Source organism: Streptomyces sp. NPDC059355 (genome assembly GCF_042752335.1).
GTDB lineage: Bacteria > Actinomycetota > Actinomycetes > Streptomycetales > Streptomycetaceae > Streptomyces.
The window spans coordinates 1-50041 of sequence record NZ_JBHYXN010000023.1 but is presented as its reverse complement, the minus strand read 5'-3'; the positions used below and the strand labels follow the sequence as shown (position 1 = coordinate 50041).

Sequence of the window (50041 nt, the reverse complement as noted above, 5' to 3'; positions counted from 1 at the left end):
CCCCGGCCCCGCCCCACTCCCCCACCCCCCCGGGGTATCGCCCCCTCCCCCCCCTTTGGGGGGCACAAAACCAACGGGTTTGTCCCCTCACGCCCGGCGCCCGGGGCCCGCCCGGCCCCCCCCCGCGACGGTCGTGGCGCGGGCCTACGCTGATGATGCTGTCTGGGTCCTCGGGCGACGGGAGAGCCTGCCGTGAAGCCAACCCACATCCGGCTGCGCCGGGCCTGCGTGGCTGCCGCCGCCGCGGGCGTGCTCATCGGACCGGCCGTCGCGGGTTCCGTCGCGTACGGGGCGGCAACCGCCCCGGCACCGTCCGCTTCCACCCCCTCCTCCCCCTCCCCCGGCGCCGACGCGGAATTCCGGCAGCTCACGCCCGCCGTGGCAGCACAACTGGACGCGGCGGTGCGCCAGGTCATGCGCGAAACACAGGTGCCGGGCGTGACCGTGGGGCTGTGGGCCCCCGGCAAGGGAAGTTACGTGAAGACCTTCGGCGTGGCCGACAAGGCGACGCGCGCACCGATGACGACCGACCTGCACGTACGCATCGGCAGCGAGACCAAGACGTTCACGGTCACCGCCCTCCTCCAGCTGGTCGACCAGAAGAAGATCGGCCTGGACGATCCGATCGGCAAGTACGTCACGGGCGTTCCGAACGGCGACCGCATCACGCTGCGCCAGCTGGCCGGCATGCGCAGCGGGCTCTTCAACTACAGCCTGGACGGCGACTTCATCAAGAAGCTCCAAGCCGATCCCGAACGGTCCTTCACACCACGGCAGTTGCTCGACTACTCCTTCAAGCACCCCGCGCAGTTCGCGCCGGGCGCACGGTTCGACTACTCCAACACCAACCTGATCCTGCTCGGGCTGGTGGTGGAGAAGGTGACCGGCCGGCCGCTCCACGACGTCATCACGCAGAAGGTGCTGGCACCGGCCGGGCTCCGCCACACGGTCTTCCCCACGAGTGCGGCCCTGCCGGATCCGTACGCGCAGGGCTACACCAACCAGACGGCCTCGGGCAAGATCGAGGACTCGACCCACTGAAACCCCTCCTGGGCCTGGGCCGCCGGAGAGATGGTCTCCGACCTGCAGGACCTGCGCAGTTGGGCCCGCACCCTCGCCACCGGCAGGCTGCTGACGCCCGCGACCCAGGCCGAGCGCCTGAAGACCACCCCGATGGACATTCCGGGTGACGGCTACGGGCTGGGCATCTTCAACATCCAGGGCTGGATCGGCCACAACGGATCGATCCCCGGGTACGAGGTCCTGCCGGTCTACCTTCCGGAGGCCCAGGCGACCATGGTCATACTCCTCAACACCGATGTGCAGTACAAGGGCCAGGAGCCCAGCACGCTCTTCGGCCAGGCGGTCACCGCGATCGTGACACCCGATCACGTCTACCCCGGCAAGAAGCCGCCCGCTCCCGGTGGCGGCTGACCGCATCCGGCGGACGGCTCGCGCGCGTCCGCCGGATGCGGTGGGCATCAGCTCCGGCCGACATCCAGGGCGGAGTCCGGGATCCAGGAGCCGTGGATGCCGGCGGTGACGCGGCGCGGCAGCTGGACGGCGGCCACCTGGCCGAGATCGGCGGCGTCCAGGACGAGCAGCCGGGAGGCCTCCTGCTTGAGGTCCGAGACGACGGTGAGCAGGTAGCCGTCGTCCTCGCGGGTGGCACCGGCGGCGGGGACGAAGACGGCCTCGCTCGGCAGCCGGGCATCACCGGCCTCGAGGACCTGGCGGCTCCCCGTGGTGCGGTCGTACTTCACGACTCCGTACCCTCCGAGGCCGTCCTGGTCGGGGAAGGACACGGCGTACTGATAGCGGTGCTCCACGCCGAGGAAGTCCTCGTTGAGGGTGGGGAACTCGACGGCCAGGTCGTCGATGACCTCCTCCCGGACACTGCCGGCCGTCAGATCGACGACCCAACGGCGCGTGTATGAAAGGGCGTTGGGTTCGGCACCCCGGCCGGGGGCGCCGACCCACCAGTTCCAGGAGAGCTGGAAGCCCTCGCGGTCCACGGTGGGGCCTTCCAGCACGATACGGCCCCGGTCGTCCTCGTAGGCGTTGGCGGCGTGGAGCATGCTGCCCGGCTCGATGGAGAACCAGCGGATGCGCGCCGCGCCGTCCTCGCCGCGCGGCATGACGCCGATCCGGGCCGGCTGGTCGTCGTTCCAGGCATAGGGGATGCCGGAGTGCTCGTTCGGGTCGAAGGTGACGGTGCCCTCGATGAAGACGACATGACGGCGGGTCAGGGCGAAGTCGTGCTTGAGGGAGGCCGTGGCTCCGGGGATCTCGGCGCTGTGGGTGATCTCGCCCTTGGCGTCGGCGACGTAGTACCTGAGGAACGGCGGGAGGGGCGAGGAACCGAAGAAGTGCAGCTCTCCGGTGACGGGGTCGGCCTTGGGGTGCGCGGTCATGGCGCTGCGCAGCTTGCCGTCGAAGTCGAAGGCGCCGACGGTGTCCAGGTCCCGGGTGAGTTCGAAGGGGAGGTTGGCCTCGCAGAGGGCCAGGAGGCGTCCGCCGTGTTCGATGACGTGGGTGCCGGCGGTGCTGGCGGTCAGGTCGGGTCCGTACTCGGTCATGTAGGGGGCGCCGTCGAGGGCGGGGGTGTGCACCCAGCGGTTGCGGTACCACTCGGCGCGGCCGCCGTTCAGGCGGATGCCGTGGACCATGCCGCTGCCCTTGAACCAGTGGGCGGGGGTGACTCCGGGCTTGGGGTTGTGTCCGTTGCGGAGCAGCCGGCCGGTCAGCTCCGGGGGCAGGCTGCCCTCGACGGTGAGCTCGGTGGCGGTGATCTCGTCGACTGCGGGCTCGTAGTGTCCGGTCAGGTAGGGCTTGCGGGTCATGGCAGGAACCTCACTTCTCGGTGTGCGGTGCGATGGTCAGCGGGCTGTGGTCGGCAGTGCGGGGTGGACCGGGGAGGGCGTGGGCGTCGCGCGCGCCGCTCGGCTCGTCCCGCGCGGCGCCCCGGCGGGTGAGGATCAGCGCGAGGACGGCGGTCACGGTGAGCACCGCGGCCGCGACGCCGAAGGCGGTGCGGTAGCCGGTGGTGAGTGCCTCCAGGTGAGGCTGCCGGGTCGCGGCCTCGGTGGTGACGGAGCCGGCGAGCGTGGCCAGGACGGCGAGGCCGATCGCTCCGCCGACCTGCCGGGTGGTGTTCACCAGTCCCCCGGCCAGGCCCGCGTCCGGGCCCGGCACTCCCTCGACGGAGAGGGCCGTGAGCTGGACGAAGGCGATGCTCAGCCCGAGGCCGATCAGGAGGCTCGGGCCGAGTACGTCGGCGGGGTAGCTGCCGTGGGCGCCGATCCGCGAGAGCCACAGCAGCCCGCCCGCCTCGGTGAGCAGGGCTGCCGTCACGGTCGCCGTGGAGCCGATCCGGCGGGAGATGCGGGGCGCGAGCGCCGAGCCGAGCATGTTGGCCGCGGCGAGCGGGAGTTGGCCGAGGCCGGTGACCAGCGGGCTGGATCCGAGTACCTGCTGCTGGTAGAGCGGCAGGAAGAAGAACAGGGCGATCCATACCGACCCGAGCAGTGCCATGAGTACGTTTCCGGCCGCGACCCTGCCGCCAGCCGTGAACAGCCGCGGCGGCAGCGGATTCGGGTGCCGCCGCTCGATCAGGACGAACACCGCCAAGAGCACGGCGGCGAGGGCGAAGGCCCCTAGGTCGTGTCGTCAAAGTCCCGTCTGGCCGGCGGGGTCTGGCACGCACGCTCGCCGCGTTGTCGTCGGTCACCGACGCTCCGCGTCGATTCCCTCCTCCGCCTTGCGATCGCACGCACCAGACCCCGCCGGCCCCGCCCTCTCGGGCGGCCGACGCCACTTCGACGACACTCCCTAGCACCGGGGGGTCCGTCCACCCGGAGCGACGAGCGGAGGTCAGCCCCCATACGAGGGCGGTCAGCGCGAGCGTCACGGCCGCGGTCCCCGGCAGGTCGAAGCGCCCGCCGTCCGCGGCGGGTGCCGAGGGTACGAAGGCCGCTGCCGCGGCCAGTACGAGGCACGCCCCTACGGCGACGGCGGTGGAGATCCACGGCCAGCCCCACGCCTGCGTGAGGACGCCGCCCAGCAGGACCCCGGCCGCGCCACCGGCTCCGGAGACCGCGCCCCACACCCCCAGCGCTCTGCCGCGCCCGGGGCCGGGCGGGAACAGGCCCATCGTCAGCGCGAGCGCGGCCGGGGCGACGGCCGCGGCGCCCAGGCCTTGTGCGGCGCGAGCTGCGATCAGGGCCGCGGAGGTGGTGGCGAGGCCGTAGGCGTTGACCACCCAGGTCGTGCCGCTGTCCGACAGGCCGACGCCGGACCGGATCCGGGGCAGGGCCACGTTCACGATCGACGTGGCGAGCATGACGGTGAACTGGGCCCCGGCCAGCACCGCGAGCGATACCCCGGGGCGGGTGGTGGTTCGGGGGTGCTTCTGCACGACAGACTCCATCCATGTGTGGTTGACCACTCACATTCGGGCCCAAAGAAAAGTCGGGACCAACGCCCCGCCTACGAGCGCCGGCCGGCTCAGTAGTGCCTGATGCCCGCCGTCAGGGTCCGGCTCCACGGGGCGTCGACCTCGTCCGCACCCGTCGACGCGATCAGGTGGCACAGCATGCCGCGGGCGAAGAACTCCTGGACCTGCTGCTCACTGCCGCCCGAGGCGCCCCGTACGTACTCCACCAGCCGGGCGTAGCCCTGGCGCACGACCTCGCGCACGGCTGGCTCGGAGGCCGCGGCCGCCTGCGCCTGGAGCTGGATCAGCATCAGGTCGTTGTCGCCGATCAGCTTGGCGTACGAGCCGCCCATGGCCGAGAGCACCACGTCCGGGCCGCTCCCCCGCGCCTCGGCCGCCGCGCGCTCCAGGCTGGCCCGCACCTGCACGAAGCAGTGCTCCACGACGGCGACGAACAGGGATTCCTTGCTCGGGAAGAGCCGGTAGACGTACGCCTGCGAGATGCCCGCCGCCTTGGCCACCTCGGTCGTGGTGGTGCCGAAGTAGCCGCGGGCGGCGAAGGCGCCGATGGCGGTGCGCAGCACCGTCGCGCGACGCTCTTCGGCGGTGGACAGCTGGCGGGGACGCTCCGACTTCATGTGTGTACTCAACCACTCACACTTTTGCGAAGTCAAGGAGACGCGGCGCGAGGAGTACCGTCGGCGGCCGGTGCCGCGGGAGGGAGGTTGGTCAAGGGGGAACACCCACCCCTTGCCACTCTCAACTTATAGCGCACAGGGGGGCTTGCGGCAAGGCCCCCGCCGTGCCGCAAAATCGCTGCTCGTAGCCAGAAGCAGCGGAAACAGGAGATGCACGGGTTGCCTGTGTTGACATCGAAGACCACCAGCGCGTTCGACCTTCCCGACCACCTCTCCCCCAAGGCCGACCCCACCCTCATCGCCCGCGACGAGCAGCACTTCACGGCCCTCGCCCACAACCTCGAGCAGGCGGTCACCGAGCTGTCCGGCCGCCTCGCCGAGCTGCGCAGGGCGCCGGGCGGCCTGGGCCGGGAGGCGATGGAACGGGACAGCGAGATCCACCGGCTGACCTCCCGGCTGCGCGCCCTGCGCCGCTTCGGAATGGACCTGTGCCTGGGGCGCATCGTCGGCGCGGACGACCCCGAGCCCGTCTACATCGGGCGGCTCGGCCTCACCGACGGCGCCGGGCACCGGCTGCTGATCGACTGGCGCTCCCCCGCCGCCGAGCCGTTCTTCGCCGCCACCCACGCCAACCCGATGGGGCTGGCGAGCCGCCGCAGGTACCGCTGGACCCGCGGCCGGATCGGCGACTACTGGGACGAGGTGTTCACGGCCGACGGGTTCGAAGGGCACGCGGCGCTCGACGACCAGTCCGCCTTCATCGCCGGCCTGGGCAGCACCCGCTCGCCCCGCATGCGCGACGTGCTCGGCACCATCCAGGCCGACCAGGACGCCATCGTCCGCGCGGGTTCGCGCGGCGCCCTCGTCGTCGACGGCGGCCCGGGCACCGGCAAGACGGTCGTCGCCCTGCACCGCACCGCCCACCTCCTCTACTCCGACCCCCGCCTCGGACACCGCCGGGGCGGCGTGCTGTTCGTCGGCCCGCACCAGCCGTACCTGAACTACGTCGCCGACGTCCTCCCCAGCCTCGGCGAGGAGGGCGTGCAGACCTGCACCGTGCGCGACCTCCTCCCCGAGGGCGCCGGAGCACCGGTCGAGACCGACCCCGAGGTGGCACGTCTGAAGTCGTCCGCGGACATGGTGAGGGCGATCGAAAAGGCCGTCGGGATCTACGAGGAACCGCCCACCGAGGGGATGACGGTGTCCACCCCCTGGGCCGACCTGTGGCTGAGCGCCGCCGACTGGACCGAGGCGTTCGAAGAGGCGGCCGGCGTTCCGCACAACGAGGCGCGCGAGCAGATCTGGAACGGGCTGCTCACGATCCTGATGGACAAGCTCGACGAGGAAGACGAGGACGACGACGACCACGAAGGCGTGTCGCCCGACCGGCTCCGGAGGGCGCTGCTGCACGACGAGGAGCTGGTAACGGCCCTCAACCGGGCGTGGCCTCTGCTCGAAGCGGCCGACCTCGTCGCAGACCTGTGGTCGGTACCCGCCTACCTGCGGCTGTGCGCGCCCCGGCTGGACCGCGAGGACGTACGGATGCTGCAGCGCGCGGACGCCCAGGCCTGGACCGTCTCCGACCTGCCGCTCCTGGACGCGGCGCGGCAGCGGCTCGGCGATCCGGAGGCGGCTCGCCGCAAGCACCGGCACGACGCGGCCGTCGCCGCCGAACGCGAGCGCATGGCCGGCGTCATCGACGACATCCTCGCGGCCGCCGACTTCAACTCGGCCGGAGACGACAGCGAGGGCGCCGTGAGGATGCTGCGCGGCCGGGACCTCCAGGACAGCCTGATCGACGAGACGGCCCTGCCGGGCGCCGACCCGGACCGGCTCGCCGGCCCGTTCGCGCACATCGTCGTGGACGAGGCCCAGGAACTGACCGACGCGGAATGGCAGATGCTGCTGGTGCGCTGCCCGTCCCGGAGCTTCACGATCGTCGGGGACCGGGCACAGGCGAGACACGGGTTCACCGAGTCGTGGCGGGAGCGGCTGGAGCGGATCGGGCTCGACCGGATCGACGTGGCCTCCCTGAGCGTCAACTACCGTACGCCGGAAGAGGTCATGGCGCAGGCGGAGCCGGTCATCCGGGCCTCGCTGCCCGACGCCAATGTGCCGACTTCCATCCGTGTCGGCGGTGTCCCCGTCGTGTACGGATCCGTCGCGGATCTGGAACCCGTCCTCGGCACCTGGCTCGCCGCCCACGCCGACGGGGTCGCCTGCGTCATCGGCGATCCGTCCTTCCGGGCGACGTCGCGCGTCAGGTCGCTGACCCCGGGTCTGTCGAAGGGGCTCGAGTTCGACCTGGTCGTCCTCGTCGACCCGGAGGCGTTCGGCGAGGGCATCGAGGGAGCGGTCGACCGCTACGTCGCGATGACCCGGGCGACGCAGCAGCTCGTCATCCTGACCAGCCGCTGAGACACGTTCCCCGCACGCATGCCGCAGGGCACGCACGTGAGGGCGTCAGCGGGCGCCCGGCTGCCGCAGCATGAAGACGTCGACCGGGTCCTCGGCCACCACGGTGAAACCGAGGCGCTCGTACAGCCGCCGGGCGGGGCTGCCCTGCAGGACGTTCAGGCGGACGGGCGAGCCGTCGGCGTCCGTCCGCCGCAGCAGGGAGCGCAGGACGGCCGACCCGAGGCCGCGGCCGTGCAGCGCGGTATCGAGAGAGAAGTGCTCCAGCCACCACCCGTCCGCGGCCGGGCGCAGGGTGACGCAGCCCGCGAAGGCGCCGTCGGCCAGGACGACCGAGGTGTACCGCGGGGAGAAGGAGTCCCGCAGCCGCTGCCGGACCCGGTGCCCGTCGAACCGTCCCAGCCGCTCCAGGTCGGGGCGCATCACGATGGCCCTCAGCTCGACGATGGTCTCGATGTCCGACGACATGGCCGGCCGCAGCGACCATTCCACGGGAGGCGCGGTCCTGACGGGCCGTATCTCATCGGCCTTCGTACTCGCGTTCATGGCCGCAGTATGTCAACGGGCCGCGGGCTCCTGCGGCTTGCCCTCGGTCGCGCGGACGAACGGCAGGTCCCGGTCGGCCACGCGGGTGCGGGGGCCCGCGGCGCGGAGCACGACGTCGAGGACGGCGTCGGGCTCGGCCGCATAGCAGTGCGCGAACCACGGCATGTTGGCCTCGACGATCGCCCAGCCGCCGTCCGCGAGCCGGCCGACGTCCACGCACACGGCGCTGGGCAGGCCGTCGGCCGTGGCTTCGAGCACCTCGCGGGCGAAGGCCCGGGCGTGCGCGTCGAGCGGTGCGGGATCGGGGCGCCCGTACACGGCATAGCGGCTGCCGGCGGCGACCTCGCCGTCGAGTACGAACAGCCTGTACTCGGCCGCGAACTCCACCACAGCGCTCACGAGGACCGGTGTCGTGCCGGCGAGGGCGGCCGGCAGTGCACTTCCGTCTTCGTACACCGCGGCGGGAAGCAGGTCGATCTTCGCGGAGGGTGGTTTCACGAAGGCGGGTCCCCGCAGGGACCGGGCCTCGGCGAGCGTGGTGAGGCGTACGGAACGCCGGAGGAGGGGGTGCGGCACCGTGGCCAGCCAGTCGTCGGCGGGTTCGAGGAGCCCGAGGCCGAGCCGGTCGGACAGGAGGTCGGCGGCGAGCGGGCCTCCGTACCAGTACGTCTCGCGGCCCTCGGCCGGGTCGACGTGGGCGACCACGTCATGGCCGCGCCACGCCGCAGCCTGCGCGAGGAGTTCCGCCGTGGTGGTGCGGGGCGGGTTCAGGAGCAGGGTGGGCGTGGCGCGGTCATCCATGGACGCGAGCGTACAAGGGGAAGGTCAAGGACCCTGAAGGACGGTGAAGTCCCGCTCTGCGAACGGGCGGTGGTCAGGCCGTGCGCTGGGCGGCGGCCAGGCGCCGCTTCTGTCCGTTCACCACGCCCCTCTCCAGGACGGCCGTCCGCTCGACCACCGTTCCGGGCTTGACCCCGCCCTCCTCCCGGATCTGGACGCCCCGGCTGCCGAGGTAGGTGTACGTCGATCGGTCGAAGACCAACTCGGTGCGCGCGCCCCGCTGTTCGTCGAGGCGTGCCAGCGCGATCCCGTCGCGGCCGGCGGCGTCCTGGGAGTGCTGGACGACGACGACGCCCGGGATCCCGGCCGCTGCCCGGTAGAGCGCCTCGGCGATGCGCGGCGGTACGACCTGCTCGCCGATGATCGAGCCGATCTCCTCGAAGGCCTCCTGGTCCCGGTCGCGTCCGCCGCCGCCCGCCGCGCGGATGGCCGTCAGCAGGGCGCCGGGGTCGGCAGGCTGGGCCTTGAGCCAGTCGTACGAGAAGTCGGCGGCCTGCCCGGGGACGTCCCGGCCGTTCACGGGCTTGGACCGGGGGGCGTCCTTGTCCAGGGTGATGCCTCCCTCGGGCTGCTGTCCGGGCTCGTCGAGCCAGCCCTTCGTGCCGTCCGGCGACTTCCACACCTCGCGGGTGTGCAACGGCTGCACCCAGGTCCTGGACCGGTCGGTGTCCACGTCGACGGAGATCGACTGGAACGAGACCCGGCTCTTGACGTAGACGTACTGGCCGGGTCCCGGGTCCGGCAGGCCGGTCTTGGCGGCGGCCGCGACGATCTGCCCCACGGTGGAGGCGAGTTGTTCGGAGCTTCCCGCCTCTATGGATACGACGGGCGCCTCGACCACGGCGGCGGTGCGGCCCGCCGCACCGGAACCGGCCGGTCCCTGGGCGGTGCTGAGCGCGATCACGCCCGCCAGCGCGGCGGCGGTGACCGGGATGCCGATCAGCAGGGGCCGTCGTACGGGGCGGCGCGACGGGGTCCGGGGTCCGGCCGGAGCCGGGGCGCCGGTGGTCCCGGTGGCGGTGTCGGTGGCGGTGGCGGTGGCGGTTTGCCGGATCTCGTTCATCAGGTGTTCCTCGAGCAGGCTCCGACGGTCGAGCGGCAGGTCCGGGCTTCCCGGGGGCGGCAGCAGCCGTCCCAGTTCCGCGTGGTCCAGCGGCTCGTCGTCTCGCCGCCACTTGTTGCGGATCATCGGGCTTCCTCCTCGTGGGACTGCGACTCTTGTGACCGGGCCGCGGGGGTGCGGCCGCCCTGTACTTGTCCGGACCGGGAGAGCGGTTCCCCGGATCTCGCCAACTCCTTCTCGGAGAGCCCCCGCAGCCGCGTACGGGCGCGGGACAGGCGGGACCGTACGGTGCCGACCGGCACGCCGAGCGCGGCGGCGGCCTCCGCGTAGCCGAGTCCGGACCAGACGCAGAGGGTGAAGACCTCCCGCTCGCTGCGCCGCAGGGCGCGCAGCGCGCGCTGGGCGGCGGCGAGCTGGTCGGCGTCTGCGAGGCGCGCGACGAGCTCGTCGGCGAAGTCGGGCACGGTGTCCCGGACCGGCAGCCGGCCGAGCGCGCGCTGGTGGCGCCGGGCGGCGCGCGTGGTGTTGCGCAGTACGTTCACGGCGATGCCCATCAGCCAGGGGCGCGGGCCGTCGCCCTCGTCCCGCAGCTTCTCGCGCAGCCGCCAGGCCTCCAGGTAGGTCAGCGAGACGACGTCCTCGGCGAGGCTCCGGTCCCCGGTCGCCCGTACGGCATGCCGGTGCACCAGCTGGGCGTGGTCGCGGAAGAGCTCCCGGAACGCCTCCGGGTCCCCGGCTCTTATCCGGGCGTGCATTGAGTAGTCCACGTCGGGTTCTTGTCTGCCGGACCGGGGCGGTTCCCGTGTCCTGGGTCACATCGCGGCGGCGAGTTCCTCGCGGGGGCCGGCGGATACCGTATCCGCGGTTCCTCGGCCTCCTCACCGCATGTTCACCGTTGCCGCACGCCCCGGGGCAACCGAACGTGACAGGGTGGGTACGTCACGCAGTCGGCCGGCGCCGCTCGGAGGGGATCTCATGTACTTCGTACGCAGGAAGACGGATCGGTCGGGGACGCCCGCGCGGCGCCGCCTGGTGACGGTGGCGGCGGCCCTCACCGCGGCCTGCGCCATGGCGCTGGTGACCGCGGCGCCGGCGAGCGCCGAGGTCAAGGCCACGTGCGGGAAGTACATCTGCGTGGCCACCGCCTACCAGGGGCGCGACTACGTCCAGGACATCACCGTCACGACCAGGGACGGGCTGCCGGGGACGCTGCGGGCCTTCGTCGGCGACTACCGGAACAGCAAGGCCGGCGTGTCGCGGGCCAGGTTCGTGGTCAACCGCGAGATCAGGGCGTACCCGCGGCTGGCCGTCTGCGGTGGTCTGGACCGAAGCGGCAGGGTGATCGAGAACCACTGCGTACTGATCCCCTGACGGGTGTGGTGCGGCCCGTCCGCTCGCCGCCCTGGGAAGATGGCGGCATGGAACGTGTGACGGGAATCGGCGGGTACTTCATGCGGGCGGCCGATCCGGCGGCCCTGAGCGCCTGGTACCGCGAGTGTCTGGGCCTGGATACCGATGAACACGGCCTGTGGCAGCAGGGTGCCGGGCCGACGGTGTTCGCGACGTTCGAGTCCGGGACCGACTACTTCGGGTCCCGTGCCCAGCAGACCATGCTCAACTTCCGGGTCCGCGACCTGGACGCGATGCTCGCGCAGTTGCGCGCCAAGGGCGCGGACGTGGCCGGGGAGACCCAGGACATGGACGGTGTCGGGCGGTTCGGCCGGGTCACCGATCCCGAGGGCAACCGCATCGAGCTGTGGGAGCCCGCGTAGGCGTGTGAGGCCCCGGGTGCCCGGCGGGGTGGGCGGGCGCATGCTGGTGGGAGGGGGCGCCGGGGGGCTGTGGACGGGACGTGTTCATGGGCGTGGGCAAGGCGGGAGCCGGGGCCTCGGGCCGACGGCTGTTCTCGGGCCGGGACCGGGCGGTCATCGCCGCCGCCTCGCTGTCGATGCTCCTCGTCCAGATGGACTGGTTCGCCCTCAACCTGATGCTTCCCGTCATCGCCCGGGACTTCTCCACACCCACCACGAATCTGCAGTGGCTGGTCAGCGGCTACATGCTGACGCTCGGCGCACTGATGATCACGGGCGGCAGGGCGGCCGACGTCCACGGGCGGCGCACCGTCATCGTGTGGGGCCTGGTCGGCTTCGCCGTGGTGTCCGTCGTATGCGCCGCCGCGCAGAACGAGGCCTGGCTGGTCGTGGCCCGGGTGGTCCAGGGGGCCGCGGCCGCGATGATCTTCCCGGTGGCCGTGGCGGTCGTCACCGCCTATTTCCGTGACGACCGGCAGGGCCGCGCGGTGGGCACGGTGCTGGCCTTCAGCGCGATCGGCACCGCACTCGGGCCGTTCGTGGGCGGCGTGTTCGCCGAGCACGTGAGCTGGCGGGCCGTGTTCCTGCTGAACGTGCCCTTCTGCGCCGTCGCGGCCTTCCTGATGCTGCGGTTCGTCACCGACACCCGCGACGAGGAGGCCGGTCACGGCCTGGACCTGCCCGGGGCCGTCACCGTGGCGGGCGGTCTCACCGCCCTCATGATCGCGGTCGACCAGGGCGGCCACTGGGGCTGGGCCTCCGCGGCGACGCTGGCGTGCCTGGCTGCCGGAGCACTCCTGCTGGTCCTGTTCGTACTGATCGAGCGCCGGACCGCCGAGCCGCTGCTGGACCTGTCCCTGCTGCGCAACGGGCCCTTCGTGACGGTCACGCTGGCCGGCTCCGTGTCCAACATCGTGTACTGCCTGGTGGCGGTCCTCTCCGCGCTCTACCTCCAGCAGGCCCGCGGCCTGACCCCGCTGGACGCCGGGCTGGTCTTCCTCGCCCTGTCCGTCGGCGCCGGGGCGGCCAGCTACTGGTCCGGCCACCTCGCCCGGCGCCGGCGGCCGGAGGCACTCATGGCGGGCGGGATGCTGCTGAGCGGCGTGGCCCTCCTCGTACTGACCTGGACGGACCCGCTCGCGCTCTACACGGCCGTCTTCGCCGTCGTGGGCCTCGGGATCGGCCTCGGCTGGGCGCTGACGAACGTGGCCACCCAGTCGTACGTCCCGTCGGGCCGCCTCGCCGCCGCCTCCGGACTGGTGCTGACCTCGCTGGTCCTGCTGGGCGCGATGGCCGTGGCGGTGGCGGCGACCGTGCTGGAGGTCCTGAGCGGCTCGGAGCAGGCCGCGGCTTCGGACGGACCGGCCATCGAGAGCGTGCTGCGGGTCGCGGCGCTGCTCTCGCTCGTGGGCGCGGCCGGCCTGCTCCCGCTGATCCGCAGGCAGCGGGCGCCCCGACCCGACCCGACCGTCAACCTGCCCTCGCTCTGACGCCCCGCCGAACGCCCGTTACAAAACCCTGAACCCATTCGGCGCAGGGAGGGAAGAGCGCCGCGCATGACGGGCAACACGCGGGAACACCCCGTCTCCAGGCCTCCCAGGGCCTGCGGCCCGCGCTCCCGAAATCCGCGTCAGCACAGCGTTGACAGATGTCCGATACAAGCAAGAGTCACGGGTATGTCTGCATTGGGCAACACACCCGGTGTTGGTCGCTTTTGGTGGTGGTTGGGGACCAGAGTATGCCTCCTCGGCAGGACGCCGGGAACTGTTCGGAGCCCACCCGCCTTTCATGGCCGGGGAGGGCCGCTGTCTGCTGAAGGGGTCATCTCCATGTCTGCTTCTCTCGCCACCCGCCGGGTCGTCTCCGCGTTCCTGGCCGCAGGCGCCCTGGTCGGCGCCGCCGCTCTGCCGGCGGCCGCCGCCGACGACCACGGGCGCGACCACAGGGGCGCGAAGTCCTCGATCGTCATCGGCGACGTCCAGTACGACAGCCCCGGTCGCAACGACCGCTCCGCCCGCGCCCTGAACGGGGAGTGGGTCGAGGTGAAGAACACCGGCCGCCACAGCGTCAACCTGCGCGGCTTCACCCTCACCGACCGGCAGGGCAACCGCTACCAGTTCAAGGACTTCCGCCTGGACGGCCGTTCCAGCGTCAAGGTCCACACCGGCCAGGGCCGCGACACCCACCACGACGTCTACCAGGACCGCCGCCAGCAGGTGTGGGACGAGCGCGACAGCGCGACGCTCCGCGACAACCGCGGCAACGTCCTCGACTCCGACTCCTGGGACGGCCGCCGCCGCCACCACCGCAACGGCTGACCCGGGCGTCCGCCCCTGACGGGGTGACCGGGCCTGCGGCCGCACGGACGAGCGTGCGGCCACAGGCCCGCCGAGAGCGGCGTGTCACGGCCTTCCGGCCGCGGCACGCCGCTCACCGGTTCCCGCCTCGCGCCTCCCGCCTCCCGCCTCGCGCCTCGCGCCTCGCGCCTCCGGTCGGCTCCTACCGCCCGGCCTGCGACATCCGGACGACCGCGGTCCCCGCCTCCAGATCCACCGTGGTCCGGTGCGGCGGCGCGCCGTCTTCCTCGTCGTCGCGCAGCACCAGGGCCGACTGCCGCTCCTTGAGCTCGTTCTGCTTCCCGGGCGAGAAGCTGGCGTGCAGCTGCTCGAACCCGGTCGCCGAAACCTGGCCCTGTCGGACGCTGTTCCGCCACGGCAGCACTCCGGCCCGCCCGGCACGGAGCAGCACCTGATCGGCGAAGGCCACGGCGGTCAGTACGAGGACCAGTCCGGGCAGCGTCACGAAGACGGCGAATTCCATGCCTCCAGTATCCGGTCCGCAGACCGGTACGGACAGGCCGGGCCGGGACCGGGTCGGCTCAGAGCGCGGAGGCCGAGGGGCTCGTGCCCGGCTTCGGGGTGTTCTGCCCGCGCTGCGGCAGCAGGGCCTTGCAGGTCTCGAAGGCCTGCGCCGACTGCGGGTCGGCGGTGGGGAAGCCCCTGGTGCCCGGCGCGTTCGGGGAAGCCGACGGCAGCACGACGCCGTGGTCCTTGAGGCAGCTGGTGAAGGCCTTCATCGCGCTGCCGTCACCGCCGCCGGGGCCGCCGCCCCGCCCGCTGAACTGCGGACGCAGATCCGCGCAGGCCTGCGTCGCCTCGCTGCGCCGCGGGTCGGCCGACGCCCTGCGGCCGGGGTCACCGGACGCGCCGCCCCAGCCACCGCCGCCGTCACCGCCGCCACCGGGTCCTCGTGTACCGGTCGGCCGCGGGGCCATCGTGACACCGTGCTGGGCCAGGCACTGGCGGTACGCGTCCATGGCCTTGGCGTCCGCCGACGGTGACGCGGCGGCGGAGGCGGACGCGGACGCGGCGGCCGCCGTACTCGCGGCGCCCGCGCCGGAGGAGCAACCCGCGAGCAGCAGCCCGCAGGCCGCGAGGGCCACGGCGGACAGCGCGGCAGGCGGCCGGGGCGTGGTCCAGGGCATGTCCGTCGGTCTCCTCGGGGCGTCGGGCCGCCGGCGGCTTGGGCGCGTCGGTGACGGTGACTGAACCGCACGGAGCTGGGGGCGACCAGGGCATCCGCTGGGAGTTTCCTGACAGTGCGCGGGCCCCCTCGCCCCGGAGGTGGTCAGAGGCCGCGCGGTACGCGGCGGATGGGAGGTTATGCCCGCTTCGACAGGGCGTGGCGTTCCCAGGGAACTCCCAGGAATCTCCCAGATCCTCCAAAGTGCGGGCGGCCAGGCTCCCGTCCCATGAACGTGCTCCCACGGCGGCGCAGGGCCGCCCTGATCAACTCGGTGCTCGCAGTGGCGGTCCTCGCGGGCGCCGGCGGCGCGTACGCGGCGGTGACCAGCGGCAGTGACGGGCCTGCGCGCGGCGGCGCACGGACCGTCGCTGTCACCAAGGGAACCGTCCTCGCGACGGTGTCCGGCTCGGGGTCGCTGAGCTCGCCGAGCGATGCCGGCGTGAACTTCACCACCGGCGGGCGGCTCACCGAGGTCGACGTCAAACCGGGGGACAAGATCACCAAGGGGCAGCTGCTCGGGAAGGTCGACCCGACCGCCGCGACGGAGACGCTCACCCAGGCCCGTGCCGCACTGACCGCGGCCCAGGCGAACGTCACCAAGGCCGAGGCCGGGCAGGTGGGTTCGGCCTCGAACAGCGGCTCCTCCTCGTCGAAGGGCGGTTCGGCGCCGGCCCCGGCCCCGACGCCGACCGTGGACGCGGCGCAGGTGGCCCAGGCCCGCTCCCAGCTCACCCAGGCGCAGAACGCCGTGGACGCCGCGCAGCGCGCCGTCGACGGGACCGCGCTGAGGGCGCCGGCCGCCGGGACGGTCGCGTCCGTGTCGGCGAAGGCGGGCGACACGGTCTCCGGTACGAACGGCAACGGCGGTACGAGTGGCGGCAACGGCGGCGGTTCGAGTGCCGGCTCCGCCTCCTCCGGCGCCGCCTCCTCGTCCGCCCTCTCCGGGTTCGTGGTCCTCACCAACCCGTCCGGCATGCAGGTGACGGCGAACTTCTCGGAGGCCGACGCCCTCAAGCTGAAGCCGGGCCAGCCAGCCACCGTCACGCTCAACGCGATGTCGGGCAAGGTCCTCAACGCCCAGGTACTGTCGGTCAGTTCACTGCCCACCAGCAGCGGCTCGTCCTCCGGCGGCGGCAACTCGGGCGGCGGGAGCGCCGTGCAGTACGCGGCGACCCTCACCGTCACGAGCCCCACCGACGACCTGCGCAGCGGCCTCAGCGCCTCCATCCAGGTCGTCGTCGGCGAGGCGTCCGGAGCCCTCTCGGTTCCGACCGCCGCCGTGTCGGGAACGGGCGCGAACCGTACCGTCACCGTCGTCAAGGGGGACGGCACCGCCGTACGGACGCCGGTCACCGTCGGCCTCGAAGGCGACAGCGCCGACCAGATCCTCAGCGGGCTGACCGAAGGGGAGCAGGTGCAGCTGACCGCGGTCTCCTCGACCGGCAGCGGGGGCTTCCCGGGCGGCGCCTTCCCCGGCGGTGCCGGAGCGGGCGCGACCCGCAACCGCGGGGCCGGTGGGGCCACCGGTGGGGCCGCCGGCGGCGGGGGCGGCTTCCGCACCGGCGGGGGCGGGGGTGGCCGCGGATGACACCGCCCCTGTGGCCGCGCCGGGCAGCGTCCGGCCGCACCACGCCCACCGGGCAGCCGACGGCCGAGGTGCCGCGACGGCCCGGCACACCACCACCGGTGATCGAGGTGCGCGCGCTGTTCAAGACGTACGGGCACGGCGACGCCGCCGTACGCGCGCTCGGCGGGCCGCCCGATCCCGCCACGGGCCGCCGGCCCGGCGTCGAACTGATCGTGGAACAGGGTGACTTCGTCGCCGTCATGGGCAGCTCGGGCTCGGGCAAGTCGACGCTGATGAACATCCTCGGCTGCCTGGACGTCCCCACCTCGGGCCGCTACCTCCTCGACGGGATCGACGTGGGCGGCCTGGACGAGCACCAGCTCTCGCTGGTCCGCAACCGCAAGATCGGCTTCGTCTTCCAGTCCTTCAACCTGGTGCCCCGTACGAGCGCCGTCGCCCAGGTCGAACTGCCGCTGGCGTACGCCGGGGTGAAGGCCGCCGAGCGGCGCCGGCGCGCCGTGGCGGCACTCACCCTGGTGGGCCTCGCCGACCGCCTGGACCACCGGCCCAACGAACTCTCCGGCGGCCAGCAGCAGCGCGTGGCCGTCGCCCGCGCCCTCGTCACCGCGCCCGCGATGCTGCTCGCCGACGAGCCGACCGGAAATCTCGACAGCCACAGCACCGAGGAGGTCCTGGCCCTCGTGGACCGGCTCAACGCCTCGGGCCGCACCGTCGTCCTGATCACCCACGAGGACGAGGTGGCCCGCCATGCCAAGCGGGTGCTGCGCCTCGTGGACGGGCAGATCGTCGAGGACATCCGGCAGGCACCCGCCGGCGGTCCCCCGCCCGCGATGCGCGAACCTGCGCACGCTGTTGCCGGAGGTCTGCGGTGAACCCGTTCCAGACGCTGCGCTTCGCCTTCGGCGGCCTCGCGGCGAACAAGGTGCGCTCCGCACTGACGATGCTGGGCGTACTGATCGGCGTCGCGGCGGTGATCCTGCTCCTGGCGGTGGGCAACGGCTCCTCGCAGGCGGTGAAGGACTCCATCGAGAAGCTCGGCACCAACGCCCTGACCGTCTCTTCCGGCAGCGGGTCCGGCGGCTCGCGCTCCGGCTCCGCGAGCGCCGCGAAGCCGCTGACCGTCGAGGACGCGCGGGCGCTCGCCGACCCATCGGCGGCCCCGCACATCGAGTCGGTCGCGCCCGAGGTCACCACCTCGCAGACCGCCCTCCTCGAAGGCACCTCGCACACGGTCGGCCAGGTCGTCGGCACGTACCCGGCGTACTTCAAGGCCTCCAACAGCAAGGTGGCCAAGGGCGACTACTTCAGCGGCGACGACGTACTGGCGTCCCGGAAGGTCGCCGTCATCGGCGCGACGACCGCCACGGACCTGTTCGGCACGGCCGACCCCGTCGGGAAGAAGATGGTGCTCGGCGGTACGCCGTTCACCGTGGTCGGGGTGCTCGCCGCCAAGGGCGGCACCGGGTTCCAGGACCCGGACGACGTGGTGGTCGCGCCGCTGCCCACCGTGCAGAACGCCTTCACCGGCTTCGGCTCGGTCAGTCAGATCCTCGTCGAGGCCAAGTCCTCGGAGGCGACGGCGGAGGCGCAGAGCGAGATCACGACCGTCCTGATGGGGCGGCACGGCATCAAGGACCCGGCCGTCGTCGACTTCCGGGTGTCCAGCCAGGAATCGCTGCTGACCACGCAAGCGGCGACGAACAAGACGTTCACCGTGCTGCTCGGCGCGGTCGCCGCGATCTCCCTGCTGGTCGGAGGGATCGGGATCACCAACATCATGCTGGTCACGGTGACCGAGCGGACCCGTGAGATCGGCATCCGCAAGGCGATCGGGGCGCCCCGGGGAGTCATCCTCGGCCAGTTCCTCGCCGAGTCGACCCTGCTCTCGCTGATCGGCGGCGGGCTGGGCGTCGCGGCCGGGCTGATCGGCTCGCACTTCACCATCGTCGGCATCAAGCCGGTCGTCATACCGGAGTCGGTCGTCGGCGCCTTCGCCATCGCCGTGGTGATCGGGCTGTTCTTCGGCGGATATCCGGCCAACCGGGCCGCGAGTCTGCGGCCCATCGAAGCACTGCGGCACGAGTGAGCCGGCACACGCGGGAACAGGGAGAAGCTGACATGGCACGACGCCGCACCGAACTGGGGAAGCAGCCCGAGGCGGGAGAGGACGGGTACGCGCCGTTCGCCGATGTGTTCACCGCATCGGCGGCCGGGGAGGACCGCTTCCCGGAGGAGCTGATCGTGGAACACCCCGTTGCGGAGGACCCCGGCACGGAGGACCCCGGCGCACAGGGTCCCGGCGCCGATCCGGAGGGGATCCTCGCCGAGCCCCCGGACACCCGGGACATCTCGGCGGAGCTCGCCGCACCGCCGCGGCCGCGCCTGCCCTGGCTGACGCTGGTGCTCTCGGGCGGCGTGGTGGCCGGGCTCGCCTTCACCGGGGGCGTCCTGGTCGAGAAGAGCCACCTGCAGGTTTCGCCCGGGGCCGGATCCGCGGGCCGCAACTTCGCGGCCGGGGCGGCCGGCCAGGGACGTACGGGCTCCGCCCAGGGCGGCGCCGGGGCCACCGGCCAGGGCCGTACCGGAAGCGGAAGCGGAACCGGGCAGAGCGGCGGGCGCCAGGGCTTCGGCTCAGCGCCGGGCGGCCCGGGCGCGGGGGCCGGCGTGACCACCGGTACGGTGAAGCTCGTCGACGGCACCACCCTCTACGTCACCGACGCCCAGGGCAGCGTCGTCAAAGTCACGACCGACACCAATACCCAGATCACCCAGGCCAAGAGCGGCAAGGTGTCCGACCTCCAGCCGGGTCAGACCGTCACCGTGCGCGGCAGCCAGAGCCCCGCCGGCGACCTCGCCGCGACGACCGTCGCCCAGGGCGGCGCGGGCGGGTTCGGGGCCGCAGGCGGCGGCCGGGGCTGAGCGCGAGAGGAGGAACCCCCCGTGGACAGGGACACGGCCACACCCGAGGCGTGCCTGCTCGTCGTCGACGACGAGCCGAACATCCGGGAGCTGCTGTCCGCCTCGCTGCGGTTCGTCGGCTTCCGGGTCGCCTCGGCGGCGAACGGCGCCGACGCGCTGGCGGCGGTCGCCAAGGAGCGGCCCGACCTGGTGGTGCTCGACGTGATGCTGCCCGACATCAGCGGGTTCGCCGTCGTACGCCGCCTGCGCGAGGCGGTCGGCAGCGGATCCGGGGCCGAGCACCTGCCGGTGCTCTTCCTCACCGCGAAGGACGGGGTCGACGACAAGATCAGCGGACTGACGGCCGGCGGGGACGACTACGTCACCAAGCCGTTCAGCCTTGAGGAGCTGATCGCCCGGATCCGCGCGATCCTGCGCCGCACCGGCGCCCCGACGGGCGAGGGCCGCCTGGTCGCGGGCGACCTCGAACTGGACCCGGTGGGCCACCAGGTACTGCGCGGCGGCCGGCCCGTCTCCCTCTCCCCCACCGAGTTCAAACTGCTCGCGTACCTGATGACCCACGCCGATCGGGTCGTCTCCAAGATGCAGATCCTCGAACACGTGTGGGCGTACGACTTCGGCGGCGACCTCAGCATCGTCGAGTCGTACATCTCGTACGTGCGCCGCAAGGTGGACTCGGGCGCGGACGGCGCCGTCAAGCTCATCCACACCGTGCGCGGCATCGGGTACGTCCTGCGCCGCCCGCAGAGCTGACGTGGCGGGGCTCCGGCTCGCGGGCCTTTCGCTGCGCTCGCGGCTCGTGCTGCTCTCGATCGTCCTGGTCGCGCTCGGGCTGACCGTCAGCGACACCGTCGTACTCGGATCGGTGCGCGCGCAGCTGGTGGGGCGGGTGGACCGGCAACTCGAACGGTACGGGGACTCGGTGGCGTTCCGGGTCCGGGCCGAGGGCACCCCGCAGGCGCACCCGGGCCGGCCGGGGGGCGGGCCGGGACGGGCCTGGCTGCCCAGCCAGTACGTGGTGGCGTTCGCCGATGCCGACGGCAGGGTGACCGACCAGTTCCGGGAGCCCGTGGCGGCCGGGGATCCGCGCCCGCTGTGGCCGGCGATGGACGGAACGCAGCTGCGGGACAGGATCGGGCGGGCGTTCGAGGTCCCGAGCGACCACGGTGACGGCACCTGGTGGGTGCTGATCGTGCCGGTGGGGAGCGACGATCCGGGGCTGCCCGCCGGGGTCGTGGTCGCGGCTCCGCTGGACGACGTGTCCTCCGCTCTCGACCACCTGGCCACCGCTTTCGAGCTCATCGGCGTCGTGGTGGCGCTGCTGCTCGCCGCCGCCGGCTGGTTCGCGGTACGGGCCGGGCTGCGCCCGCTGCGGCGGATCGAGGAGACCGCGGCGGAGATCTCGGCGGGGCGCCCGCTCTCGCACCGGATGCCGGACGCCTCGCCGCGCACCGAGACGGGACGGCTGACCAGTGCGCTCAACGGCATGCTCGCGCAGATCGAGTCGGCGTTCGCGGTCCGCGCCGCCTCGGAGGAGCAGATGCGGCGCTTCGTCGCCGATGCCAGTCACGAGCTGCGGACGCCGCTGGCCGGCATCCGGGGCTTCGCCGAGCTGTACCGGATGGGCGCTCTCGCCGACGAGGCGGACGTGAAACGGACCATGGCCCGGATCGAGAGCGAGGCGGTGCGGCTCAGCGGTCTGGTGGAGGACCTGCTGACCCTGGTCCGGATGGACGAGCAGCGTCCGCTGGAGCTCGCCCCGATGGACCTGCGCACACTCGCGGTGGACGCCCTGCACGACACCCGCGCGCTGGACCCGGCGCGCGAGGTGACGCTGACCGGTCCGGGCGGCGTCGGCCTGCCCGGCCCCGCGCCGGTGCACGGCGACGAGGCGCGGCTGCGCCAGGTGATCGCCAACCTGGTCGGCAACGCCGTCGCGCACACGCCGGCGGGTTCACCGGTGCGCATCGGCGTGGGGAGTGCGGGTGACGGCGCGGTGATCGAGGTGGCCGACTCCGGACCGGGTCTCACGCCGGAGCAGGCGGCCCGGGTCTTCGAGAGGTTCTACCGTGTGGACGCCTCCCGGAGCCGGCAGGCGGGCGGCGGGGCGGGGCTCGGCCTGGCGATCGCGTCGGCGCTCGTACGGGCCCATGGCGGCGGACTGGAACTGGAGACTTCGCCGGGCGGCGGAGCGCTGTTCCGCGTCCGCCTGGCGTCCGCCTGACGGTGACCGGACGGCCGGTTCAGGCCGCCCCGGTCCCGCTCCGGGCCCTTGTTGCGGGCTACTTCAGGCCCATCTCGTCGCACGCGGCCTTGTACTTGTCGGTGCAGATCTCGGAGACGGTGTAGATGCCGTCGTCGATCACGGTCGCCCTGATGTTGCTCTTGGTCAGCGCGATGCCCGGGACGAGCACCGACGGCACGCCCTTGCTGGTCGGGCTGTCGACGATCTGGTTGATGAGTCCGTCGATCTTCTCGCCCTGGGCGAGGGCGACGGCCATCTCCGCGGCGGCCGCGGCCTCGGGGGCGTAGCTCTTGTAGACGGTCATGTACTGCTCACCCGCGACGATGCGCTGCACGCCGGCGAGTTCCGCGTCCTGGCCGGTGACCGGGGGCAGGGGGCTCACCCCGGCCGCCTTGAGGGCGGTGATGATGCCGCCGGCCATGCCGTCGTTGGCGGAGTAGACGCCGACGATCCTTCCCTTGCCCAGCGCGGAGATCGCACCCGCCATGTTGCTGTTGGCGTTCTCCGGCTTCCACTCCTTGGTGTCGTACTCCTTGCCGATGGTCACCTTGCCGTCGAGGACGAAGTGCGCACCGGACTTGAAGCCCTTGGCGTTCGGGTCGGTCACCGAGCCGTTCATCATGACGATCTGGCCGGATCCGGCCTTGTCGCCGAGCGCCTCCAGCAGGGCCTTGGCCTGGACCTTGCCGACGTCCTCGTTGTCGAAGGAGGTGTAGGCGTCGATCGGGCCCTCGGCGAGGCGGTCGTAGGCGATGACCGGTATATGGGCGTCCTTGGCCTTCTTGACCGCGCCGGCAATGGCCTTCGCATCCACCGCGTCGATGATGAGGACATTCACCTTACGGGCGATCATCTGGTCGACCTGGGCGTTCTGGGCGGCCGCATCCTGCTTGGCATTGGCGTAGACCACTTCGCCCTTGTTACGCGTGAATTTGGCGATTTCCTTCTCGATCAGCGGCTTGTCGAACTTCTCGTAGCGCGCCGTCTGGTCCTCCGGGAGCAGCAGGCCGACCTTGATGGCCTCCCCCTTGGCGGAGCCGCCGGATCCCGCGCCGGCACCCTCCGTACTTCCGCAGGCGGCGAGCGAGACGGATGCCGCGGCAGCGGTGACGACAACGACAACCCGACCGAGATGCGTGTTCACGACGTAAACCTCCCTGAGCAGGCCGTGTCCGTGCGGCCGAGGTAGACGCAGTCAACTCGGCGCCGACACCTCCGTCAAGAAGTGAACTATTAACGAGATGGCAACGTTGCCATCACGCTCCGCTTTGGCGCAATTCGGCAATTGGCCTGCTTTTCCGCACAATTCTCACTGCCGTGAGAGTTCAAATCGTGAAGAGGTAAGAGCGACCAACGGGCAGGCCCGCCGCGTCGGTCTTCGCGAGGCCCGGGTCTTGCGCAATGCGTCCAGTGGACGCAAGATATGCGTCCACTGGACGCATCATCGAGTGAGGCGGGGCATGGACCGTATGACGGGCACCCACGGAAACGACGAGACGGATCTGGACGCCGGACCTGGGGAAGGTGGGAACGGGTGGCGCGGCAGCGCCTTCGTCCCCCGCCAGGAGAACCTCGAGCTGCCCCTGCCCCCCGCGTTCACCGACCCCGCGCAGGAGCGCGAGCACCGCAAGCAGCGGCTCGCCGGTGCCTGCCGCGTCTTCGGCCGCCTCGGCTTCTCCGAAGGGGTCGCGGGACACATCACCGTGCGGGACCCGGAGTACACCGACATGTTCTGGGTCAACCCGTTCGGCATGTCCTTCCGGCACGTCCGCGTCAGCGACCTGATCCTCGTCGACCACGAAGGACAGGTCCGCCACGGCAGGCGGCCCGTCAACCGGGCGGGATTCGTGATCCACTCCGCGATCCACGCAGCCCGTCCCGACGTGATCGCCGCCTGCCACGCCCACGCCGTCCACGGCAAGGCCTTCTCCAGCCTCGGGCGCCCGCTGGACCCGATCACCCAGGACGCGTGCGCCGTGTACGAACAGCACACCGTGCACCGGGACGGCGCCGGCGCCGTGGTGGTCGAGGAGGAGGCCGGCCGACAGCTCGCCGCGGGGCTCGGGCCTCACAAGGCCGTCATCCATCAGAACCACGGCATCTTCACCGTCGGCGAATCGGTCGACGAGGCGGCCTGGTGGTTCATCTCCATGGAGCGCAGCGCCCAGGCGCAGCTGCTGGCCGAGGCCGCGGGCACCCCGCACCTGATCGACCCCGAGTCCGCCCGGTACACCCGGGACCAGACCGGCTTCCCGCTCGCGGGGTGGTTCTCCTTCCAGCCGCTGTGGGACGAGATCGTCCGCACGGATCCCGACCTCTTCGAGTAGGCTCCGCCACCCATGACGTTCCAGCACGAAACCGATCCGGCCTCCGCGAAGGCCGGATCACCCGCCTGGTGGCAGGCTCGGTACGCCGAACGCGACCGGCGCAGGCCGCGCCAGGGCGGGCTGACGCTCGACCGGATCACGGCGGGCGCGCTCGAACTGGCCGACCAGGAGGGCCTGGAGGCGCTCACGATGCGCCGGCTCGGCGAGCGCCTCCAGGTCCGCCACACCTCCCTCTACCGGCACGTCGCGAGCCGGGAGGAGCTCCTGATCGAGACCGTCGACCACATGCTGGGCGAGATCCGGATGCCGGAACTGCGAGGAGACTGGCGGGCCGGGGTGGAGCGGGGGGCGCTGGAGTTCCGCCGGGTCCTCGCGGCGCACCCGGCGGTCGTCCCGCTGCTGACCGCCGGGCAATTGCTCGGCCCCAACGCCCTGCGGGCCCGTGAGCACGCCCTCGGACAGCTCCTCGCCCACGGGTGGGGGCCGCGGTCGGCCGTCCACGTCTACCTCACGGTCACCCACTTCGTGATCGGCGCCGCCGTGCTCGACTCCGGCGGCGCCGCCCGGACCGCCGGACAGCGCGCCGCGATGACCGAGTTGTTCGGCTCCCTCTCCCCGCTCACCCACCCGTCCGTCCACCGCCATGCCGAGCTGCTCAACTCCCCCGATCCCGAGGCGGAGTTCGAGTTCGGCCTGCGGACCCTGCTGTACGGGCTGGACCACCGGCACTCCGAGGAGGCTCACGCATGAGCGGCGAACGCGCCCTGCCGCCGCTGCACCGTTGGACCGAAGGCGGCAGTACGGCGCAGATCGGCGGGCACCGCGTCTTCGTACGCCAGGACGGGCCGCCGCAGGGCCCGCCCGTCACCCTCGTCCACGGGTTCCCGACCTCCTCCCACGACTGGGCCGCCGTGGTGCCGGTGCTCGCCGCGGCCGGACTGCGGGTGACGACGCTCGACCTGCTCGGTTTCGGGGAGAGCGACAAGCCCCGGCGCCACCGCTATTCGGTGCTCAGCCAGGCCTCGCTCGTCGAAGAGGTCTGGCGGCGGTGCGGAATCGGCGCCACGGCCGTGGTCGCGCATGACTACGGGGTGAGCGTCGGTCAGGAGCTGCTGGCCCGCGACCCGGCCCGCATCACCCGCATGGCCTGGCTGAACGGCGGCCTCTACCCCGATCTGCACCGCCCTGTGCCCATCCAGCGCCTGCTGCACGGCCCCCTCGGCCCACTCGTGGCGCCGTTCACCACCGAGCGCCGTTTCGGGGCGACCCTGCGCACCGTGCTGGGTCGGCCTCTCCATGACGGGGACCTGCACGATCTGTGGGTGTCCGCCTCCCGCGCCGACGGCCACCGCCTCGCCCCGCGCCTGCTGCGCTACATCGACGAGCGCCGTGTGCACCGTGTCCGGTGGGTCTCGGCACTGGAGGACTTCGCCGGGCCCACGCTGTTCGTGTGGGGCCCCGCCGACCCGATCAGCGGCGCCCACGTACTGGCCCGGATCCGGGTGCGCATGCCGGACGCCCGCGTCGTCGAGCTGACCGGCCCACCGGCCGTCGGGCACTACCCCCAGCTGGAAGACCCGGAGACGGTGGCGGCGGCCCTGGTCGGGTTCTTGGCGCCCTGAGGCGCCCGGCGGAACGACCGGAGCAACCGGAGCAACCGGATTCAGGGGTTGCGGGCCAGGGCCGCCGGGGCTCCGGCCGACTGGGCGCCTTCGGATTCGAGCGTCAGCCGGTCCGCGGACTCCATGGTCAGCACGTAGAGGTTGCCCTGGGGGCAGTCGAACGGGGCCTCCCGGTCGGTCGGGTGGCTGGTCACCGCCGCGAAGACCACCGTGCTCCCCTTGATCTGCTGGAGTTTGAGGGCCTCCGTGCAGCCCAGGTCCCGCCCGGAGCGGACCTCCTTGACGGTGCTGACCTGCTTGCCCACGATCTCGCCCGCTGCCCCGGCGTTCAGGGTGACCGTCACCGTGAACTCACCCGTCTTCGCCCGGGTGATCCCGTCCGCGTTCGGAGTCCCGGGTCCGATGCCGGACCACGTCCCGACCCAGCCCTGAGGCAACGCGCCGGCGGACGAGGACCCGGCGGTCGACGCCGAGGAGGAAGCAGACGCGGACACGGACGGCGGGGGCGAGGCGGCGGACCCGCCTCCATGACCGCCGCCACCGCCCTTCGACAGCACGATCGCGAGCGTGACGGCCGCCGCGACCGCGGCGGCGCCGGCGGCCGCGCCGATGACCAGGCGCCGCGGGGAGCCCGATCGGGTCCCCGTCCCTGTGTCGCTCCCCGGGGGCACCGGAGCGAACGGCGGTGGCGGGGGAACCGGCGCCGTGCCCCTCCCCGCCGGGGCGCCGGCCGGAGGGTGCGATGCGCTCAGCAGTCCCCGGAGCTCGGTCTGCCGGCGGCCGGCCTCCGCGACCAGGGCCTGCGGCACCGCCGCGCTCCAGTCCCCCTCCGCCGGCGCGCCGAGCCGTGCCCGGACCTCCTCGGCCGCGGGCCGAGCGGCCGGGTCCTTGGCCAGGCACTCCCCTACCAGGGCGAGGAGGGATCGCGGCACACCGTCCAGCACGGGCTCGTCGTGGACGATCCGGTACAGCAGGGCCGGCAGCGACAGCTCCTCGCCGCCCGCCAGGAACGGACTGCGGCCGGTCGCCGCGTACACGAGGACCGCGGCCAGCGAGAACACGTCGGCCGGCTCCTCCGCCACCGCACCGGTCGCCTGCTCCGGCGCGAGGAAGCCGGGAGTGCCGATGACCGCACCCGTCTGCGTGTGACGGGGGTCGCGTACGGCGCGGGCGATGCCGAAGTCGATGAGGAAGGGCCGCTCGGGGCCGAGCAGTACGTTCGCCGGCTTGATGTCGCGGTGTACGACTCCCACCGCCCGTACGCTCACCAGCGCGGCCGACAGCTCCCGGGCCAGGCACCGCACGGCCGGTTCCGGCAACGGCCCGTACGCGCGCACCCAGTCGCCGAGGGACGGCGCGGCGACGTACTCCGTCGCCAGCCATTGCGGCAGCACCCCGGGCGGGCTGAAGTCCACCACCGAGACCGTCCACGGGCTGCGTACCCGGTCGTTGGTGCGTATCTCCCGGGCGAATCGCTCGGCGAAGTCCGGCTCCAGGCTCAGCTCCCGGTGCACGGTCTTGAGGGCCAGCGGCCGGCCGGACGGGGTCCGGGCCAGGAACACCTCGCCCATTCCGCCCTCACCTAGCCGCGCCAGCAGGCGGTACCCGCCGATCTCCGGCAGGTCACCAGGCCGCAAAGACTCCACGGACTCCCCCGTCCCCCACGAACGTCGTGCCGGTCCGCGGCGAGCGGACCGTCCGGTGGGCCAACTTATCGGACGGGGGTGCACCGCGAGCGGTGCCCGGTCGGCTCGGCGGCCGCCGGACACCGCTCGCGGGATCAGGAGACGGTGACGAACTTCGCGATGCTGGGGACGCCTTGGGCGTCGAGGGCGAAGAGCATGTAGTTCCCCGGCAGGACCACACCCGTGTCCGCCGGTATGGACACCGTGTACGCGCCGGTTCCCGTGGCCGTGGAGGCGAGCGGGACCCGCCGCTGGTCGTTGTCCGTGGAGTGGGTCGCGGCCGCGGCCCGCATCAGGACGAACGACGCCACCGGAGCCTGGGTGCCGACCGTGAGCGTGGTGCCGGGGGCCGCCCTGGAGGGCACTCCCCCCGTGATGACGGGACGCGGCTTCGGCGATCCGTCCGCCTCCAGCAGGTACGGCGGGGTGAAGACGGCTCCGTCCGCGTGGTTGGTCGCGCAGTCGCCGCACAGGCCGCCGCCGCCCGAGAAGATCCGCCCGTCCGGCAGCAGGTTGGCCACGCTGTGGTAGTTGCGCGGGATGGCCATGGTGGCGAGCGGGGTGAAGCGGCCGGTCGCCGGGTCCCACAGTTCGGGGGCCAGCACCGAGGTGGCGTCGCTGAAGGGCACCGGATAGGCCTGTCCGCCGAAGACGGCCACCTTGCCGTCGGGCAGGACCACGCTGTTGCCGAAGGCGCGGGCGTGCTCCATGTCCCCGGTACGGGCGGCCTGTACCGTCTGGCCGCCCGAGATGCTCACGGTGTACGCGCGCTGCGTGGCCGGGGTCTTCTCGTACGCGGGCGAGCCGCCCAGGGTGAGCAGTTTGCCGATGTCGTACGCGACGGCGTTGCCGGTCATGGCGTCCTGGCTGTCGGCGCGGGTGCCGGCGGGGGTGATGCCGCCCTGGCCGCTGGTGGAGATCCAGTTCATCTGCTTGCTCGGGCCCAGCTGCAGTACCTTTCCACCCGAAGTGGCGTACAGCCACATGTGGTTGTCGGCCCGGTAGGGTCCGGCGGGGTCGGCGGTCAGCGCGGGGGCGGCGGTGGCTCCGGGGAGCTTGCGCCACGTACGGGTGTCCGGTGACCAGACCTCGCCGGCCTTGTCGGTGTTCGCGGTACCGCTCCAGGATCCGCCGAGGACGAAGGCCTCGCCGGTGGAGAGCAGGGTCATGGCCTGGTAGCCGCGGGCGATGTTCATGCTGGCGGTGGCGGACCATTCGTCCGTGGCCGGGTCGTAGATGCTCGCCTTCTCGGCGTTGCTCCCGCCGGTGACCAGTACGCGGCCGTCGGCCAGCATCGCTATGCCGGGGCAGAACATGTCGTGTCCGGTGTTGTCGATGCGGCGCTGGGTGACCTTGCCGGTCTTCAGGTCGAGGATCGCGGTCTGGGTGTAGCCGTTGCTTCCGCCGAAGCGGTCGACGGCGTACGCGGACCAGGCGAGCAGTTTGTCGCCGGGGAGGGCGGCGGTGGCGACGGGCACCAGCGGGAAGCCGGTGATGCGGTCCCAGGAGCCGTGGACGGCCGGGCTGGCCGGTCCGCTGAGGCGTATCTCGCCGGCCGATGTCCAGGGGCCGCGCCCGCCGGCCTCCGTGGTCACGGTCAGTCGTACGTAGCGCGCGGTCTCGGTACGGACGAAGGTGGCCGTCTTGACGGTGTCGTCGTCACGCCAGGTGCCCGCGGCGACCGGCGTGCCGAAGGCCGTGCCGTCGGTGCTGGTGGTGATGGTGTAGGAGCCGGCCCGGCCGTTGGCCCCGCCCAGGCGGGGGTGGTAGACGAGGGCGGAGACGGCCGTCGTGCGGTGCATGTCGATGGTGATGGCGTGCGGCAGGGGGGTCGGTGTGCCGGACCACTTGCTGTGCCAGATGGTGCCGGCGTTGCCGTCGAGCACGTTGGCCGCGCGGCCGTCCTCGCCGCCGGTCTCCTCGTCGCCGGCCGTGGCCGTCCAGCCGGACCGGGGCAGGTCCACGGTGGCCGCGGGGGTGCCGGGGTCGCCGAGCAGGTTGATCTCGGCGGCTGAGGTCCAGGGGCCGCGGCCGCCGGCCTCGGTGAGCGCGGTCAGCCGTACGAACCGGGCCCCCTGCGGGGCGAACCCGAGCGTCTTGGCGCTGCCGTCGTCCGCGAGCGTGCCCGTGGCGACGGGGCTCGCCGTGGCCCAGTCCTGTCCGTCCGCACTGACGCTGATGCTGTACTCGCCGACGCGGCCGTTGGCTCCGTCGGCGCGGGGGAGGTAGATCAGGGCGGAGACGACGGCGGTGCGGTGCATGTCGATGGTGATGGCGTGGGGCAGGGGGGCGGGGGTGCCGGACCACCTGCTGTGCCAGATGGTGCCGTTGTTGCCGTCGAGCACGTTGGCCGCGCGGCCGTTCTCGCCGCCGGTCTCCTCGTCACCGGCGGTGGCCGTCCAGCCGGTCCGGTCGAGGACCGGGGCCGTGGGCTCCATGGCGTTGGCGGGCGCGACGCCGTGGTGCGGCGACTGCTGCGCCGTCTGCTGGTCGAACGGGACGGGCGCGGGCCGCGGCCCGGGTGCCCGCCCGGCCGCCGCCGGCCCGCCGACCCCGAGCCACGGCGTCAGACCGATCAGCAGCGAGCCGAGGCCGAAGGCCATGAGCAGGTGTGAGCGGCGTAGGGCACGTGGAAAGGCGAGGAAGCGTCGCCTGTGCTGCAATCTGACCTCCGTGGGTGAACTGGTGCATACCCCACAGAACATAGGCCAGAACATCAGTAACTCGCCTGTGGTCAAGGCTAGTTGGCGCGAACCGGCGCCCCGTCCGCCTCGGCCCGGGGGGTGGCCCCGGCGGGGGCCGCTCCGGCTGCGGAAGATTTTTTCGAAGAAGGACCCATCCAAGGGCCTTGGTGCTCCGAAGTAGCGGCGAGACCCTCTCCGGGGCTCGCTTCACCCCCGTACGATCTGCGGCTCCCTCCTCCCCGGAGCCGCGGAACAGGAGCGAATGTGATTGCCAAGCGCACTGGTCGCCTCGTGGTACTCGCCGCCGGGCCCGCCGCCGTGTTCCTGACCCTCGGGCTTTCCTGCCCGGCTCTCGCCGCGGAGGGCGGGAAGGCGTACCAGATCGACCTCGCGCAGCTCAACGACTCCGGTTCCCGGGGTACGGCCATGCTGAGCATCAAGGGCACCCAGCTGACCGTGCAGATCCAGTCCGAGGGCATGGTGCCCGGACAGCCGTCCGCGCAGCACCTGCACGGCTCGACCAAGGGGCACGACTTCCAGTGCCCGGACGCCAGTGACGACACCAACCGCGACGGGGTCCTCAGCAACACCGAGGCCACCGTCGACTACGGCGACATCAACATCTCGCTCACGACGTCCGGGGACACCAAGGCGGCCAGCGGTCTCGCCGTGGACCAGATGCCCGTCGCCGACAAGCAGGGCAAGCTCTCGTACAAGCGGACGATCACCGTCTCGCAGGACGTGGTCGACCACATCAAGGACCTGCACATCGTGCAGCACGGCATAGACCGCAACCACAACGGCACGTACGACGTCCAGGGGGCCGGCAAGAGCGAGCTCGACCCGAAGCTGCCCCAGGAGGCGACGGCTCCGACCAACTGCGGCATGGTCATGGGCGCTTCGGTGGGTTCCCTTCCGGTCGGCGGCATCGAGACGGGCGGCGGCGCGCCGGAGAGCGCGACGATGCCGGCCGGGGCGGCAATCGCCGTATCCGCGGCGGCGGCCGGCGTCGCGCTCCTCGCGCGGCGGCGGATCGCGGCCGCCCGGGTCCGTACGGAGACTGAGGGTGCCGCCGCATGATTCCCAGCCGCATCATTCCCAGCCGGATGACCTCCCCGCGGACCGTGCGCCGCGCCCTGGGCTCCGCCGCCCTCGCCTGCGCCACGCTGCTCCTCGCAGGGTGCGGGGGGCAGGGCCCGGCAGCGCCCCCCGCCCCGGCGGGCAAGGCCGCCGGAAGCGTTCCCACCGCGGAGCCTTCCGCGGGCGGCCACCAGGCGTCGCCGAAGGCCGGGGCGCCGGCCCAGCCCGTCCTGGCCCGGTCGGAGCCGCAGAAGATCGCCATCCCCTCCCTGGGCCTGTCCAGCACCCTGGAGACGCTGCACCAGAACACGGACGGCAGCATGGAGACCCCGAAGAACCCCGGCCTCGCGGGCTGGTACGAGCCGGGCCCGACACCCGGCTCCCAGGGCCCGGCCGTGATCGCCGGCCATGTCACGTGGAACGGCGCGTCGGCCGTCTTCGAGAAGCTGAAGACGATGAAGGCCGGTGACACCATCAAGGTGACCCGGCGGGACGACAAGACGGCCACGTTCACGGTGGAGCGCGTCGCGGAGTACCCGAAGGCCGATTTCCCCACCCTCGAGGTGTACAAGAACCTCGACTACGCGGGCCTGCGCCTGGTCACCTGCGGCGGCGACTTCGACGCGAAGAAGCACTACTACGACAAGAACGTGGTCGTCTTCGCCCGCATGACGAGCAGCACGTGAGGACCCGGCTCCCCCCGCGCTGAGGTGGTACTGGCGATCGACTGTCGGAAGGCGGGTCCGACCGGGAGGCCGGGCGGGATCACCGAAGCCCCGAGCCCTCGGGTGGGCCCGCCACTTCCCGAATGGCCCTGCCCCCTGCGCCGGCGCACCCTGGGAAGGTGAAGACCGAAGGGCCCGCCACGGCCCGCGGTGGCATCGCGGGATTCCTCGAGAATCCCGTCATCGGCATGGCCCCGTGGATCATCTTCTCGCTGCTGGTCGGACCGGGCAGGTTCGAGATCGCGGTCCTGCTCGCCCTGGCGACGACGATCGTGCTGGTCGCGGCCGGCCGGATCATCAACCGGGGCAGCTCGTGGAAGCTGCTGGAAATCGCCGACCTGGTCTTCTTCGCGATCCTCGCCGTCATCGGCATCCTCGCGAACGACGACACGCGCCGGTGGCTGGAGACGTACGCAGGTGAGGTGTCCAACATCACCCTCTTCCTGATCGCCTTCGGCTCCATGGCGTTCCGCATGCCGTTCACCCTGCAGTACGCGCGGGAGCAGGTCGATCCGGCGTACTGGCACAGGCCCACGTTCCTCCGGACGAACTACGTCATCACCGGGGTGTGGGGGCTGGCGTTCCTGGTCGCCGCCCTCGCGGGCGCGTACGGCGACCTGGTGCTGCACAACCCGAACAACATCTGGACCGGATGGATCATCCAGATCCTGGCCATCGTGGCGGCCCTGCGCTTCACCGCCTGGTACCCGGACGTCGCACGCGCCCGGGCCCTGCGCGAGGCGGGCGAGCCCGGCCCGGAGCCGCCGCGCCTCTCCGGGCTGTTCGTACCCCTGGCCGGGCTGCTGGTGCCGATCGGGATCGCCGTCCTCATCTTCGACGGCAACGTGTGGTGGCTGGGCGTGGCCCTGATCGTCGTCGGAGGCACGCTCACGAAGCGCTTGACCGCACACCACTGACCGCGCCGGATCGGACGGGCCGCAGCGCGGGGCCGGGGCAGGACCGCGCAGCCGCCGCATCAGACGTGGGCGATCAGCGCGTACCTCTCGTCGGCAACGGGTCCGCCCCACAACTCGGCGTCACCGCTGAGTGGTTCGACGTGCAGGCGGGTGGCGAGGGGACGGACGGCGGCGGTCAGGTCCGCGGCGGTGACGCCGCCGTCCCACGGCAGGGACCCGGCTCCGGCCACGTACGGCGTGCCGGCCTGTCCGGCCTCCCGCCAGCGGCCCTCGACCAGCACCAGCCGGCCGCCCGGCCGCAGCCTGGCGACCCACGCGCGCAGCGAGGCCTCGGGGTCGGGCAGGGTCCACAGCAGGTGGCGGGAGAGTACGACGTCGTACCGCTCCTGCCCGGTCGGCGGGGCGGCGGCGTCGCCGACCAGGAACCGCGCCGCGCGACCCGCGGCCGCGAACTTGGCCTCGGCCTGCTCCACCATCCGCGGCGCCAGGTCCACGCTGGTGACGCGATGGCCGGCTTCGGCGAGCAGCAGCGACAGGGACCCGGTACCGCAGCCGACATCGAGCACGTCGGCCGGCGCGCGGGGCAGCCAGGACGACAGGAGCCGCGCCCACCCCGCCCGCGTGCGCTCCCGGCGCAGGCCGTGGTCCGGTTCCTCGTCGAAGGCGGCAGCGGCGCCGTTCAAGTACGCGCGGATGGCGGAGGCGGGATCAGCCGGGGGCTGCGGTACGGGATCAGGCGTGGCATCGGGCACGGCGTTCATCATGCCCCGCCGCACGCGGGGTCGGGGGGCGGAAGATGACTGGATCGCCGGGGTACGGTACGAAGTCCCTCGTGAACGATCAGATCCAGCCCCCGTCCCCGGCCCCGACCGTCCGCGTGTTCATCGCCCTCGCCCCGCCCGACGAGGCCAAGGAGGAACTGGCGGGGGAACTGCGGCCCGCCTACCGCGCGTACCCCGGCATGCGCTGGAACCGCATCGAGGACTGGCACATCACCCTGGCCTTCCTCGGCGAACTGCCGGTCGCCGCGGTCCCGCTCCTGCAGCCGCCGCTCGCCGCCCTCGCCGCGGCCCACCGGCCGCTGGAACTGGCACTGCGCGGCAGCGGCCACTTCGACCAACGGGTCCTGTGGAGCGGGATCGACGGGGAGATCGACGGGCTGCACCTGCTCACTTCGCAGGTCCGCACCGTCGTCAGGGAATGCGGCATCCCCTTCGAAGACCGGCCGCTGCGACCGCACTTGACGTTGGCCCGCGCCCGCCGCAGCGACCCGTCCAGCACGTCGGAGGTCGCCGCCACGCTCACCGGGTTCGCCGGCCTCACCTGGCCTGCCGAACGCCTCCACCTGGTCGGCAGCAACATAGGCCGCGGCCCCGGCCCGATCCATTACCGCGACATCCGGTCCTGGCAATTCACCGGCTCGCGCTGAACCCGTATGGAGTACTCGCCCGCCCGCCGTTCCGGAAAATAATCAATGAGTATGAACACGGACGATTTTACTTAACCGAGATCCTTAAAGCCGTGTCCGATGACGGCAATTTCGCGCCGATCGGACAAAACTGGTCCGCCGTCGAGAGCCAATACGCAATGTCACCGACGCAGCCTCAACCGGGACTGTTTCAGCAACGCAATGCGGAGGTATCACGATTGAGCCGTATCAGCACGGACAACCGAAAACGCTCCATCGACCGCTTGACGACCCGCCGTATCGCCTCAGTTCTCACGTTTTCCGTCATAATCTCCCTGGCCAGCTTCACCGGCCCCGCGGCCGAGGCCCAGGCGGCCTCACCGTACGGCGCCAAGGCCGTCGAAATCGCCGCATCCAAGCGGGGGGCACCCTACGTGTACGGAGCGGCGGGGCCGCGGGAATTCGATTGCTCGGGCCTCACGCTCTACGCCTTCCGAAAGGCCGGCCGGGTGCTTCCCCGCACCGCTGACGAGCAGTACGAACACACCCGTCACATCGGCCGGGTTCAGCGCGTACCGGGCGATCTCGTATTCTTCCCCGCGGGTGCGACCATAGGACATGTGGGAATCTACGCCGGTCACGACAAGATCTGGCACGCCCCGCGGCCGGGCACGCGCGTACGGCTCGAGCGCATCTGGAGCGGAAACGTCCGCTATGCCCGGGCCACGTGAGCGGCAGCCACGGGCCCGCGGCGGGCCCGAGACACCCCCTATCGGCCCCGGGGCGCTCCGAAACGCGCGAGGCAGTGCCACACCCTCTTGATGGCTTGCGGGTCGTGGTCGCCCTCCCGAGCGGCGTCACCGAGGATGCGGGGGTCGAGGACACCGTCGAGCGCGATCCGCGTGCCCAACTCGACGTACTCCCGGCCGCGATAGCCGGGGTGGCGGGCGAGTTCGTCCACCGTGAGCCGGAAGCCGGCGTGCCATTCCAGGGGGCAGCCGAGACGCCGGGCGGCCTCCTCGACGGGAGTGTCCTGGAAAGAGGGGTCCAGGACCAACGCCTCCACGTCGCGGTCCAGCCGGACCTGCCCGTGGACCTGCGCCTCGATGTAGCCGTCGAGTGCGTCCTGGTCGTCGGCCCGGGCGAGCTCGATCAGCCGCATGCGGTCGGCGACTCCGAAGTCCGACGGTTCGAGGAAGCTGTCGGGGTAGCAGAACGTGGTCCGGTTCAGTGTTTCGGCAGTGAGCCGGAAATGGGCCGAACCGAAACGCGGAGCCGCCCCGACCGCCTCGTCGCGGAAGTTCAACGCCCCGTAGGCGGGACGGTCTTGAGCCGGCGCCTCGTCGTAGGCTCCGTTGAAGATCCTGCTCTCCCAGCGCCACCGGTCTCCGCCGGGATGAGCCGTGAGCCCTCCGTTGCTCGTTCCGGTGACGAACTGCGAGTGGTAGACGGCGTCGTCGACCAGAGAGGCAAGCATCGCCCGGCCGTGTGCCACACGGTCGGGGTGGAAGTTGAGGGTCACCCTCAGCTCCGGATCGACCGGAGGGCCCGACGACAACTCCGCGACATGGCGGAGGGCGCGGTCCTGCGGCGTCCGAACGGTTTCGAAGCTCATGCGGACAGTGTTTCCCGAGCCGATCACCCGGTGCGCGTCATTTTCCCCCGGGGAGCCGCTGCGCTCGGGTGCGAGGTCCCGGGATTTCGGGGCCGGCGCCGTCCTCGATGGCGGAGGGCGGCAGCATACGGGTCACCATGCCCCCTCGCCCCGCAGCGTGGCGTCGGCGCCGCCGTCGATGAAGACGATCTGACCGGTCACGTGGGTGTTCTCGGGCGAGGTCAGGAAGTCGAGGAGCGGGGCGACCTGTTCGGCGGCGGCGTGGCCGTTCAGGGGCATCGGAATGACCGAGTCGACGGCCTCCCGTACGCCCGGCGTGGCGAGCATGGGCTCGGTCATGGGGGTGAGGACGGTACCGGGGGCGACGGCGTTGAGCGGGATGCCGGCGCCCGCCCATGCGGCGGTGGCGGCGGTGCGGCGGACCCAGCGGGCGAGGGCGTTCTTGGAGGAGCCGTAGACGGCGTGGCCCTCGCCGCGCTGAACGGCGGCTTCCGCGGCGGCGATGGCGGCGCTCTCGTCGCCGGCGAGCGCGGCGTCGGCGATGGCCGGGTCGTGGGGGTGGATCGCGGTGAGCGACGAGACGACGACGGCGCGCGGGTCGCCGCCGGCGGCGAGCAGGGGGCGCAGCCCCTCCAACGTGGCGACCGCGCCGAAGTAGTTGACCTGGACGGTCCGCGGGTCGTAGAGGTGGAGACCGGCAGAGGCGATGACGGCGTCGAGGCGGCCGCCGCTCAGCTCCCGGGCCCGGTCCACGAGCCGTGTACGCCCCTCGGGCGTGGACAGGTCCGCGTCGATGTCCGAGCCGGCGAGGTCGGCGCCGAGCACGGTGTGGCCCTGGGCGCGGAGGCGGGCGGTGGTGGCTTCGCCGATGCCGGAGGCGGCTCCGGTGACGAGGTAGGTGCGGGGCCGGGCAGGGGGCATGGGCACTCTCCTTGGCTCGTATCGCTCGTCCGCGTTGCGTGATCCGGGGAGCCGGGGAGCCGCGACGTGCGCGATGTGATCAACGTACATTTATTGGCACGTCGTGCCAAGTGGCGAGTTCGTGCCGCACTGGATGCCGCAGTTGGCCGCGCGGCCCCGGCCAGGCAGCATGGGCCCCTACGAACGCACGCCTGTGAACAGGCGGGACCGGCTCGGATGAGGAGGGGGACGGCGGGATGGCGGCAGAACGAGGCCGGCCGCCTCTGACCGAGCGTCGGCGGCGGGAGACCCGCGTCGAGATCGCGGAGACCGCGGCGGCGCTCTTCGCCGAGCGCGGGTACGAGGCGACGACGGTCGAGGACATCGCGGCGGCGGCCGGCGTCTCACTGCGCACTTTCTACCGCTACTGCTCCTCAAAGGAGGACGCGCTCACCCCCCTCGTCACGTCCGGCGTCGGCCAGCTGGTCGACGCCCTGGCGGCGCAGCCGGCCGACGAACCGCTGATCGCCGCCGTGGAGGGGGTGTTCACGACGCCGATGTCCGAGCGGCGACTCGCGGACGCGGAGCCCGGCCGCGCCCTGGTCCGCCTCATGGGCGGTGTCCCGGCGCTCCGGTCGCGCTGGCTGGCGGCCGTACAGGAGATGCGGGAGCGGCTGCTGCCGGTGCTCGCCGCCCGGACCGGCAGACCGGCCGGCAGCCTGGAGGTACGGCTGTTGGCGGGCGCCGTGCTCGACGCGTTCACCGCGGCCGTGGAGCACTGGGCCGCCCAGGACGAACCCGAGGACCTCCTCGCCCTCACCCGCCGGGCCCTCACGTTCCTCCGGCTCGACGAGCTGTAGCGGGCAGGCGGCGCTCAGGTCTCGGGTCCGGGTCCGGGTCCGGGCTGGAGCCTGAGCCCGGCCGGTCAGGAGGTGCGGGAGGCGGCCGCGCGGCGGGTGTCTTCGAGGTGGAAGCCGATGGACCGGGCGAGGGACACCGCGTCCTGGGGGTCGTCGGCCCGGCAGGTGATGCGGCGGATGAGGCCGACCCCGTCGAGTGCGACGCCTTCGCGGGCCAGGACGAACACCAGGGCGAGGAAGGCGGATCGGGCGTTTCCGTCGTCGAACGGGTGGAAGAAGCAGACGTCGAGGTAGGCGCGCGCGGCGCGGGCGGTGAGCGGGAGCGGTCGCCCGGGCCGCGTGTCCGCCTTCGCGCTCTCCGCGAGGCACGCATCGAGGCGGGCACGGGTGTCCGGGCTGATCCCGTAGCGTTCCCGGCCACCCTTGGCGAAGGCCGGCAGGGTGCGGAACCGCGGCGGCAGCGGCGTGCCGAGGACGTACTGCTGCCAGCCGCCGAGCAGGTCGAAGTCGAGCGGGGCGCCCCGCTCTGCATCGGCCCGCGCCAGCTCCAGGGCGGCGAGCAGACCCTCGGCCCGGGCGGGGTCCACGGCGCCGTCGAAAAGCCGGATGTCCTGCTCCGCGCCGTCGCACGACGGGGTCACCGGTGCCTCCGCCCCGCCGTCCCGGCCGTCCGGCCACGGCACGGCCTCCCGTACCACCAGCCAGCGCTCCAAGTGGTCCGGCGCGGGCCCGGCGGACCGTACGCGGGCGTCGCGCGGCCGCAGCGACAGTGCGAGCCGCTCCGCGACTTCGTCGACCAGCACCGGGTCGGGGCCGGTCCAGCTCCGGAACCGCCCGCCGATCGCCGCGGCGACCAGATCGCGCGCGACGTCCGGGGAGACTCCCCCATGGCTGAGGAACCAGGTGAGCACTTGGTGGCAATGCCCGTACCAGCCGCTGCCGCAGCCGGTGCGGTCGGTCACCTGCAGGATGACGTTGCGAGCGGCGCGGTCCCACAGGATCCGCTGCTCCTCGACCTCGGCCATCTCCAGCGGGTACGCCTCGAACCATCCCGCGAGGCTCTCCACCCACTCTCGCCACTCGCACAGCGCCGCGACGACGCGGTCGAGCGTCTCCTCGGGAGTGGTGATCGAGTGCTGAGGACAGCACCAGTGTCCGACCGGCCCCCCGTCGAAGTCCCCTTCGTCGTGCGCCCAGCGCCAGCCCACGGCCCAGCGGCCGTACCGCTCCACGAGGGCGTGCGACATGGCATCGGCCCAGGACCTGGCCTCGGCCCGGCTCCACGCGCGCATCTCCGGGTTCGCGAAAAGGACGTCGGGGCGGCGTGGCACGCGAAGGGCCGGTCCGAGCGAGCGGACCACCTGCGCTGCCGTCCCGCTGTCGAAGGGATGACGAGCGGGATCCACCTCGTCCCAGCTCAGGCCGCCGGGGGACAGATCGGAAATCATCGCGTCAGCTTCCGGGCCCACCCGGTGTACGTTCAACCGGTTTTCCGCATGCCGCCCGGGCCGTGGGGCCCCGGCGCCCTACTGTGGACTCGGCGGTCGACCCACCCGCGGTGAGCGTGAGGAGCGAGGCTTGTCCGGAGCAGATGCCGAGGTCGCGGTGCTGATCGTCGGGGGCGGGCCGGTCGGGCTCACCGCCCGGGCGCTGCTGGCCCGCTGGGGCGTGTCGACGCTCCTGGTCGAGAAGCACGTCGGGCTTTCGCCGTTCCCGCGGTCCCGGCTGGTCAACGTGCGCTCGATGGAGATCTTCCGCCAACTGGGGCTGGCCGCCCGGATCACGGCCGCCGCGTTCGCGCCCGAGTACGGCCGCGCCCGCTTCCGCGACAATCTCTACGACCAGGACTTCGCCTCGGCGGCGATGGTCGGCGTCGAAGCGCCGGTACCCGAGAGCCCCGAGACCGGCGTGCTCACCTCGCAGGACCGCCTCGAACCCGCCCTCCTCCGCGCCGCCGACACGCCGTTGCGGTTCGGGGTGGAGCTCACCGGCCTGGCCGAGGAACCCGACGGAGTCGTGGGCGTGCTCCTCGACCGCCGAAGCGGTGCGCGGACGCGCGTCCGGGCCCGCTACGTGATCGCCGCCGACGGCGCGCATTCCACCGTCCGGGAGCGCCTCGGCATCGACACCACCGGCCCCGGCGCGATGGGCGATTTCACCACGGTCGTCTTCGACGCCGACCTCGGGCGCTGGAGCGCCCGTCAGCCCGCAGGGGTCTACTTCACCGCTCACGGACTGTTCGGGCCGGTCCACCCCGAAGGGGGCTGGCTCTGGTTCGGTCCCACACCGGGGGACGGCCCCCGCACCGACTGGTCCGGCCTCGTCACGCACGCTCTCGGCCCCGGCGCGGACGTACGGGCCGACGTACGGCGGGTACAGCACTGGGTGATGCACGCCTTCGTCGCCGAGCGCTTCCGGCACGGCCGGATCCTGCTGGCCGGCGACGCCGCACACGCGATCCCGCCGATCGGCGGCCTGGGCATGAACACCGGAATCGCCGACGCTCACAATCTCTGCTGGAAGCTGGCGGGCGTACTGCGCGGGTGGGCCGGGCCGGGCCTCCTGGACACGTACGCGGCCGAACGGGTGCCCGTAGCCCACCGGACGCTGCGCCAGGCGGTGGCCAACGCCCAGCTCATGGTTCAGGTCCAGGAACGGCGCCGCGACCAGCTCCGCGGCGGCGCACCGGCACAGAGCCGGATCGAACTTCCCTGGTCGGAGCGGTACTTCGCGCAACTGGGCCTCGTACTCGGCACCGCCTACCGCTCCGCCGCCGTCCTCGACGGCGATTGCAGTACCGACACGGACACGGATGCGGATGCGGATGCGGATGCGGACACCGATTACGTCCCCACCCCACGGCCCGGCCATCGCATGCCGCACCTCTGGCTCGCGGACGGCCGCTCCACGCTCGACGCCTGCGGCGAATGGTTCACCCTGCTGACGCCGGACCCCGCCCGCTGGAAGCACGAGACCGCCGCGCCGTGGCCGCTGCGCATCGAGCCCCTGCCCGCGGAGCACGCCGACCTCTGCGGCCTCGGCCCGCACGGAGCGCTGCTCATCCGCCCCGACGGCCACATCGGCGCCCTCCGGCACGGAATGCAATGATCAGAGGGCCCGGCCGGACCGCTCCTTCTCCGCCACGGGCCAAGCCTTCAGCGGGAAAACTCTTGATGCCGCAGTAGAATGGCCGGTTGTTCGACGCCGGACCGGAACAACCCGGGCAGACCTGGGCTCCGCCGGCGACCCGGATGTCCCCCCGGGAGCGAGACGTGAGGGCCGATGGCAGCCACACCTGAGCACGGTGACCTGACCTTGCTCGACGACCAGGACGCGCACGAGGAGTCCGGCAAGTCCGCCCGGTTCTCCGCCGGGCCCGCCGCCCCCACGCGCACCCTCGTCGACGTCTTCGAGGCCTCCGTACGGGCGTACCCCGACGAGCCCGCCCTCGACGACGGCTCCGCCCAGCTGACCTACCGGGCGCTGGCCGCCGAGGTCGAACGCCGTCGGCGCGCGCTCGCGGAGGCCGGTGTGGGTCTCGGCGACCGGGTGGGCGTCCGCGTGCCGTCCGGGACCAATGAACTGTATGTGGCCATTCTCGCCGTACTCGCCGCGGGTGCCGCCTACGTGCCCGTCGACGCCGAGGACCCCGACGAGCGGGCCGAGCTGGTCTTCGGCGAGGCAGGCGTACGGGCCGTGCTGGGCGGCGGACAGCGCATCGAGGTCACCGGCCTGCCGGACGTTCCCGTGTCCGCCGCACGCCCAGGGCCCGAGCACGACGCGTGGATCATCTTCACCTCCGGCTCCACCGGCAAGCCCAAGGGCGTCGCCGTCAGCCACCGCAGCGCCGCCGCGTTCGTGGACGCCGAGGCCGCACTGTTCCTCGCCGAGGAGCCCGTCGGCCCCGGCGACCGGGTCATGGCCGGCCTGTCCGTCGCCTTCGACGCCTCCTGCGAGGAGATGTGGCTGGCCTGGCGCCACGGCGCCTGCCTCGTGCCGGTCCCCCGCGCCCAGGTCCGCAGCGGCGCCGACCTCGGCCCCTGGCTGGTGGAGCAGGAGATCACCGTGGTGTCCACGGTGCCGACCCTGGCCGCGCTCTGGGAGCCGGAGACCCTCGACGAGGTCCGGCTGCTGATCTTCGGCGGCGAGGCCTGCCCGCCCGAGCTGACCCAGCGCCTGGTCACCGAGGGCCGCGAGGTCTGGAACACGTACGGGCCCACCGAGGCCACCGTCGTCGCCTGCGCCTCGCTCCTGACCGGCGAGGAGCCGATCCGGATCGGCCTCCCGCTGAACGGCTGGGAGCTGGCCGTGGTCGACGAGTCCGGCGAACCGGTCCCCATGGGCGGCAGCGGCCAGCTCGTGATCGGCGGCGTCGGCCTGGCCCGCTACCTCGACGCCGAGAAGGACGCCGAGAAGTACGCCCCGCTGGAGTCCCTCGGCTGGGAGCGCGCCTACCGCAGCGGCGACCTCGTCCGCGCGGAACCCGAAGGCCTGATCTTCCTCGGCCGCGGCGACGAGCAGATCAAGCTCGGCGGCCGCCGGATCGAGCTGGGCGAGGTGGACGCGGCGCTCCAGGCCCTGCCCGGCGTCGCCGGCGCGGCCGCGGCCGTCCGCACGGCGCGCAGCGGCAACCAGCTGCTCGTGGGCTACCTGGTCGCCCAGGAGGGCTGGGACCACGCGGCGGCGGTGGAGCGCCTGCGCGCCGAGCTGCCGGCGGCCCTCGTACCGCTGCTCGCGCCGGTCGACGAGCTGCCGACCCGCACCTCCGGCAAGGTGGACCGCGACGCGCTGCCCTGGCCGCTGCCCGAGCTGGAGAACACCGGCCCCACCGAACAGCTGTATGGCACCGAGGCCTGGCTCGCCGAGCAGTGGACCGAGACCCTCGGGGTGGCCGTCGGCGGCGCCGCCGACGACTTCTTCGCGATCGGCGGCAACAGTCTGGCCGCCGCCCAGCTCACCACCCGTCTGCGCACCCGCTACCCGCGCGCGGCCGTCCTCGACATCTACCAGCAGCCCGTCCTGCGCAAGCTGGCCCGGCGGCTGGAGAAGTCCGTACGGGACGACGACGCCTCCCGTGTCGTGGCGCCCGTGCCGCTGCGGGCCAAGCTGGTGCAGTCGCTCCTGCTGCTCCCGCTGTTCACCCTGGTGGGTCTACGCTGGAGCGTGGCCCTGCTGGCGCTCGGCAACGCGCTGCACTGGTTCGGCGCCTATCCGTGGGCGCCGACCGCCTCGTGGTGGGCCGTCGTCCCCGCCGCGGCGCTGTTCTTCAGCCCGCCCGGCCGCCTCGCGATCGCGGCCGGCGGCGCGCGTCTGCTGCTGCGCGGGGTGAAGGCGGGACGCCACCCGCGCGGCGGAAGCGTGCACCTGCGGCTGTGGACGGCCGAGCGGCTGGCCGAGTACGTCGGCGCGACCTCGCTCACCGGTTCCTGGCTGGAGCGGTACGCGCGGGCTCTCGGTGCCAAGGTCGGCCCCGAGGTGGACCTGCACTCGCTGCCTCCGGTGACGGGCATGCTCAAGCTGGGCCGCGGCTGCGCCGTGGAGTCCGAGGTGGACCTCTGCGGGCACTGGCTGGACGGCGACCGGCTCGTGATCGGCCCGGTCAAGGTCGGCGCGGGCGCGGTGGTCGGCACCCGCAGCATGCTGTTCCCCGGTGCGCGGGTGGGCAAGCGGGCCGAGGTGGCCCCCGGCTCGGCCGTGGTCGGGACGGTCCCCACCGGCCAGCGCTGGGCCGGCGCCCCGGCCGTCAAGCTCGGCAAGGCCAAGCACACCTGGCCCGAGCAGCGCCCGCCGCGCGGGCTGTTCTGGCGGGCCGCTTACAGCGCGGCCGGCATGGGCCTGGGCGCGCTGCCGGTGCTCGCCACCGTGCCCGCCCTGCTCGTGCTGAGCCGGTTCGTGCCCGCCGGCGCCGGATCGGCCGAGGCGCTGCGCGGGGCCCTGCTCGCCGTGGTGCCGGGGGCCCTCGCGTACGGGTTCACGTACGCGGCGCTGCTGCTGGTCTCCGTACGGCTGCTCAGCCTGGGCCTGCGCACGGGAATCCATCCGACGCACAGCCGGGTCGGCTGGCAGGCCTGGACGGTCACCCAGCTGATGGACCTGTCGCGCGAGACGCTCTTCCCGCTGTACGCCGGGCTGATCACCCCGGTGTGGCTGCGGCTGCTCGGCATGAAGATCGGCCGGGGCGCGGAGGTCTCCACCGTGCTCGCGCTGCCGAGCCTGACCACCGTCGGCGAGGGCGCGTTCCTCGCCGACGACACTCTGACCGCCCCGTACGAGCTGGGCGGCGGCTGGATGCGCATCGGGCAGTCCGAGATCGGCCGCCGGGCGTTCCTCGGCAACTCGGGCATGACCGCGCCCGGCCGCAGCGTGCCGGACGGCGGGCTGGTCGGCGTCCTCTCGGCGACCCCGAAGAAGGCCAAGAAGGGCAGCTCCTACCTGGGCCTGCCGCCGGTGAAGCTGCCCCGCTCCACCGAGACCTCCGACCAGAGCCGGACGTACGATCCGCCCGCGCACCTGCTGTGGGCGCGCGGCCTCGTGGAGCTGTGCCGGCTCCTGCCGGTCTTCTGCTCGGCCGCGCTGGCCGTACTGGTGGTGGCGGCGCTGTGCGCGCTGGCCACGGCGAGCGCGGGCCCGGGGGTCTGGGGCACCGCGCTGCTCTCGGGGGTGGTCCTGCTCGCCGCCGGGGCGGCCGCGGGCGCGGTCTCGGTGGTCGCGAAGTGGCTGCTGGTGGGCCGGCACCGGGCGGGAGAGCACCCGCTGTGGAGCGGTTTCGTGTGGCGCAACGAGCTGGCCGACACCTTCGTCGAGGTACTGGCCGTGCCGTGGCTGGCCGGATCGGTGCCCGGTACCCCGCTGCTGAACCTGTGGCTGCGCGGACTGGGGGCCCGGATCGGCCGGGGCGTGTGGTGCGAGAGCTACTGGCTGCCCGAGTCGGACCTGGTGGAGCTGGGTGACGGGGTCACCGTGAACCGCGGATGCGTGTTGCAGACTCACCTCTTCCACGACCGGATCTTGAGGACGGATACTGTGGTCCTCCGCGAGGGCGCCACGCTGGGCCCGGGCGGCATCGTCCTGCCCGGAAGTTCGGTCGGGGCCCACAGCACGCTGGGTCCCGCCTCTCTCGTGATGGCCGGGGAATCCGTCCCCGCCGACACCCGTTGGCTGGGCAACCCGATCGAGGCATGGCGGACCTGACAAGGGTCCGGGCACAGCGCAGGGAGCGGAAGCGGTTATGAACGGCCAGAGAACAGCGGCATCGGACCCGTACTTCCCCGACAACGGAGACTCCCGTTACCGCGTGCACCGGTACGAACTCGCTCTGGAGTACCGGCCCGGCCCCAACCGGCTGGCCGGTACCGCCCGGATCAGCGCGATCGCCGGGCGGGCGCCGCTCACCGAGTTCCACCTGAACCTGGCCGAGTTCAAAATAGGCCGGGTCATGGTGAACGGCCGGGTCCCGCACTACACCCACCGGGGCGGCAAGCTCCGCATCCGCCCGGCCAAGCCGCTGCCCGCCGGCTCGGCCTTCACGGTGGAGGTGCACTGGGCGGGCAACCCCAAGCCGGTCCGCAGCCCCTGGGGCGGGCTCGGCTGGGAGGAACTGACCGACGGAGCGCTGGTGGCCAGCCAGCCGGTCGGCGCGCCCTCCTGGTACCCGTGCAACGACCGGCCCGCCGACAAGGCCTCGTACCAGATCTCGATCAACACCCCGTCCTCGTACACGGTGGTGGCGGGCGGGCGGCTGCTCACCCGGACGACCAGGGCTTCCACGACGACCTGGGTGTACGAGCAGCCCGCGCCGACCTCCAGCTACCTGGTCGGCCTGGCCATCGGCGTGTACCAGACGGTGCTGCTCGGTGACCCCGGGCTCGGCGGCGTGCCGATGAGCGCCCACGTACCGGCGCACCTGCTGCCGCAGTTCTCCCGCGACTTCGCCCGGCAGCCCGCCATGATGCAGTTGTTCGAGGACCTGTTCGGGCCCTATCCCTTCGCGGAGTACGCGGTGGTCGTCGCCGACGAGGAACTGGACGTCCCGGTGGAGGCCCAGGGCCTCTCCCTGTTCGGCGCCAACCACGTCGACGGCGCCCGCGGGTCGGAGCGGCTCGTCGCCCACGAGCTCGCGCACCAGTGGTTCGGCAACAGCGTGACCATCGCCGACTGGCGGCACATCTGGCTCAACGAGGGCTTCGCGAAGTACGCCGAGTGGCTGTGGTCGGAGCGCTCCGGCGGCCGCACCGCGCACGAGCAGGCGGCCGCCGCGCACCGGCTGCTGGCCTCGCAGCCGCAGGACCTGCGGCTGGTCGACCCGGGCCGCAAGCTGATGTTCGACGACCGCCTGTACCAGCGCGGGGGGCTCGCGGTGCACGCGATCCGCTGCGCCCTGGGCGACGGCGCGTTCTTCCGCATGCTGCGCGACTGGACCACCGTGCACCGCCACGGCGTGGTGAGCACCGCCGCCTTCACCACGCACGTGGCCCGGTACGCGGCCGAGCCGGTGGACGAGGTGTTCTCGGCCTGGCTGTACGAGCCTTCTCTGCCGCCGCTGCCGGTCCCCCGGCCCGTACGGCCGTCGGCTTCGACGCCGGCGAAGCCCGGATACCCGCCCACGAACGGCCGGCCGAGCCGGGGCCGGACCTCCGCCTGAGGGCGGGGGGCAGGGGCGGGGAGCGGGCCGGAGCGCCGGTCAGCCGCGCGGCTCGGCCTCGCCCAGCTCGTACGAGATGTGCTGCGGGGCCAGCGCGGTCAGGAAGGCGTGCGCGTCGAAGATCTCGCCGGGTGCGGCGACGAGGCCGGCGGTCCTGACCCGTCCGTCGAGGATCCGGACGACCGCTTCGACGACGAGGGGCGCGGTGACGGCGTAGATGTCCTGCCCGCGGGCCACCGCGCGGCGCCGGGTGGAGCCCGTGCGGACGGTGACGTCGACGAGGAAGGTCTGCGCGGACCGGCCCCGCTCGTCGACCGGCTCCGGCGCTGCCGTGTCCGGGGCCAGGACGTCCTTGACCGCCTCGGTCGTCATGAAGGTCCGGATGTCCGGGGCGGACAGGTGGTGTGCGAGGGTCACGCTGTCCGTGGTGGTGAACTCTCCGATCACGTCCTGGTCCCCGACCGGAGCGGGGAAGGACCACTGCCCGGTGGGCGCGGCGTCGGTACGGAGCTCCAGCCGGCCGTTCGCGTAGACGAGCCGGCGGCCCTCGCGCCTGCTCCGCGATACCCGGCCGGACCCGCGGGTCCCGCCCGTGGGCTGCCAGCTGCTGAGGGCGAACGCGATGTCGATCCCGTCGGCCGCGGTGGCCTCGCCCAGTGCGGCGGTGGCGAGCAGGTCGCCGAGGCCCCCGAAGAACGCCATCGCGGGCACGACCACGACCCCGGCCTCGCGGGCCCGGTCCGCGAAGCCGGCGAAGGTGTCGGCGACGGCCTCCACCTCGCCCGCGACATCGAGATAGGCGATCCGTGCGCGCAGCGCCGCCTCGATGACGGGTGCGGCGGTCTCCGCGAAGGGGCCGGCGCAGTTGATCACGGCGGCGGCGCCGGCCAGTGCGCGGTCGAGCGCGTCCGGGTCGTCGGCCGACGCCGGACGGACGTCGAGTCCGGGGAACTCCGAGGCCAGCGCGCGGAGTTTGCCGGCGTCGCGGCCGGACAGGACCGGGGTCAGCCCCCGGTCCAGCAGCTCGGCGACGACGAAGCGTCCGGTGTGCCCGTACGCGCCGAAGACCGTTACCGCCGCCACCGCTCGATTCGATTCCATGAGGCTCCCCCGTCGGTCGATCACTGGTGCCCATCGTGCCCGCCTCGGCCGTCGGCCGCGAGGAGCGGTAATGCCACGCCCCGTACACTTTCGGACATGAGCCTTGTCGCGCTGGCCGTCACGCCCGGGGTCCCCCACTTCGAACTCGCCGCGGCCTGCGATGTGTTCGGGGTGGACCGCTCCGATCTGGCGGACCCCTGGTACGAGTTCGCCCTGTGCGGCCCGCCTTCCGTGCCCGTCGGCGGCCGCTTCCGGGTCGAACCCGACGCGGGGCTGGACCGGTTGGTGCACGCGGACACCGTGATCGTCCCCGCCTGCGCCGACCTCGACGCCGACCCGCCCGCCGAGCTGGTCGAGGCCGTGCGCGCCGCGCACGAGGCGGGCGCCCGCGTGGCCTCCTTGTGCACGGGCGCGTTCGTACTGGCGGCAGCGGGGCTGCTGGACGGGCGCCGGGCCACCACGCACTGGCTGCACGCCGCCGCACTGGCCGCCAAGTACCCCCGGGTGGAAGTCGATCCGGACGTGCTCTACGTGGACGACGGCAGCGTGCTCACCTCGGCCGGCAAGGCCGCCGCGATGGACCTGTGCCTGCACCTGGTCCGCCTCGACCACGGCTCGGCCGTGGCCAACCAGGTCGCCCGGCGCCTGGTCGTCCCGCCGCACCGGGCCGGGGGCCAGGCCCAGTTCGTCACCACTCCGGTGCCCGAACCGCGCGACCACCCCCTGGATGCGCTGCTCGCCTGGACGATGGAACGGCTCGACCGGCCGCTGACCGTCGAGGACCTGGCCCGGCGGGCGAACATGAGCTCGCGCCACCTGGCGCGGGTGTTCACCGACGTCACCGGCACCACTCCGCTGCGCTGGCTGCTGACCCAGCGCATCCACCGCGCCCAGGAGCTCCTGGAGACCACGGACGAGACCGTCGCCACGATCGCCACGGCGACCGGCATGGGCACCGACGCCACGCTGCGCCGTCATTTCAACCGTACGGTCGGCGTCCCGCCGGACGCCTACCGGCGCACGTTCCGCACCGCCGCGCGGTAGGGGCGGAAGAACGCCCGGAGTTCCTCGGCGTACAGTTCGGGCTCCTCGAACGGTGCGAAGTGGCCGCCGCGCGGGGGCTCGGTCGCGTACACGACGTTCGCCGTGCGCTCCAGCCACGCCCGCGGCGGGCGGACCACGTCTCCGCGGAAGATCGAGAAGCCGGACGGCACCTCGACCCGGCGGGCGTGCTGGGCGGGCGGGATCGCGGCGTTCGCACGGTACATGCGCATGGACGGGCCGATCGTCCCCGTGAGCCAGTAGAGCGTGACGTTCGTGAGGATCTCGTCCTTCGTGAAGCTCCGCTCGATGTCCCCGCCGCAGTCGCTCCACGCCCGGAGCTTCTCCACGATCCACGCGGCGAGTCCCGCCGGGGAGTCGGTGAGCCCGAAGGCGGCGGTCTGGGGTTTCGTCCGCTGCATGGCGACGTACCCGCCCTCGGTCGCACCCCAGGCCGCGGTCGCCTCCAGCCAGGAGCGCTCCTCGGGCGCGAGTTCCGCCGGATCGCCGGTGAAGAGCGGCAGACCCGCGTCCGTACGGTGGACGGCCGCGACCCGTTCGGGGTGATCGAGCGCCAGGTAGCGGCTCACGTGGCTGCCGACGTCCCCGCCCGCGGCGCCGAACCGCTCGTACCCGAGCACCGCCATCAGTTCGGCCCACAGACCGGCGACGGCGATGGCGTCGAGGGGCGGGCCGCCGGGGTGCTCGGAGTACCCGAAGCCCGGCATGTCGGGGACGACCACGTCGAACGCGTCGGCCGGATCGGCGCCGTGCGCCGCGGGGTCGGCGAGGAGCGGGACGACCTTCGAGTACCGCCAGAACGAGTCCGGCCAGCCGTGCCCGAGGACCAGCGGCAGGACGGGCGCCCCGGCCGGGGCGACGGCGCGGGCGTGCACGAAGTGGACCCCTGGCCCGGATCCGCCGCCGAGCGGCACGCGGAAGCGGGGCAGCCGGGCGAGCGCCTCCTCCTGCGCCGGCCAGTCGAACCCGTCCGCCCAGTAGGCGACGAGTTCGCGCAGGTAGGCGAGGTCGGTCCCGAGGGACCAGCCGGCGCCCTCGGGTGCGTCCGGCCACCGCGTGGCGCGCAGCCGCGCGCGGAGGTCTTCGAGCGCCGCGGGGTCGGTGTAGGGGGTGAACGGCTCGGGGCGGGGGGAGGCGTCCGGCATGGGGCGCATCCTAGGCGGACACCCCTCGGCGCGGGCCGCGGCTCGACGACCCGTTCCGGCGGGTCTGTCCGCGCTCCGCCGGGACGCGGCCACGCCCCGGGCGGGGGGGGCCCGCGGGCGGGGGGGGGGTGGTGGGGGCGGCCGCGGGGGGCCCCGCCGGGGGGGGGGGGGGGGTGGTGGGGCCACATCAGGAGAGGGCCTTGTCCCACTTCTCGGCGAGGGTGGCCTTGGCCTTGTCCAGCTC

General features: G+C 72.8%; 42 protein-coding genes and 2 pseudogenes. 25 read left to right on the top strand and 19 right to left on the bottom strand.

Annotated features, from left to right (window positions below):
- Positions 1–192 precede the first annotated feature (192 nt).
- Positions 193–1434: pseudogene (locus tag ACFXGI_RS22130) on the top strand (serine hydrolase domain-containing protein).
- A gap of 47 nt (positions 1435–1481) precedes the next feature.
- Here ACFXGI_RS22130 and ACFXGI_RS22125 read toward each other — a convergent pair.
- The 4 genes and pseudogenes from ACFXGI_RS22125 to ACFXGI_RS22110 form a co-directional block, all read right to left on the bottom strand.
- On the bottom strand, positions 1482–2843 hold the full coding sequence (locus tag ACFXGI_RS22125) for a carotenoid oxygenase family protein (RefSeq protein ID WP_384709251.1): 1362 nt from the start codon (positions 2841–2843) through the stop codon (positions 1482–1484).
- A gap of 10 nt (positions 2844–2853) precedes the next feature.
- Positions 2854–3636 carry an MFS transporter gene (locus tag ACFXGI_RS22120; RefSeq protein WP_384709248.1) on the bottom strand — a complete coding sequence of 261 codons (783 nt, stop codon included), beginning with the start codon at positions 3634–3636 and terminating at the stop codon, positions 2854–2856.
- A gap of 382 nt (positions 3637–4018) precedes the next feature.
- Positions 4019–4342 (bottom strand): annotated as a pseudogene (locus ACFXGI_RS22115) (MFS transporter); the annotation flags it as partial.
- Between the two features lie 164 nt (positions 4343–4506).
- Positions 4507–5073 carry a TetR/AcrR family transcriptional regulator gene (locus ACFXGI_RS22110; protein WP_384709245.1) on the bottom strand — a complete coding sequence of 189 codons (567 nt, stop codon included), beginning with the start codon at positions 5071–5073 and terminating at the stop codon, positions 4507–4509.
- 228 nt (positions 5074–5301) lie between these two features.
- On the opposite strand from ACFXGI_RS22110, the gene helR reads away from it, so the two are divergent.
- The gene (gene helR / locus ACFXGI_RS22105; protein ID WP_384709453.1) at positions 5302–7491 is read left to right on the top strand and encodes an RNA polymerase recycling motor ATPase HelR; all 2190 of its coding nucleotides are present in this window, start codon (positions 5302–5304) and stop codon (positions 7489–7491) included.
- 45 nt (positions 7492–7536) lie between these two features.
- Here helR and ACFXGI_RS22100 read toward each other — a convergent pair whose 3' ends face one another.
- The 4 genes from ACFXGI_RS22100 to ACFXGI_RS22085 all read right to left on the bottom strand — a co-directional run bounded on the left by ACFXGI_RS22100 (position 7537) and on the right by ACFXGI_RS22085 (position 10704).
- On the bottom strand, positions 7537–8034 hold the full coding sequence (locus ACFXGI_RS22100) for a GNAT family N-acetyltransferase (protein ID WP_384709242.1): 498 nt from the start codon (positions 8032–8034) through the stop codon (positions 7537–7539).
- Between the two features lie 12 nt (positions 8035–8046).
- Complete coding sequence (locus tag ACFXGI_RS22095) at positions 8047–8835, bottom strand: ATP-grasp domain-containing protein (RefSeq protein ID WP_384709239.1); 789 nt, start codon at positions 8833–8835, stop codon at positions 8047–8049.
- 73 nt (positions 8836–8908) lie between these two features.
- Positions 8909–10063 carry a CU044_5270 family protein gene (locus ACFXGI_RS22090; RefSeq protein WP_384709236.1) on the bottom strand — a complete coding sequence of 385 codons (1155 nt, stop codon included), beginning with the start codon at positions 10061–10063 and terminating at the stop codon, positions 8909–8911.
- Positions 10060–10704 (bottom strand): RNA polymerase sigma factor, encoded by a 645-nt coding sequence (locus ACFXGI_RS22085; RefSeq protein WP_384709233.1) that lies wholly within the window; start codon positions 10702–10704, stop codon positions 10060–10062. The genes ACFXGI_RS22090 and ACFXGI_RS22085 overlap by 4 nt, the downstream gene beginning before the upstream one ends.
- A gap of 208 nt (positions 10705–10912) precedes the next feature.
- Here ACFXGI_RS22085 and ACFXGI_RS22080 point away from each other — a divergent pair, with 208 nt between their 5' ends.
- The 4 genes from ACFXGI_RS22080 to ACFXGI_RS22065 all read left to right on the top strand — a co-directional run bounded on the left by ACFXGI_RS22080 (position 10913) and on the right by ACFXGI_RS22065 (position 14066).
- Positions 10913–11308, top strand: coding sequence for a hypothetical protein (locus ACFXGI_RS22080; protein ID WP_384709231.1), 396 nt, complete (start codon positions 10913–10915; stop codon positions 11306–11308).
- Positions 11309–11355: 47 nt separating this feature from the next.
- Positions 11356–11709, top strand: coding sequence for a VOC family protein (locus ACFXGI_RS22075; RefSeq protein WP_384709228.1), 354 nt, complete (start codon positions 11356–11358; stop codon positions 11707–11709).
- A gap of 86 nt (positions 11710–11795) precedes the next feature.
- Positions 11796–13238, top strand: coding sequence for an MFS transporter (locus ACFXGI_RS22070; protein ID WP_384709225.1), 1443 nt, complete (start codon positions 11796–11798; stop codon positions 13236–13238).
- Positions 13239–13577: 339 nt separating this feature from the next.
- Entirely contained in the window at positions 13578–14066 is a 489-nt protein-coding gene (locus ACFXGI_RS22065) for a lamin tail domain-containing protein (protein WP_384709222.1), read from the top strand.
- A 181-nt stretch (positions 14067–14247) separates the two neighbouring features.
- On the opposite strand, the gene ACFXGI_RS22060 is transcribed toward ACFXGI_RS22065, so the two are convergent.
- Together ACFXGI_RS22060 and ACFXGI_RS22055 are read right to left on the bottom strand one after the other, a co-directional pair.
- Positions 14248–14568, bottom strand: a complete 321-nt coding sequence (locus ACFXGI_RS22060) for a DUF6191 domain-containing protein (protein WP_384709219.1) — start codon at positions 14566–14568, stop codon at positions 14248–14250.
- A 58-nt stretch (positions 14569–14626) separates the two neighbouring features.
- Positions 14627–15232, bottom strand: a complete 606-nt coding sequence (locus tag ACFXGI_RS22055) for a hypothetical protein (RefSeq protein ID WP_384709216.1) — start codon at positions 15230–15232, stop codon at positions 14627–14629.
- A gap of 267 nt (positions 15233–15499) precedes the next feature.
- Here ACFXGI_RS22055 and ACFXGI_RS22050 point away from each other — a divergent pair, with 267 nt between their 5' ends.
- The 6 genes from ACFXGI_RS22050 to ACFXGI_RS22025 are packed head-to-tail and all read left to right on the top strand — an operon-like array spanning position 15500 to position 22004.
- Positions 15500–16861: an efflux RND transporter periplasmic adaptor subunit gene (locus ACFXGI_RS22050; RefSeq protein ID WP_384709213.1), complete on the top strand. Its 1362-nt coding sequence runs from the start codon at positions 15500–15502 to the stop codon at positions 16859–16861.
- Positions 16858–17733: an ABC transporter ATP-binding protein gene (locus ACFXGI_RS22045; protein ID WP_384709210.1), complete on the top strand. Its 876-nt coding sequence runs from the start codon at positions 16858–16860 to the stop codon at positions 17731–17733. The genes ACFXGI_RS22050 and ACFXGI_RS22045 overlap by 4 nt, the downstream gene beginning before the upstream one ends.
- On the top strand, positions 17730–18947 hold the full coding sequence (locus ACFXGI_RS22040; RefSeq protein ID WP_384709207.1) for an ABC transporter permease: 1218 nt from the start codon (positions 17730–17732) through the stop codon (positions 18945–18947). Before ACFXGI_RS22045 ends, ACFXGI_RS22040 begins: the two co-directional genes overlap by 4 nt.
- A 32-nt stretch (positions 18948–18979) precedes the next feature.
- On the top strand, positions 18980–19780 hold the full coding sequence (locus ACFXGI_RS22035; RefSeq protein WP_384709204.1) for a hypothetical protein: 801 nt from the start codon (positions 18980–18982) through the stop codon (positions 19778–19780).
- A gap of 21 nt (positions 19781–19801) precedes the next feature.
- Entirely contained in the window at positions 19802–20533 is a 732-nt protein-coding gene (locus ACFXGI_RS22030) for a response regulator transcription factor (protein WP_384709201.1), read from the top strand.
- A gap of 1 nt (position 20534) precedes the next feature.
- Complete coding sequence (locus tag ACFXGI_RS22025) at positions 20535–22004, top strand: sensor histidine kinase (RefSeq protein WP_384709198.1); 1470 nt, start codon at positions 20535–20537, stop codon at positions 22002–22004.
- Positions 22005–22062: 58 nt separating this feature from the next.
- Here the strand turns inward: ACFXGI_RS22025 and ACFXGI_RS22020 are convergent, their stop codons facing one another.
- Entirely contained in the window at positions 22063–23169 is a 1107-nt protein-coding gene (locus tag ACFXGI_RS22020; protein WP_384709195.1) for a substrate-binding domain-containing protein, read from the bottom strand.
- 316 nt (positions 23170–23485) lie between these two features.
- Between ACFXGI_RS22020 and ACFXGI_RS22015 the strand changes: the two genes are divergently transcribed.
- Genes ACFXGI_RS22015 through ACFXGI_RS22005 form a run of 3 tightly spaced genes read left to right on the top strand, consistent with a single transcriptional unit; the run spans position 23486 to position 25974 of the window.
- On the top strand, positions 23486–24352 hold the full coding sequence (locus ACFXGI_RS22015) for a class II aldolase/adducin family protein (RefSeq protein ID WP_384709192.1): 867 nt from the start codon (positions 23486–23488) through the stop codon (positions 24350–24352).
- Positions 24353–24364: 12 nt separating this feature from the next.
- Positions 24365–25102, top strand: a complete 738-nt coding sequence (locus ACFXGI_RS22010) for a TetR/AcrR family transcriptional regulator (RefSeq protein ID WP_384709189.1) — start codon at positions 24365–24367, stop codon at positions 25100–25102.
- Positions 25099–25974 (top strand): alpha/beta fold hydrolase, encoded by an 876-nt coding sequence (locus tag ACFXGI_RS22005; RefSeq protein ID WP_384709186.1) that lies wholly within the window; start codon positions 25099–25101, stop codon positions 25972–25974. Before ACFXGI_RS22010 ends, ACFXGI_RS22005 begins: the two co-directional genes overlap by 4 nt.
- A gap of 41 nt (positions 25975–26015) precedes the next feature.
- Here ACFXGI_RS22005 and ACFXGI_RS22000 read toward each other — a convergent pair whose 3' ends face one another.
- A complete protein-coding gene (locus tag ACFXGI_RS22000; protein WP_384709183.1) occupies positions 26016–27620 on the bottom strand; it encodes a serine/threonine-protein kinase in 1605 nt (534 codons plus the stop codon).
- Positions 27621–27754: 134 nt separating this feature from the next.
- The gene (locus ACFXGI_RS21995) at positions 27755–30262 is read right to left on the bottom strand and encodes a discoidin domain-containing protein (RefSeq protein WP_384709180.1); all 2508 of its coding nucleotides are present in this window, start codon (positions 30260–30262) and stop codon (positions 27755–27757) included.
- Between the two features lie 345 nt (positions 30263–30607).
- On the opposite strand from ACFXGI_RS21995, the gene ACFXGI_RS21990 reads away from it, so the two are divergent.
- The 3 genes from ACFXGI_RS21990 to ACFXGI_RS21980 all read left to right on the top strand — a co-directional run bounded on the left by ACFXGI_RS21990 (position 30608) and on the right by ACFXGI_RS21980 (position 33065).
- Entirely contained in the window at positions 30608–31423 is an 816-nt protein-coding gene (locus ACFXGI_RS21990) for a hypothetical protein (RefSeq protein ID WP_384709177.1), read from the top strand.
- Complete coding sequence (locus ACFXGI_RS21985) at positions 31420–32109, top strand: class F sortase (protein WP_384709174.1); 690 nt, start codon at positions 31420–31422, stop codon at positions 32107–32109. Before ACFXGI_RS21990 ends, ACFXGI_RS21985 begins: the two co-directional genes overlap by 4 nt.
- A gap of 158 nt (positions 32110–32267) precedes the next feature.
- Positions 32268–33065 (top strand): hypothetical protein, encoded by a 798-nt coding sequence (locus ACFXGI_RS21980; protein WP_384709171.1) that lies wholly within the window; start codon positions 32268–32270, stop codon positions 33063–33065.
- A gap of 59 nt (positions 33066–33124) precedes the next feature.
- Here the strand turns inward: ACFXGI_RS21980 and ACFXGI_RS21975 are convergent, their stop codons facing one another.
- On the bottom strand, positions 33125–33826 hold the full coding sequence (locus ACFXGI_RS21975; protein ID WP_384709450.1) for a class I SAM-dependent methyltransferase: 702 nt from the start codon (positions 33824–33826) through the stop codon (positions 33125–33127).
- A gap of 71 nt (positions 33827–33897) precedes the next feature.
- Here ACFXGI_RS21975 and thpR point away from each other — a divergent pair, with 71 nt between their 5' ends.
- Positions 33898–34494: an RNA 2',3'-cyclic phosphodiesterase gene (thpR, locus tag ACFXGI_RS21970; RefSeq protein WP_384709168.1), complete on the top strand. Its 597-nt coding sequence runs from the start codon at positions 33898–33900 to the stop codon at positions 34492–34494.
- Between the two features lie 278 nt (positions 34495–34772).
- Complete coding sequence (locus tag ACFXGI_RS21965; RefSeq protein WP_384709447.1) at positions 34773–35204, top strand: C40 family peptidase; 432 nt, start codon at positions 34773–34775, stop codon at positions 35202–35204.
- Positions 35205–35242: 38 nt separating this feature from the next.
- Here ACFXGI_RS21965 and ACFXGI_RS21960 read toward each other — a convergent pair whose 3' ends face one another.
- Together ACFXGI_RS21960 and ACFXGI_RS21955 are read right to left on the bottom strand one after the other, a co-directional pair.
- Positions 35243–36088, bottom strand: a complete 846-nt coding sequence (locus ACFXGI_RS21960; protein ID WP_384709165.1) for a DUF3626 domain-containing protein — start codon at positions 36086–36088, stop codon at positions 35243–35245.
- A 132-nt stretch (positions 36089–36220) separates the two neighbouring features.
- Positions 36221–37009 (bottom strand): SDR family oxidoreductase, encoded by a 789-nt coding sequence (locus ACFXGI_RS21955; protein WP_384709162.1) that lies wholly within the window; start codon positions 37007–37009, stop codon positions 36221–36223.
- A 236-nt stretch (positions 37010–37245) separates the two neighbouring features.
- On the opposite strand from ACFXGI_RS21955, the gene ACFXGI_RS21950 reads away from it, so the two are divergent.
- On the top strand, positions 37246–37848 hold the full coding sequence (locus ACFXGI_RS21950; protein WP_384709159.1) for a TetR/AcrR family transcriptional regulator: 603 nt from the start codon (positions 37246–37248) through the stop codon (positions 37846–37848).
- Positions 37849–37913: 65 nt separating this feature from the next.
- On the opposite strand, the gene ACFXGI_RS21945 is transcribed toward ACFXGI_RS21950, so the two are convergent.
- On the bottom strand, positions 37914–39296 hold the full coding sequence (locus tag ACFXGI_RS21945) for a Fic family protein (protein WP_384709156.1): 1383 nt from the start codon (positions 39294–39296) through the stop codon (positions 37914–37916).
- A 130-nt stretch (positions 39297–39426) separates the two neighbouring features.
- Here ACFXGI_RS21945 and ACFXGI_RS21940 point away from each other — a divergent pair, with 130 nt between their 5' ends.
- The 3 genes from ACFXGI_RS21940 to ACFXGI_RS21930 all read left to right on the top strand — a co-directional run bounded on the left by ACFXGI_RS21940 (position 39427) and on the right by ACFXGI_RS21930 (position 46489).
- Complete coding sequence (locus ACFXGI_RS21940; RefSeq protein WP_384709153.1) at positions 39427–40956, top strand: FAD-dependent monooxygenase; 1530 nt, start codon at positions 39427–39429, stop codon at positions 40954–40956.
- A gap of 174 nt (positions 40957–41130) precedes the next feature.
- Positions 41131–45039, top strand: coding sequence for a Pls/PosA family non-ribosomal peptide synthetase (locus tag ACFXGI_RS21935; RefSeq protein WP_384709150.1), 3909 nt, complete (start codon positions 41131–41133; stop codon positions 45037–45039).
- A 37-nt stretch (positions 45040–45076) separates the two neighbouring features.
- Positions 45077–46489 (top strand): M1 family metallopeptidase, encoded by a 1413-nt coding sequence (locus tag ACFXGI_RS21930; protein WP_384709147.1) that lies wholly within the window; start codon positions 45077–45079, stop codon positions 46487–46489.
- A 39-nt stretch (positions 46490–46528) separates the two neighbouring features.
- Here the strand turns inward: ACFXGI_RS21930 and ACFXGI_RS21925 are convergent, their stop codons facing one another.
- Positions 46529–47590 carry a saccharopine dehydrogenase family protein gene (locus ACFXGI_RS21925; protein ID WP_384709144.1) on the bottom strand — a complete coding sequence of 354 codons (1062 nt, stop codon included), beginning with the start codon at positions 47588–47590 and terminating at the stop codon, positions 46529–46531.
- 96 nt (positions 47591–47686) lie between these two features.
- On the opposite strand from ACFXGI_RS21925, the gene ACFXGI_RS21920 reads away from it, so the two are divergent.
- Positions 47687–48634, top strand: a complete 948-nt coding sequence (locus ACFXGI_RS21920; RefSeq protein WP_384709141.1) for a helix-turn-helix domain-containing protein — start codon at positions 47687–47689, stop codon at positions 48632–48634.
- Here ACFXGI_RS21920 and ACFXGI_RS21915 read toward each other — a convergent pair.
- On the bottom strand, positions 48601–49797 hold the full coding sequence (locus tag ACFXGI_RS21915; RefSeq protein WP_384709138.1) for an epoxide hydrolase family protein: 1197 nt from the start codon (positions 49795–49797) through the stop codon (positions 48601–48603). The two genes, ACFXGI_RS21920 and ACFXGI_RS21915, sit on opposite strands and share 34 nt — an antisense overlap.
- Positions 49798–50041: the final 244 nt, after the last annotated feature.

Excerpts from the sequence above, each read along its gene's own strand:
- ACFXGI_RS22125 (WP_384709251.1), bottom strand. The coding sequence starts at position 2,843 with ATGACCCGCAAGCCCTACCTGACCGGACACTACGAGCCCGCAGTCGAC.
- ACFXGI_RS22110 (WP_384709245.1), bottom strand. The coding sequence starts at position 5,073 with ATGAAGTCGGAGCGTCCCCGCCAGCTGTCCACCGCCGAAGAGCGTCGC.
- ACFXGI_RS22100 (WP_384709242.1), bottom strand. The coding sequence starts at position 8,034 with ATGAACGCGAGTACGAAGGCCGATGAGATACGGCCCGTCAGGACCGCG.
- ACFXGI_RS22095 (WP_384709239.1), bottom strand. The coding sequence starts at position 8,835 with ATGGATGACCGCGCCACGCCCACCCTGCTCCTGAACCCGCCCCGCACC.
- ACFXGI_RS22090 (WP_384709236.1), bottom strand. The coding sequence starts at position 10,063 with ATGATCCGCAACAAGTGGCGGCGAGACGACGAGCCGCTGGACCACGCG.
- ACFXGI_RS22080 (WP_384709231.1), top strand. The coding sequence starts at position 10,913 with ATGTACTTCGTACGCAGGAAGACGGATCGGTCGGGGACGCCCGCGCGG.
- ACFXGI_RS22075 (WP_384709228.1), top strand. The coding sequence starts at position 11,356 with ATGGAACGTGTGACGGGAATCGGCGGGTACTTCATGCGGGCGGCCGAT.
- ACFXGI_RS22070 (WP_384709225.1), top strand. The coding sequence starts at position 11,796 with ATGGGCGTGGGCAAGGCGGGAGCCGGGGCCTCGGGCCGACGGCTGTTC.
- ACFXGI_RS22065 (WP_384709222.1), top strand. The coding sequence starts at position 13,578 with ATGTCTGCTTCTCTCGCCACCCGCCGGGTCGTCTCCGCGTTCCTGGCC.
- ACFXGI_RS22060 (WP_384709219.1), bottom strand. The coding sequence starts at position 14,568 with ATGGAATTCGCCGTCTTCGTGACGCTGCCCGGACTGGTCCTCGTACTG.
- ACFXGI_RS22055 (WP_384709216.1), bottom strand. The coding sequence starts at position 15,232 with ATGCCCTGGACCACGCCCCGGCCGCCTGCCGCGCTGTCCGCCGTGGCC.
- ACFXGI_RS22050 (WP_384709213.1), top strand. The coding sequence starts at position 15,500 with ATGAACGTGCTCCCACGGCGGCGCAGGGCCGCCCTGATCAACTCGGTG.
- ACFXGI_RS22045 (WP_384709210.1), top strand. The coding sequence starts at position 16,858 with ATGACACCGCCCCTGTGGCCGCGCCGGGCAGCGTCCGGCCGCACCACG.
- ACFXGI_RS22035 (WP_384709204.1), top strand. The coding sequence starts at position 18,980 with ATGGCACGACGCCGCACCGAACTGGGGAAGCAGCCCGAGGCGGGAGAG.
- ACFXGI_RS22015 (WP_384709192.1), top strand. The coding sequence starts at position 23,486 with ATGGACCGTATGACGGGCACCCACGGAAACGACGAGACGGATCTGGAC.
- ACFXGI_RS22010 (WP_384709189.1), top strand. The coding sequence starts at position 24,365 with ATGACGTTCCAGCACGAAACCGATCCGGCCTCCGCGAAGGCCGGATCA.
- ACFXGI_RS22005 (WP_384709186.1), top strand. The coding sequence starts at position 25,099 with ATGAGCGGCGAACGCGCCCTGCCGCCGCTGCACCGTTGGACCGAAGGC.
- ACFXGI_RS21995 (WP_384709180.1), bottom strand. The coding sequence starts at position 30,262 with ATGGCCTTCGGCCTCGGCTCGCTGCTGATCGGTCTGACGCCGTGGCTC.
- ACFXGI_RS21985 (WP_384709174.1), top strand. The coding sequence starts at position 31,420 with ATGATTCCCAGCCGCATCATTCCCAGCCGGATGACCTCCCCGCGGACC.
- ACFXGI_RS21975 (WP_384709450.1), bottom strand. The coding sequence starts at position 33,826 with ATGAACGCCGTGCCCGATGCCACGCCTGATCCCGTACCGCAGCCCCCG.
- ACFXGI_RS21960 (WP_384709165.1), bottom strand. The coding sequence starts at position 36,088 with ATGAGCTTCGAAACCGTTCGGACGCCGCAGGACCGCGCCCTCCGCCAT.
- ACFXGI_RS21955 (WP_384709162.1), bottom strand. The coding sequence starts at position 37,009 with ATGCCCCCTGCCCGGCCCCGCACCTACCTCGTCACCGGAGCCGCCTCC.
- ACFXGI_RS21950 (WP_384709159.1), top strand. The coding sequence starts at position 37,246 with ATGGCGGCAGAACGAGGCCGGCCGCCTCTGACCGAGCGTCGGCGGCGG.
- ACFXGI_RS21945 (WP_384709156.1), bottom strand. The coding sequence starts at position 39,296 with ATGATTTCCGATCTGTCCCCCGGCGGCCTGAGCTGGGACGAGGTGGAT.
- ACFXGI_RS21935 (WP_384709150.1), top strand. The coding sequence starts at position 41,131 with ATGGCAGCCACACCTGAGCACGGTGACCTGACCTTGCTCGACGACCAG.
- ACFXGI_RS21930 (WP_384709147.1), top strand. The coding sequence starts at position 45,077 with ATGAACGGCCAGAGAACAGCGGCATCGGACCCGTACTTCCCCGACAAC.
- ACFXGI_RS21925 (WP_384709144.1), bottom strand. The coding sequence starts at position 47,590 with ATGGAATCGAATCGAGCGGTGGCGGCGGTAACGGTCTTCGGCGCGTAC.
- ACFXGI_RS21920 (WP_384709141.1), top strand. The coding sequence starts at position 47,687 with ATGAGCCTTGTCGCGCTGGCCGTCACGCCCGGGGTCCCCCACTTCGAA.
- ACFXGI_RS21915 (WP_384709138.1), bottom strand. The coding sequence starts at position 49,797 with ATGCCGGACGCCTCCCCCCGCCCCGAGCCGTTCACCCCCTACACCGAC.